General features: G+C 48.4%; 49 protein-coding genes, 6 tRNA genes and 1 pseudogene (1 of these 56 running past the window's edge). 30 read left to right on the forward strand and 26 right to left on the reverse strand.

Features of this window, described 5'->3' with window-relative positions; genetic code table 11:
- Positions 1 to 137: 137 nt before the first annotated feature.
- Positions 138 to 386 carry a HigA family addiction module antitoxin gene (locus Q0882_RS14175; protein WP_299182970.1) on the reverse strand — a complete coding sequence of 83 codons (249 nt, stop codon included), beginning with the start codon at positions 384 to 386 and terminating at the stop codon, positions 138 to 140.
- Between the two features lie 47 nt (positions 387 to 433).
- Between Q0882_RS14175 and Q0882_RS14180 the strand changes: the two genes are divergently transcribed.
- Positions 434 to 919: a DUF2489 domain-containing protein gene (locus Q0882_RS14180; protein WP_299182971.1), complete on the forward strand. Its 486-nt coding sequence runs from the start codon at positions 434 to 436 to the stop codon at positions 917 to 919.
- 4 nt (positions 920 to 923) lie between these two features.
- The gene (locus Q0882_RS14185) at positions 924 to 1,298 is read left to right on the forward strand and encodes a hypothetical protein (RefSeq protein ID WP_299182973.1); all 375 of its coding nucleotides are present in this window, start codon (positions 924 to 926) and stop codon (positions 1,296 to 1,298) included.
- On the opposite strand, the gene Q0882_RS14190 is transcribed toward Q0882_RS14185, so the two are convergent.
- The 3 genes from Q0882_RS14190 to Q0882_RS14200 are packed head-to-tail and all read right to left on the reverse strand — an operon-like array spanning position 1,284 to position 7,021.
- Complete coding sequence (locus Q0882_RS14190) at positions 1,284 to 3,929, reverse strand: ATP-binding protein (protein WP_299182974.1); 2,646 nt, start codon at positions 3,927 to 3,929, stop codon at positions 1,284 to 1,286. The two genes, Q0882_RS14185 and Q0882_RS14190, sit on opposite strands and share 15 nt — an antisense overlap.
- Positions 3,926 to 4,876, reverse strand: a complete 951-nt coding sequence (locus tag Q0882_RS14195) for an ABC transporter substrate binding protein (RefSeq protein ID WP_299182975.1) — start codon at positions 4,874 to 4,876, stop codon at positions 3,926 to 3,928. The genes Q0882_RS14190 and Q0882_RS14195 overlap by 4 nt, the downstream gene beginning before the upstream one ends.
- 27 nt (positions 4,877 to 4,903) lie before the next feature.
- The gene (locus tag Q0882_RS14200) at positions 4,904 to 7,021 is read right to left on the reverse strand and encodes a TonB-dependent siderophore receptor (protein ID WP_299182977.1); all 2,118 of its coding nucleotides are present in this window, start codon (positions 7,019 to 7,021) and stop codon (positions 4,904 to 4,906) included.
- 379 nt (positions 7,022 to 7,400) lie between these two features.
- Here Q0882_RS14200 and Q0882_RS14205 point away from each other — a divergent pair, with 379 nt between their 5' ends.
- A complete protein-coding gene (locus Q0882_RS14205; protein WP_299182979.1) occupies positions 7,401 to 7,646 on the forward strand; it encodes a hypothetical protein in 246 nt (81 codons plus the stop codon).
- A gap of 523 nt (positions 7,647 to 8,169) precedes the next feature.
- Here Q0882_RS14205 and Q0882_RS14210 read toward each other — a convergent pair.
- Positions 8,170 to 8,256: transfer RNA gene (locus Q0882_RS14210), tRNA-Leu, on the reverse strand.
- A gap of 135 nt (positions 8,257 to 8,391) precedes the next feature.
- Here Q0882_RS14210 and queA point away from each other — a divergent pair.
- The 6 genes from queA to rnr all read left to right on the forward strand — a co-directional run bounded on the left by queA (position 8,392) and on the right by rnr (position 16,577).
- Positions 8,392 to 9,441, forward strand: a complete 1,050-nt coding sequence (queA, locus tag Q0882_RS14215) for a tRNA preQ1(34) S-adenosylmethionine ribosyltransferase-isomerase QueA (protein WP_299182982.1) — start codon at positions 8,392 to 8,394, stop codon at positions 9,439 to 9,441.
- Positions 9,442 to 9,452: 11 nt separating this feature from the next.
- Positions 9,453 to 10,592 carry a tRNA guanosine(34) transglycosylase Tgt gene (tgt, locus tag Q0882_RS14220; protein WP_299182983.1) on the forward strand — a complete coding sequence of 380 codons (1,140 nt, stop codon included), beginning with the start codon at positions 9,453 to 9,455 and terminating at the stop codon, positions 10,590 to 10,592.
- A 48-nt stretch (positions 10,593 to 10,640) separates the two neighbouring features.
- Positions 10,641 to 10,973: a preprotein translocase subunit YajC gene (gene yajC, locus Q0882_RS14225; protein WP_299182985.1), complete on the forward strand. Its 333-nt coding sequence runs from the start codon at positions 10,641 to 10,643 to the stop codon at positions 10,971 to 10,973.
- Positions 10,974 to 11,033: 60 nt separating this feature from the next.
- Entirely contained in the window at positions 11,034 to 12,887 is a 1,854-nt protein-coding gene (secD, locus tag Q0882_RS14230; RefSeq protein WP_299182986.1) for a protein translocase subunit SecD, read from the forward strand.
- A 9-nt stretch (positions 12,888 to 12,896) separates the two neighbouring features.
- Complete coding sequence (gene secF, locus Q0882_RS14235; protein ID WP_299182987.1) at positions 12,897 to 13,817, forward strand: protein translocase subunit SecF; 921 nt, start codon at positions 12,897 to 12,899, stop codon at positions 13,815 to 13,817.
- Between the two features lie 111 nt (positions 13,818 to 13,928).
- Positions 13,929 to 16,577, forward strand: coding sequence for a ribonuclease R (rnr, locus tag Q0882_RS14240; protein WP_299182988.1), 2,649 nt, complete (start codon positions 13,929 to 13,931; stop codon positions 16,575 to 16,577).
- Here rnr and Q0882_RS14245 read toward each other — a convergent pair.
- Positions 16,558 to 17,859 carry a phosphatase PAP2 family protein gene (locus Q0882_RS14245; RefSeq protein WP_299182989.1) on the reverse strand — a complete coding sequence of 434 codons (1,302 nt, stop codon included), beginning with the start codon at positions 17,857 to 17,859 and terminating at the stop codon, positions 16,558 to 16,560. The genes rnr and Q0882_RS14245 overlap by 20 nt on opposite strands.
- Before the next feature lie 125 nt (positions 17,860 to 17,984).
- Between Q0882_RS14245 and serB the strand changes: the two genes are divergently transcribed.
- Positions 17,985 to 19,202 (forward strand): phosphoserine phosphatase SerB, encoded by a 1,218-nt coding sequence (gene serB, locus Q0882_RS14250; RefSeq protein WP_299182990.1) that lies wholly within the window; start codon positions 17,985 to 17,987, stop codon positions 19,200 to 19,202.
- 35 nt (positions 19,203 to 19,237) lie between these two features.
- On the opposite strand, the gene Q0882_RS14255 is transcribed toward serB, so the two are convergent.
- The 12 genes from Q0882_RS14255 to Q0882_RS14310 form a co-directional block, all read right to left on the reverse strand.
- Positions 19,238 to 21,373, reverse strand: a complete 2,136-nt coding sequence (locus Q0882_RS14255; RefSeq protein WP_299182992.1) for an EAL domain-containing protein — start codon at positions 21,371 to 21,373, stop codon at positions 19,238 to 19,240.
- 177 nt (positions 21,374 to 21,550) lie between these two features.
- Positions 21,551 to 21,625 (reverse strand) — tRNA-Gln (locus Q0882_RS14260).
- 42 nt (positions 21,626 to 21,667) lie between these two features.
- Positions 21,668 to 21,744: transfer RNA gene (locus tag Q0882_RS14265), tRNA-Met, on the reverse strand.
- Positions 21,745 to 21,779: 35 nt separating this feature from the next.
- A tRNA-Gln gene (locus tag Q0882_RS14270) sits at positions 21,780 to 21,854 on the reverse strand.
- 15 nt (positions 21,855 to 21,869) lie between these two features.
- Positions 21,870 to 21,946 (reverse strand) — tRNA-Met (locus Q0882_RS14275).
- Positions 21,947 to 22,075: 129 nt separating this feature from the next.
- Positions 22,076 to 23,167, reverse strand: a complete 1,092-nt coding sequence (gene ychF / locus Q0882_RS14280; RefSeq protein WP_299182993.1) for a redox-regulated ATPase YchF — start codon at positions 23,165 to 23,167, stop codon at positions 22,076 to 22,078.
- A 20-nt stretch (positions 23,168 to 23,187) separates the two neighbouring features.
- On the reverse strand, positions 23,188 to 23,778 hold the full coding sequence (gene pth, locus Q0882_RS14285; protein ID WP_299182994.1) for an aminoacyl-tRNA hydrolase: 591 nt from the start codon (positions 23,776 to 23,778) through the stop codon (positions 23,188 to 23,190).
- A 22-nt stretch (positions 23,779 to 23,800) separates the two neighbouring features.
- Positions 23,801 to 24,391, reverse strand: a complete 591-nt coding sequence (locus tag Q0882_RS14290) for a 50S ribosomal protein L25/general stress protein Ctc (RefSeq protein ID WP_299182995.1) — start codon at positions 24,389 to 24,391, stop codon at positions 23,801 to 23,803.
- Positions 24,392 to 24,512: 121 nt separating this feature from the next.
- Positions 24,513 to 25,454, reverse strand: a complete 942-nt coding sequence (locus Q0882_RS14295; protein WP_299182996.1) for a ribose-phosphate pyrophosphokinase — start codon at positions 25,452 to 25,454, stop codon at positions 24,513 to 24,515.
- A 64-nt stretch (positions 25,455 to 25,518) separates the two neighbouring features.
- Positions 25,519 to 25,593 (reverse strand) — tRNA-Gln (locus tag Q0882_RS14300).
- A gap of 101 nt (positions 25,594 to 25,694) precedes the next feature.
- Entirely contained in the window at positions 25,695 to 26,288 is a 594-nt protein-coding gene (lolB, locus tag Q0882_RS14305; RefSeq protein WP_299182997.1) for a lipoprotein insertase outer membrane protein LolB, read from the reverse strand.
- Between the two features lie 4 nt (positions 26,289 to 26,292).
- Positions 26,293 to 27,987, reverse strand: coding sequence for a tetratricopeptide repeat protein (locus Q0882_RS14310; RefSeq protein WP_299182999.1), 1,695 nt, complete (start codon positions 27,985 to 27,987; stop codon positions 26,293 to 26,295).
- 257 nt (positions 27,988 to 28,244) lie between these two features.
- Between Q0882_RS14310 and hemA the strand changes: the two genes are divergently transcribed.
- The 5 genes from hemA to Q0882_RS14335 are packed head-to-tail and all read left to right on the forward strand — an operon-like array spanning position 28,245 to position 32,718.
- Complete coding sequence (hemA, locus tag Q0882_RS14315) at positions 28,245 to 29,516, forward strand: glutamyl-tRNA reductase (protein WP_299183000.1); 1,272 nt, start codon at positions 28,245 to 28,247, stop codon at positions 29,514 to 29,516.
- Positions 29,516 to 30,604 carry a peptide chain release factor 1 gene (gene prfA / locus Q0882_RS14320; protein WP_299183001.1) on the forward strand — a complete coding sequence of 363 codons (1,089 nt, stop codon included), beginning with the start codon at positions 29,516 to 29,518 and terminating at the stop codon, positions 30,602 to 30,604. The genes hemA and prfA overlap by 1 nt, the downstream gene beginning before the upstream one ends.
- A 44-nt stretch (positions 30,605 to 30,648) precedes the next feature.
- Positions 30,649 to 31,491 (forward strand): peptide chain release factor N(5)-glutamine methyltransferase, encoded by an 843-nt coding sequence (gene prmC / locus Q0882_RS14325; protein ID WP_299183002.1) that lies wholly within the window; start codon positions 30,649 to 30,651, stop codon positions 31,489 to 31,491.
- Positions 31,492 to 31,501: 10 nt separating this feature from the next.
- On the forward strand, positions 31,502 to 32,272 hold the full coding sequence (locus tag Q0882_RS14330) for a molybdopterin-synthase adenylyltransferase MoeB (RefSeq protein ID WP_299183148.1): 771 nt from the start codon (positions 31,502 to 31,504) through the stop codon (positions 32,270 to 32,272).
- Positions 32,269 to 32,718 (forward strand): CoA-binding protein, encoded by a 450-nt coding sequence (locus Q0882_RS14335; RefSeq protein ID WP_299183003.1) that lies wholly within the window; start codon positions 32,269 to 32,271, stop codon positions 32,716 to 32,718. The genes Q0882_RS14330 and Q0882_RS14335 overlap by 4 nt, the downstream gene beginning before the upstream one ends.
- On the opposite strand, the gene Q0882_RS14340 is transcribed toward Q0882_RS14335, so the two are convergent.
- The 7 genes from Q0882_RS14340 to Q0882_RS14370 form a co-directional block, all read right to left on the reverse strand.
- Positions 32,699 to 33,292 carry a hypothetical protein gene (locus Q0882_RS14340; RefSeq protein ID WP_299183004.1) on the reverse strand — a complete coding sequence of 198 codons (594 nt, stop codon included), beginning with the start codon at positions 33,290 to 33,292 and terminating at the stop codon, positions 32,699 to 32,701. The genes Q0882_RS14335 and Q0882_RS14340 overlap by 20 nt on opposite strands.
- A 105-nt stretch (positions 33,293 to 33,397) precedes the next feature.
- The gene (locus tag Q0882_RS14345) at positions 33,398 to 34,354 is read right to left on the reverse strand and encodes an AEC family transporter (protein WP_299183005.1); all 957 of its coding nucleotides are present in this window, start codon (positions 34,352 to 34,354) and stop codon (positions 33,398 to 33,400) included.
- A gap of 55 nt (positions 34,355 to 34,409) precedes the next feature.
- Positions 34,410 to 34,913: a histidine phosphatase family protein gene (locus Q0882_RS14350; protein ID WP_299183006.1), complete on the reverse strand. Its 504-nt coding sequence runs from the start codon at positions 34,911 to 34,913 to the stop codon at positions 34,410 to 34,412.
- A gap of 290 nt (positions 34,914 to 35,203) precedes the next feature.
- Complete coding sequence (locus Q0882_RS14355; RefSeq protein WP_299183007.1) at positions 35,204 to 36,859, reverse strand: acyl CoA:acetate/3-ketoacid CoA transferase; 1,656 nt, start codon at positions 36,857 to 36,859, stop codon at positions 35,204 to 35,206.
- A gap of 170 nt (positions 36,860 to 37,029) precedes the next feature.
- The gene (locus Q0882_RS14360; protein WP_299183008.1) at positions 37,030 to 38,400 is read right to left on the reverse strand and encodes a sigma 54-interacting transcriptional regulator; all 1,371 of its coding nucleotides are present in this window, start codon (positions 38,398 to 38,400) and stop codon (positions 37,030 to 37,032) included.
- 460 nt (positions 38,401 to 38,860) lie between these two features.
- Entirely contained in the window at positions 38,861 to 39,394 is a 534-nt protein-coding gene (gene ftnA / locus Q0882_RS14365) for a non-heme ferritin (RefSeq protein ID WP_299183009.1), read from the reverse strand.
- A gap of 359 nt (positions 39,395 to 39,753) precedes the next feature.
- On the reverse strand, positions 39,754 to 41,313 hold the full coding sequence (locus Q0882_RS14370) for a PAS domain-containing methyl-accepting chemotaxis protein (RefSeq protein ID WP_299183011.1): 1,560 nt from the start codon (positions 41,311 to 41,313) through the stop codon (positions 39,754 to 39,756).
- Between the two features lie 354 nt (positions 41,314 to 41,667).
- Here Q0882_RS14370 and Q0882_RS14375 point away from each other — a divergent pair, with 354 nt between their 5' ends.
- From Q0882_RS14375 to Q0882_RS14390, 4 genes are all read left to right on the forward strand, one after another.
- Complete coding sequence (locus Q0882_RS14375) at positions 41,668 to 42,738, forward strand: YCF48-related protein (protein WP_299183013.1); 1,071 nt, start codon at positions 41,668 to 41,670, stop codon at positions 42,736 to 42,738.
- Positions 42,738 to 45,089, forward strand: a complete 2,352-nt coding sequence (locus Q0882_RS14380; protein ID WP_299183015.1) for an MMPL family transporter — start codon at positions 42,738 to 42,740, stop codon at positions 45,087 to 45,089. The genes Q0882_RS14375 and Q0882_RS14380 overlap by 1 nt, the downstream gene beginning before the upstream one ends.
- Positions 45,090 to 45,203: 114 nt before the next feature.
- The gene (locus Q0882_RS14385; RefSeq protein ID WP_299183016.1) at positions 45,204 to 45,776 is read left to right on the forward strand and encodes a hypothetical protein; all 573 of its coding nucleotides are present in this window, start codon (positions 45,204 to 45,206) and stop codon (positions 45,774 to 45,776) included.
- A 20-nt stretch (positions 45,777 to 45,796) separates the two neighbouring features.
- Entirely contained in the window at positions 45,797 to 46,231 is a 435-nt protein-coding gene (locus Q0882_RS14390) for a transposase (RefSeq protein WP_299183017.1), read from the forward strand.
- 123 nt (positions 46,232 to 46,354) lie between these two features.
- Here Q0882_RS14390 and Q0882_RS14395 read toward each other — a convergent pair whose 3' ends face one another.
- Positions 46,355 to 46,666, reverse strand: coding sequence for a hypothetical protein (locus Q0882_RS14395; protein ID WP_299183019.1), 312 nt, complete (start codon positions 46,664 to 46,666; stop codon positions 46,355 to 46,357).
- A gap of 241 nt (positions 46,667 to 46,907) precedes the next feature.
- On the opposite strand from Q0882_RS14395, the gene Q0882_RS14400 reads away from it, so the two are divergent.
- From Q0882_RS14400 to fliS, 11 genes and pseudogenes are all read left to right on the forward strand, one after another.
- Positions 46,908 to 48,668 carry a flagellin gene (locus Q0882_RS14400; protein ID WP_299183021.1) on the forward strand — a complete coding sequence of 587 codons (1,761 nt, stop codon included), beginning with the start codon at positions 46,908 to 46,910 and terminating at the stop codon, positions 48,666 to 48,668.
- A gap of 173 nt (positions 48,669 to 48,841) precedes the next feature.
- The gene (locus tag Q0882_RS14405) at positions 48,842 to 49,222 is read left to right on the forward strand and encodes a flagellar protein FlaG (RefSeq protein WP_299183022.1); all 381 of its coding nucleotides are present in this window, start codon (positions 48,842 to 48,844) and stop codon (positions 49,220 to 49,222) included.
- 48 nt (positions 49,223 to 49,270) lie between these two features.
- Positions 49,271 to 51,376: a flagellar filament capping protein FliD gene (gene fliD / locus Q0882_RS14410; protein WP_299183023.1), complete on the forward strand. Its 2,106-nt coding sequence runs from the start codon at positions 49,271 to 49,273 to the stop codon at positions 51,374 to 51,376.
- A 35-nt stretch (positions 51,377 to 51,411) separates the two neighbouring features.
- Positions 51,412 to 53,439: a 6-hydroxymethylpterin diphosphokinase MptE-like protein gene (locus Q0882_RS14415; protein WP_299183024.1), complete on the forward strand. Its 2,028-nt coding sequence runs from the start codon at positions 51,412 to 51,414 to the stop codon at positions 53,437 to 53,439.
- A gap of 80 nt (positions 53,440 to 53,519) precedes the next feature.
- Positions 53,520 to 54,566 (forward strand): N-acetylneuraminate synthase family protein, encoded by a 1,047-nt coding sequence (locus Q0882_RS14420; protein WP_299183025.1) that lies wholly within the window; start codon positions 53,520 to 53,522, stop codon positions 54,564 to 54,566.
- A 14-nt stretch (positions 54,567 to 54,580) separates the two neighbouring features.
- On the forward strand, positions 54,581 to 54,703 hold the full coding sequence (locus Q0882_RS16770) for a hypothetical protein (protein ID WP_366915935.1): 123 nt from the start codon (positions 54,581 to 54,583) through the stop codon (positions 54,701 to 54,703).
- Positions 54,704 to 54,732: 29 nt separating this feature from the next.
- Positions 54,733 to 54,930: pseudogene (locus tag Q0882_RS16775) on the forward strand (UDP-N-acetylglucosamine 2-epimerase); the annotation flags it as partial.
- A 68-nt stretch (positions 54,931 to 54,998) separates the two neighbouring features.
- Complete coding sequence (locus tag Q0882_RS14430) at positions 54,999 to 55,664, forward strand: UDP-N-acetylglucosamine 2-epimerase (RefSeq protein ID WP_299183027.1); 666 nt, start codon at positions 54,999 to 55,001, stop codon at positions 55,662 to 55,664.
- A 49-nt stretch (positions 55,665 to 55,713) separates the two neighbouring features.
- Positions 55,714 to 55,821, forward strand: coding sequence for a hypothetical protein (locus Q0882_RS16780; RefSeq protein WP_366915936.1), 108 nt, complete (start codon positions 55,714 to 55,716; stop codon positions 55,819 to 55,821).
- The gene (locus tag Q0882_RS14435; protein WP_299183029.1) at positions 55,802 to 57,193 is read left to right on the forward strand and encodes a polysaccharide pyruvyl transferase family protein; all 1,392 of its coding nucleotides are present in this window, start codon (positions 55,802 to 55,804) and stop codon (positions 57,191 to 57,193) included. Before Q0882_RS16780 ends, Q0882_RS14435 begins: the two co-directional genes overlap by 20 nt.
- A gap of 120 nt (positions 57,194 to 57,313) precedes the next feature.
- Positions 57,314 to 57,671, forward strand: partial view of a flagellar export chaperone FliS gene (gene fliS / locus Q0882_RS14440; RefSeq protein ID WP_299183031.1) — the 5' portion only. 44 nt of this gene lie beyond the right edge of the window; the window shows 358 of its 402 coding nt (coding positions 1–358); it begins with the start codon at positions 57,314 to 57,316; its stop codon lies off the right edge, out of view.

The following is a 57,671-nucleotide window of genomic DNA, read 5'->3' on the forward strand; positions in this document are numbered from 1 at the left end:
CAACATCGCCGATGGTAGTGTGGGGCTTCCCCATGTGAGAGTAGGTCATCGCCAAGCATTTAATTAAGAGAAAGCCCAGGTCACCCAGTGATCGGGGCTTTTTCGTTTTAGGTCATATGAAGGCAGGGGTAGTCGAGTTAAGGTACCTGTTTCGTGCTGAAATCTTGCTGCAAGTTCAACCAGAAGCTATGACTGGTATTAAAGCCCTTCGCTAATTTATAAGCATGCTCCCACCCGATAGATATCTCCCCGTTAATAATTTCTCTGAAAACTTCCGGATCAATCTGACAGAGCTCTGCGGCTTCTTCAGCGCTGATTCCTGTGGGTTTCAGGTATAATTCGATAATCATTTGGCCTACACTCGGTGGCCCATTTATTATTTTCATAATTTTATACAGAGTCAGTCACAGACTGAATATAGGTAGAAATTCGCATGTCACAACAGCTTATTTATTTATTGATCGGTTTGGGAGTGGTTGTATGCATAGTTGCTGTAGTCTATATATACCGACATTACACAGTGATCAAAACTGCCAAAACGTCGCAGATTCTTCAAGCTGAACAGAGCCAGGAACGCTACCAGAAGAATCGAGCTTACCTGATAGAGAGTATTCAGGTGATTGCAAGAGCCGTCGGTAATGATGAAAAACTTACCTACACAGAAGCTTGTATGCGGCTTACCGCACTTATTGAAGCATTAGCCCCCCACCTACTTCAGCATGCTGACTTCTCTGTAATCTTTGAAGTTTATAAACGCACGGAACATATCCCTATTAAAGAGGGGTGGAAAAAGCTTTCTAAGCAGCAGCGTTGGAAGTATCAGCAGGAGATGGCTCTGTGTGATAAAGAATATGGAGAGAAGATCAAGTCTGCAGCAGCAATTCTTGCTGAGTATGATTTTGACCACATGCTACATTAAAGGTATGGAATTCCTCTTTGTTATTACCGTTAGTTTTTTTCTACTTATTGCAGTGGCCGTCGCATTTACATTCGGACGTCCGCCTGTATATAGACCTGACAGGGAGTTGGTCCTTAACTTATTGATTGATGTGATGGATAAGAAGGCCAGCATCGAGCGCTGGGAGTTGTTTCTATCACTTCCTATCTCTCATGATCCGAAATTAGAAGAGATACGCCAGCGCTGTTTAGTCATTGCGTATGGCGATGATGCTGATATAGCCTCAGGGGAGGGGATAGATGGGGCTCTGTTTGACAGGGAGGGTATGCAAAGAATTATGAAAGTTTCTGAAGATTTAAACCAATTAATATATAGCTCGCCTATATCAAAACGTTTCTGAGCTCTCATATTGTTGATGTTCAACAACACGTTGTAGTTGCCAGAGTGATCTCCAGATTGCACGGTAGTGCTCGTTGAGTAGGGCATCATGTAATTCTGCACCCACAAGTTCCAGTTCTGGGATCTGGTAAAGTCCTGCTATTCCCGTTAACTGATGACTGTGGTGACGCATAATTTTAATATCCTGCCGTCTGAACCCCAACTTAAGGCCCTCTAGTTGTTTATGCAACTCAAGGTCTAATGCACTTTGTTCGATATCATATTTAGCAAGCTCGGTGATTGATTGGGTATGCTCCATTTGTGTTGAATCTAGTGTTGCCGAGCTCTTAATGTATTTATCGATGGTCTGACATAGTTCGACATCATTGATCGGTTTTAGAAGAACATGGTTTACGCCTGCATCGGTCAGACGTTTATGCTCACTTGAAATAACGTTTGCGGTTAATGCGAGGATAGGAAGCTCTGAGTGGGACATTCGGATCTTCTGCGTAGCCTCAATGCCATCCATAACCGGCATGTGTACATCCATTAAGATCAAGTCTAATGGTTGTTTGAGCGCTAGCCGAAGCGCTTCTTCGCCGTTTCGTGCTTCAATTACCTTGGCGTTCGCCTGCTGTAGGATCTTACGTATCAGTAATCGATTAAAGTCGTTATCTTCGGCTACTAGAATAGTAGGTGATTTTCTGAGCTGGATGCTCTCCTCTTTTTGAGGATTATTCGTGTTGTAACTCCATGGAGCAAGTGCATTCAGCAGCAATTGGGTCCGTGGTGGTTTCCTCAGTTGAGTGACATTGCCAGGTAATATGATCGGGAGTGGTTGACCACTCAGCAGGATCAGTTTATTGCTGTGCTTTTCTGCAAAAGTTTTAATTTGCGCTATTTTCTCCTCCGGTACTTCATTGGTTTCCAGACCCCATAGAATGGCACTGCCAGGGTTATTTTTTACTCGATGTTCGAATTCATCAAAAGAGAAACATTCGGAAAGCAAATGACTATAATTCGTGATCTGGTTGACCAGGCTTTGGCGTACCAGAGGATTATCATCAAATATGATAACCTCACCTATATTCCGGGTTGTTGAGACTCTCTGCCTGGCACTGGCAAAAGGTATGGATAGCTCTACACGAGTGCCTGCACCTTCACGGCTGTCCAGATTAATCTCTCCGGACATCAGTTCCGTCAGGCGTTTTGCAATTACAAGCCCCAGCCCTGAGCCACCATATTTTCTCGTAATGGAGGTGTCTGCTTGAGAGAATGCCTTGAATAAGTTGTCCAGCCGCTCCTTGGGAATACCTGTCCCGCTGTCTTCAATAACAATTTTTAGCTTGGTTTCATATATATCCTGTTCGAGGAGAGAGGTATAAAGCGTAACCTGTCCCTGCGATGTGAACTTTACTGCGTTACTCACCAGATTAGTTAGAATCTGTCTAAGCCTGACCGGATCGCCGACGAGAAAGCGGGGAAGCTTAGGGTCGATTATTGGGATCAGTTCCAAGCCTTTTTCGTGAGCAGTGGCTGTCTGCATCTCAATCACATCATAGATGCAAGCTTCAAACTCAAATGGAATATCCTCTAGCTCTATCGCATTCGATTCCAATTTTGAATAATCAAGGATGTCATCAATAATGGAGAGCAGCAGCTCTGAGGTGAGATTGATGATCCGTGTATACTCTTTTTGCTCGGTTTTCAGCTCTGTTTGATTGAGTAAGCGTGCAAAGCCTGAGACGGATGTTAGTGGCGTTCTGAGTTCATGGCTCATTCTTGCGAGGAATTCATCCTTGGCCAGGTTAGCGCTGTCCGCCCTTTTCTTGGAACGGTCCAGAGCCTGATTCTGCTTTTCCAAGTGCACTAAGGTTGATCGGAGTCGCTTTGTCGCTTTGTCAACACGGCTCTCAAGTGTCTGATTTGATTCCTGTACGCGTTGTGCAAGCCGGTTGATACCCTGAGCTAAAGAGCGTAGTTCTCCCGTGCTGGATAGGCTTGCTCTCGTTTCGAGGTGACCATGTTGGAGCATCTCGATCACGTGAGTCAGTCCAAGTATCGGATTTGTAATTCGCTGACCAAAACGGGAGGCAATAAATAGAGTGCCTAAGAGCCCGATCAGGGCCAGAACAATCCCCTTGGTCAGTATCTCGAACTGACGCTCTTGGGTGGGCTTCTGCGATAAAACGATCACCACCCAGCCAATAAATTCGGGTTCAGGCTCATCTACGGTAAGGTCAGGGGCGTCCAATATATCGACCCCGGTCGCTATGACTGGGTGCAGGAAGTGAACCTGATTGTTCTTGAAGAGGGGATAGCCCGCATCCTTATCCGGGGTCGGTGCGTTTCGATTTCCCCGTGCCAGTACGGAAAAAGCGGGATTGAGAAAGATTACATCATCTATCTCAGCTGCCTTCGTGGCTGATCGGATCAAGCCTTGCAGGATCTCCGTATTCCCTACAAGTAATCCGAACTCTGCTGAAGAGGCCATCATCTGTGTCATGGTCTGCCCCTTTTCGATCAGTGCACTTTGGGCATCTGCTAACCGGGTATTAATAAAATATCCGCCGAGCAGCAGTGTGATCATGCAGAGAGGTAGCAGCGTAATAATCAGTACTCGCTGACGAATACCGAAGGTGCGCCGATTCACCTTTCCTGCTCCATCAGTTTCGATGTCAATTCCTCTTCGGATGGGAGTCGAATCCTGAGTGAATTAGCGGCTGTGTTGTTTGTGGAAACGGTGAAGTATTTTGGATATTCCGGTTCGGGTAACTGTTTATTACTCGCATAATCGATAATGAATTCTGCGGTATGTTGTCCGATCTGTTCAGGGGTGGAATGCACTGCTGCGATAGCGCCTGCTTCAACATATTTCTTTGAGAATCCAATTAGAGGGATTCTTTGGCGAAAAGAGATATAGAGTATCCATTTAGCCGTTGTACGGTTAAAGACTGATTTATCTGGAAGGGAGAGAAATAGATCTGCATCACGTATCAGAGGTTGCAGTTTATGTATCGGGTTATCATCATCCTGTAGGGTTTCATACGTCAGATCAATCGACTGTTTGGACGCTGCCTCAGTGAGGATTTTAAGATCTTTTTGAGAGTGAGGTCCCAGTGCTGTAGCAACCTTTTTCGCTTTGGGGGCAACCAACCGAGTTAGTGCCAGTTGTCTTGTATATGGCTGATCGAAAAAAATTGCACTGACTTTACGGTCCAATTTTCTTGGGTGATCCTTATATTTCTCCAGAAGTGCCTGATAGGTTTGGCGTGGCAGGAAACATATGATCAGGTTTTTTTCTGCGGGTATACGGTCAAACAGTATATCCCCGGATTTAGAGCCGATCGCCACAATGGTCTGATATCCGGTGGTGTCAAACTCAGTCAGCTCAAACTCTGAGAGTGTGATAACTTTGGCAGGGGTTTTTAAGCGATCCTGTATCTGATGAGCAACGCGTTCATAGCTGTCCAGTTGGCGGCTGATAACAAGGAGCTTATCCGCATAACTGGTGGTGGCGAAGAGAGAAAATACTAAAGCAGCGATTGGCATCAACCAATCGCGAAGCTTTGTGCTTTCCTGAGTTAACTTATTTGGCACGTCCACAATCCATTGCAGTCTCTTAAATTAAAAGGTCAGGCCCAACTGTAGGTAGGTGCGACGACCAAAGATGTTATTTGAGTAGAATTCTGCATACTCACTATCGAACAGATTCTGAACAATGAGTGATAATTCTAGCTCAGAGTGAGTATCTAGCTGATACGTATTGGATAATTTCAGATCCGTCCGAGTGTAATTGGTGCGCCCACTGTTCTTGTTACTAAACCCTTCGATCCATTCTGCGTGATCCATATAGTAATGCGTTAACGCTACTAGACTATTATCCGTCGGCTTGGTCGATAATAAAAGCGAGGCGGTATGTAAGGGGGAAATAGGGTTGATGGGTACTAATCTTGGATTAGCCTCAGGGTAAGCGCCGCGGTTCCAAATGCCCCGTGTCTGGTTGTAACTGTAATTAAAAATCAAGGTGTTTTTATGAGGTGAAGGATCTGCATATTTGAACTGGAACTCCGCGCCTTGATTTGTCCACTCTGAATTGTTCTGACCTATGTCGTAATCGCCATCAAATGTGTCTTCTGGTGCAGGGTCTATTTTTGTGCTGCGTATTGTAGCGTTGCTGATATCTTCGTAGAAGATTCTTAGATCAAAATGGCTGCCATGCTCTGGCCATATATAAAAGAAACCGAGCTCAAAGGTATCGATCTCTTCGGAATCGAGGTGTCCGGGTAGGTTTAGCAGATCGGTTGTGCCAGGGATTATTGCGCTGTAATCAATAAGAGCACGTCGATTGGTTTCTAGCAAGGATGGCATTCTGTGAGCATGAGAAAAGGCTGTTCTTATAGTGGATACATCACTCAAAGCATAATTGAGTGCTGTTCTGTATGAGGCGGCTCCTCCGATGAAGGAACTCTCTTCAAACATAGCACCTGCATTCAGAGTTACTTTATCCGTTGCTTTGTATTGCACATTACCAAAAAGCTGCCAGCGGTTGCCATGAATCCAATCCTTATCTGGATATTGGAGAAGTACGTCACTTTTGACCCGCTCATGTATTAAGTCACTACCTATCACCGCGCTAACCTCTTCAGAAGGGTTAGTTGTGTATAAAAATCCAACTGTGTGGGTCTGAGCAGTACCTCGTTCAGTATCTTTAGGTGCCACACTGCCATAATTTGCATCCAGAATGGCTTGCACTTGTGCTACTGAGAATGGCCCTGCATCCCCATTAGCTACCAATTCTTCGGCAGTAAAGTTTTCAGTTTCAAGCTTTAAATAGTTATGGCTATAACGAAGTTGGAGTTCTGATTGATCTTCAAGTACGCGGCTCCAGCGAATATCCTGAAAATTGGATAGGTGCTCCCTTGGTGTGAAGCCCGCGTCATCAATATCCTTTTTATCCGAATCACCGCGATATGCATATCCTTTGGTGGCGCCTACATCAAAATGGATAGTGTCGGAGAGATTAGGGGTTAGCGAACCAGAAAGAGTGATAAATTTGTTATGAGCGCCATCATTATAATAATCGCTACCGTCATTTTTCTCGCTACCAGCGGATAGGGTGTAACTAATATTTGAAACAGTATCTGAATGGCGTGCGGTTACGTTTTTTGTGCCAAGGGAGCCTGTTGTAGCTTTGACTGCAGTGCCTGATTCGGCCACTGGATACTTAGTAATAATATTGATGGCACCAAGAAATGCATTGGAACCATGGGTTGGAACATTCGAACCGCGAACGACCTCAATATAATCAATATCGTCAACGGTGATTCCGATAGTCTCCCAGACAACCGTGGATAGCAGAGGAATATAGATGGATCTGCCGTTAATCATTACTTCCATACGCGAGGGGAAGTCATCGGTAACGCCGTGGTAGGTAACACCCATTTTATTTGTATTAACGTGAAATACCTGCATGCCAGGCACTAAACGGAAAAGGTCGGGTATATTTAATGCGCCTGAAGCTTCGATCATATGCTGATCAATGATGGATATTGCTGCAGGCGCTTCAGTTAACTTTTGTGACAAGTGAGTAGCGGAAATCACCTGTGGAATATCAATGAAGAGATCTTCTTCAGTAAAATCAGATGCCTGGTCAGTTACCGCAAGGGTAGCAGAGGAAAAAGTGGCCGTCAGAAACCAGCCTAATGTGCGTATAGATTTTCCTGACAATACAGAGAGATTCATAGTTGATAAACATTCCAGTGAAACAGGATCATACTGTGCGTAAATGATGTTAAAAAAATCAAATCTTCAAGCCAACATAGATGACAATAGCGCCCATTACCAACGCTTCTAGAATAAAACCGTTATTTTCCAATATCCAAGTCATCATCAATCATAGCAATCGTTCATTAACTCTATGATAGCGATATGTCAGCCGTAAATGAACCGATGTAATCGTCTTATCCCTTTAGCATTAGATGAAGGCTCATTTTGTGATTAATGCTATGCAATAAATTGTACCCATCTGCTTCGACTATTGGGTATCTGTTAAGGGGTGTTTTAGTTGGTAAAATAGCTGAAAAGTTATTGAAGATTCAATTGAAAATTAAAGGTGTCTCTCATGTGGGAAATCTCAGGGTTGAAAGTGATCCATCAAACAGGACTGGAGATAGAGGTGACATCAGGGTGTTTCTCAAATCCGATGGATCTGGCCGTGAGAGGGGATAAACAGGTTGCTCCGAGTATATTGGCATCTCTGATCCGTGAAGGAATTGATTATGCTGCGCGGATAACACGTTCTTTGGAAAAGAGCGATGCGATGACAGCATCTTCTCTATCTCGTCCAATTTTAAAGCTTAAAAAGTGACTCCTTCTGACTTTTCATATCAGAATATCTGCTAAAGATTTTTTACGTTTGTAGGGGCTGGCTAAGGGAAGAAGCGATTAAGTCCCTACACATGAGATAATTCAGGCTAATAAAGACCTGAAGAGATCGAACATGGAACAGCTAGGTTCAACAGTGACTATCAGCTAAAAAGTGCCAAAGCTTCACAGTTCTTATCGTTACCGGGTCTGGATGGGTTATATCTACCTTAAATAATCCTTACCACAAGAAAAGTGCTTGCTGAAAGCTCGGATAAGACCGGACTAGAGGGAATTCTTAATTCCCTCTTTGATTCTTCAATTGTGCTAAATCTATGTAGATTCTTTAGAGGTTATTAGAATCTATTGGATTTTATAGTGCACAGAATCCGCACAGGAAATTTACAAGTTATAGACCGGAAATGAATTTTAGGCACAAAAAAAGCGGCCATCTTTCGATTCCGCTTCTCTATCAGAGCCCTTGTCTTACAAGGGTTTTCTCCTGTTCCTCAAAGGGTTGAGGAGGATGGTACCAGCGGCCGGACTCGAACCGGCACGCCCGTGAAGGCAAGGGATTTTGAATCCCTCATGTCTACCAATTTCATCACGCTGGCACAAAAGAGAGGCGTATTATAGAAAGCTGGACGCTTTCGTCAATCGAAAGCGTGCAAAAACTGAAAAAAAATAACTTTTCCGGTACAATCCCCGCCCTTCTGAAAATTCATCAACCAAATCGAAGAACTTCCTGAATGCAGGTAAAAGATTTTTACTTTGAGCTCCCTGAAGAGCTGATTGCCAGTTACCCATTGGAGCAACGTAGCGAGAGCCGTCTACTGTCAGTGGACGGTAATAGTGGTGAGCTGAAACACGGTACATTCATCGATGTACTTGAGTTATTCCAACCAGGTGACCTGGTGATCTTCAATGATACACGTGTGATACCTGCCAGATTATTTGGACAGAAAGCTTCAGGTGGTAAGGTTGAGGTCCTTATAGAGCGTGTGCTGGACGAGAAGCGAGCGCTTGCTCACGTTCGGTCCAGTCGTTCGCCAAAGCCAGGTGCTATTCTGCATCTTGAGGGTGGGGTTGATGCTGAGATGGTCGGTCGCCACGAGAATCTGTTTGAGCTGCAGTTTCAGATTGAGGGGAATCTGGTCGAAGCCCTTGAAACACACGGTCATATGCCTCTGCCTCCGTATATGAAACGGGAAGACCAGTTGTCTGATCGTGAGCGTTATCAGACGGTCTATAACAAGAAGCCAGGGGCTGTTGCTGCACCAACGGCCGGTCTGCATTTTGATGAAGCGTTGCTGGCAAAACTGGATGCAAAGGGAGTTCAGCGAGCATTCGTTACATTGCATGTGGGAGCAGGTACTTTCCAGCCAGTCAAAGTCGAAAATATAGACCAGCATGTGATGCACTCTGAATACATTGAAGTCAGCCAAGAGGTGTGTGATCTGGTCAAGCGGACCCGGGCGGAAGGGAATCGTGTTATAGCTGTTGGTACAACCAGTGTGCGTAGCCTGGAAAGTGCCAGTCAGGGAGGAGAGATTGCGCCCTTTTTTGGCGATAGCGATATCTTTATCTTCCCCGGATATGAGTTTCAATCGGTGGATGCGATGATCACCAATTTTCATCTGCCGGAATCAACACTGTTGATGTTAGTGAGCGCTTTTTCAGGCTTTGATCATATGAAAAATGCATATAAGGAAGCGGTAGCGCAGAAATACCGTTTCTTCAGTTATGGTGATGCGATGTATCTGACTCGTCAAACCAACAATCAGACTGAACTGTCGTAGCAGAGGTGAAAATGAGTAGACAATGTTTTATGCAGTTCGAAAAGATTGCAACTGATGGTAAAGCGCGACGTGCCCGTCTGACTTTTCCCCGAGGCACCGTCGAAACACCTGCCTTTATGCCGGTAGGTACTTACGGAACAGTTAAAGGAATGACCCCAAGGGATATCGAGGCGACGGGTGCACAAATCATTTTGGGTAATACGTTCCATCTGATGCTCCGTCCCGGGACTGAAATTGTTCAACAGCATGGAGATCTGCATGATTTTATGCAGTGGAAGGGCCCAATTCTGACGGATTCCGGTGGTTTTCAGGTCTTCAGCCTGGGGAAAATGCGAAAAATTACTGAAGAGGGTGTGACATTCCAGTCGCCTGTGAACGGCAGTAAGGTTTTTATGGGCCCGGAAGAGTCGATGCAGGTTCAGCGTGAACTGGGTTCTGATATTGTGATGATCTTTGATGAGTGCACGCCGTACCCTGCCACAGAAGTCGAAGCGGCTGAATCGATGCGTTTATCGATGCGCTGGGCGAAACGTTCGAAAGAGGCGCATGGTGATAACCCATCTGCGCTGTTTGGTATCGTGCAGGGGGGAATGTATCCACACCTGCGTGATGAATCGATGCAGGGACTGGATGAGATCGGTTTTGACGGTTATGCGATCGGCGGACTCTCGGTCGGCGAGCCTAAAGATGAGATGGTCAAGGTCCTGGATCATCTCGCGCACAAAATGCCTGCGGATAAGCCCCGGTATCTGATGGGGGTTGGTAAGCCTGAGGATATTGTCGAGGCGGTGCGCCGTGGCGTTGATATGTTTGATTGTGTGATGCCGACGCGAAATGCACGTAATGGTTTTCTATTCACATCAAACGGAGTCGTTAAGATCCGTAACGCCGTCAATAAAACAGATACACGGCCTCTAGATGATACCTGTGACTGTTATACATGCCAGAACTTTAGCCGCTCTTATCTGCATCATCTGGATAAGTGTAAAGAGATTCTGGGTGCGCAGCTGAACACTATACACAACCTGCATTATTATCAGGTACTTATGGCTGGATTGCGTCAGGCTATCGAACAAGGTAAATTGAGCGACTTTGTGGACGATTTTTATCGCAAGCGAGGACTTGAAACCCCGCCGCTTGACTCCATATAGCTTTAGATAACGACAAGATATTCTTACATTATTTTCAGGAGTAGCTAAATGAGCTTCTTTATCTCCCCAGCATTTGCTGAAGGTGCTGCCGGTGGCCAGATGGAATCTGGTATGTTTAATCTGCTGTTTTTGGTTGGCTTTGGTCTGATTTTTTACTTCTTCATGTGGCGTCCACAGGCTAAACGTGCCAAAGAGCATAAAGAGTTGCTGGGCGGGTTAAGCAAAGGTGATGAAGTGATCACAGCAGGTGGCATCCTGGGTAAGGTTGTTAACCTCAACGATGATTACGTTGTACTGGAAGTGAGTGAAGGTACAGAACTTACTTTCCAAAAAACTCACGTTTCTGCTGCTCTGCCAAAAGGCACTATCAAGAGCATCTAAGCTAATCCACAGGCGCCACTGTTACAGTGGCGCTTCTGTTTCTATCAGGGAAAGGGCGCCATGCTCAATCGATACCCCCTCTGGAAAAACCTGTTAATCCTTTTTGTCCTGGTATTTGGTGGTTTATATGCAGCCCCCAATATCTATCCGGATGATTATGCTATCCAGTTAACCGGAAGCCGGGATGTGTTTCAGGTCGATCAACCGCTGATCGATAAAGTTACTGCTGCATTGGAGCGACAAAATGTCGCGATAAAATCTACTGAGCTTGAAAATAAGCACGGTCTGATTCGGTTTGCCGACGGTGAGGCACAGTTAAAAGCGAAAGATATTATCTCACGGGTTGTCGGAGATGATTATGTTGTCGCACTGAATCTGGCACCCACTACTCCTGACTGGCTGACGTCCATTGGCGCGGGTCCAATGAAGTTGGGTCTTGATCTGCGAGGTGGTGTTCACTTTCTGTTAGAGGTTGATCTACCTAAGGCGGTCAGTCAGAAGCTGGAAAATTATGCGTCTGAAATAAAAGGTCGGCTGCGTGAAGAGCGCCTGAGATACCGTAAACTGGAAACGCTGGAAAACGGCGCGTTAGCGGTTAAATTTGCTAAAGCAGAGGTGCGTGATACAGCGGTTGATCTGCTTCGTAAAGAGTTTCAGGAGTTTTTGGTCTCTGCCGATGAGCGTGATGGATCGTTCTTTGCGGTTATCAATCTGACTGAACAGGCTGTGCGTGATATTGAAACCTACGCGATCAAACAGAACCTGACGACCCTGAGAAACCGAGTTAATGAACTCGGTGTGGCAGAACCGTTGGTTCAGCGTCAGGGGCGTAACCGAATCGTTGTACAGCTACCAGGTATCCAGGATACAGCCGCAGCGAAGCGGATTATTGGTAAAACAGCGACACTGGAGTTTCGTCTTGAAGCTAAACCAGGGGCCAGCTCGGCACGTACGGAAGTGTATGAGTTTCGTAGTGAGTTAGGCCGTAAAGCAACACTGGAAAAAGATATCATCATTAAAGGTGATAACGTTGCGAACGCACAGGCTTCTTTCGACGAGAATGGCCAGCCACAGGTTAATATTACACTGGACTCTAAAGGTGGCGAGTTGATGGCTCGTACAACCAAGAATGCAGTTCAGCGTCGTATGGCTGTGCTCTTTGTGGAAGATAAAGAGCGTACTGTTTACAAAACCGTTGAAGGTGAGCAGGTAGCTGAGAAAATTCGCTATCAGGAAAAAGGGATTATCTCTCTGGCAACCATTCAATCTGTATTAGGTAACCAGTTCCGTATTACCGGGCTGGATGGTGCCGGTGAGTCGTCTGAACTGGCATTACTGTTACGTGCAGGTGCACTTGCAGCCCCGATCTACTTTGTTGAAGAGCGTACGGTTGGGCCTAGCTTGGGTGCACAAAACATTGAGATGGGTGTGACCTCTGTTCAGATTGGCCTCGGGCTGGTATTGGTCTTTATGATCCTTTATTACCGTGTCTTTGGTGTGTTGGCTAATATTGCACTGTCTTTAAACCTGATGATGCTGATAGCGGTGATGTCGATGCTGTCCGCAACACTGACGCTACCCGGTATCGCCGGTATTGTGTTAACCGTGGGTATGGCTGTTGATGCAAACGTACTGATCTTCTCGCGTATCAAAGAGGAGTTAAAGAATGGCTTGCCGCCACAATCTGCCATCAATGCAGGTTTTGGACGTGCATTCACAACTATCTTTGATGCAAACATTACCACTCTGCTTGCAGCGGTCATCCTATTTGCAATGGGTACGGGGCCTGTCAAAGGGTTCGCAGTAACATTGTCTGTCGGTATTCTGACATCGATGTTCACAGCCATTCTGGTAACCCGGGCGTTGGTCAATCTGGCCTACGGCGGTCGTCAGATCAGCAAGCTGTCAATTTAGGGGGCGGTGATGTCTACTGAAAAGATTTATAACTTTATGGGGCTGCGTAAGATCGCGGCACTTTGTTCAGTTGCTCTGCTGGTCATCTCTATCGGAGCGCTAAGTGTTAACGGCCTTAAGTTCGGTCTGGATTTTACCGGTGGTAGTTTAGTAGAGATCGGCTATGAGCAGCCTGCAGATCTGAATAAGATCCGTGAGCAGCTCAAAGTGGTGGGGTACGACGATGCCGTTGTGCAAACCTTTGGCTCGCCGACAGATATACTTATCCGCTTAGGCCAGGATCATGATCCTCAGCTGGGCGACAAAGTATTAGACGCCCTGCAGCAGGGTGAAAGTCAGACACTGAATCTACGCCGTAACGAGTTTGTTGGTGCTCAGGTGGGTGAAGAGCTGCGTGAGCAGGGTGGCCTGGGCATGCTGCTCGCGCTATTCATGATCATGGTCTACGTCGCTTTTCGTTTCCAGATCAAGTTCTCCTTAGGTGCCGTTGCTGCCCTGGCGCATGACGTTCTTATCGTCTTGGGTTTTTTCGCGATATTCAGACTGGACTTTGATCTGACTGTGCTGGCCGCTATCCTGGCGGTGATCGGCTACTCCCTGAACGACACTATCGTGGTGTCTGACCGTATCCGTGAGAACTTCCGTAAGATGCGTAAGGGGACTTCACTTGAGATCATGAATGCCTCTTTAAGCCAGACATTAGGGCGTACTTTAGTGACCTCCTTAACGACATTGCTGGTGCTGGTAGCACTGTCGGTCTTTGGCGGTGAGATGATTCACGGCTTTGCGGTTGCGCTGTTGGTTGGTGTGCTGGTCGGAACCTACTCGTCCATCTACGTTGCAGCCAATGTGCTGATGGCGATGAATATCTGTAAGGAAGATCTGCTTCCACCTGAAGAGAAAGAACAGGAGGTCGATGATCGGCCTTAATCGTTCATTAAAAGAGCCGGCGGATGCCGGCTCTTTTATTTCCGCTTTATATGCAGATGCGTGATATGCTTTTAATAAGAAATTCCTGTTTCTATCCCCTTAGAGATCCCTATGAGCAAAGACTGGACTAAGAATGACCCTAAAGCCGCAATGGAAGCGGAGAAGTATGATAACCCGGTGCCTAGTCGTGAATTTATTTTGCAATTCATGCAGGAGTGGGGAGCCCCGATCGGGCATGCTCAGCTTTGTGAAGAGATGGGGGTATGGGAAGATGAGAGTCGGGATGCTGTTTTTTTCCGACTCAAGGCGATGTGCCGCGACGGTCAGCTCCTGAGCAATCGGCGTAATGAATTTGCATTGATGGATAAGATGTCGCTGATCAAAGGGCGGGTGATTGGGCATCGCGATGGTTTCGGCTTCGTCAAACCTGAAGAGGGCGGAGACGATCTGAAATTAAGTCCCAGACAGATGCGTCAGGTCTTTGATGGTGATCGCGTACTGGTTCAAGAGATCAATGTAGATTTCAAGGGCCGCCGAGAAGGCAAAATTGTTGACGTGCTGGAACGTAATACCCGTAAGCTGGTGGGGCGTTTTAGTGGCCAGGAGGGGTTTGGTTATCTGCGTCCTGAGAATCAGCGGATCACTCAGGAGATCATGATTGTTCCAGACCCGGAAAATCCACAGACTTATAAAGATGGCCAACTGGTGGTTGCTGAGTTATTAAGCCAACCTGGAAAGCGTCAGCTTCCTCAGGCCAAGGTAGTGGAAGTGTTGGGTGACCATATGGCTCCGGGGATGGAGATCACCGTTGCCATTCATAACTATGAGATCCCACATGAGTGGCCTGAGAGTGTTCGCCAAGAGGTCGGAGAGCTATCCGCAGAAGTTGAAGAGAGTGCGAAGCTAAATCGTATTGATCTCCGTGATCTGCCGCTGGTTACTATCGATGGGGAAGATGCAAAAGATTTTGATGATGCGGTCTACGCAGAGAGAAAGCGTTCAGGAGGGTGGCGTCTTTGGGTCGCGATTGCAGATGTTTCCTGGTATGTAAGGCCTGGGTCTGAATTGGATCAGGAAGCTTACCTGCGTGCTAATTCAACTTATTTTCCAGAGTTTGTTGTTCCGATGCTACCGGAGCTGTTATCAAACGGACTCTGCTCTCTGAATCCAGATGTGGATCGACTTGCCATGGTCTGTGAGATGACCATCAGTGAGTCCGGTAACCTCTCAAGCTATCAGTTCTACGAGGCTGTGATCCGTTCACATGCGCGGCTGACCTACACGAAAGTAGGTCAGATGCTGATGCAGCCGGAGGAGGATGCATCACAAGCATTGCGGTCTGAATACGCACATGTGCTGCCGCATCTTGAGGATCTATACTCTCTTTACTTTGCACTAAGGGGCGCGCGTGAGAGCCGTGGGGCTATCGATTTTGAAACAACAGAGACCCGCATGGTCTTTGGTGATAACCGCAAGATCGATGAGATCGTACCGGTATATCGAAATGATGCACATAAACTGATTGAAGAGTGCATGCTCTGCGCAAATGTCGCGACTGCACGATTTCTGAAAAAATTAGATATCCCCGCAATCTACCGTGTACATGAAGGACCGAAGGCGCAGAAACTGGAGAACCTGAGGGCTTATCTCGGGGAGCTGGGGCTCAATCTTGGCGGGGCTGAGAAGCCTGAGCCGAAGCATTATCAAGAGCTGGCGGAGTGGATTGAAGAGCGTCCAGATCGTCATCTGATACAGACGATGATGTTACGTTCCATGCAGCAAGCGGTTTATAGCCCTGATAATCAGGGGCACTTCGGCTTGGCCTATCCAGCATATACCCACTTTACTTCACCCATTCGGCGTTACCCTGATCTTCTGGTGCATCGTTTGATCCGTGCTGCGATCCATGCAGGCAAAGAGGATAAAGCGATCTTGCGCCCGGAAGGGTTTAGTTCGGATAAAGCATTTGCCTGTAGCTATTCGATGGAGGAGTTGCTGCAGTTAGGTGAACACTGCTCTATGACTGAGCGGCGCTCCGATGAGGCGACACGGGATGTTGTTGCCTGGTTGAAATGCGAATATATGCAGGAGCATGTAGGTGATGAGTATGAAGGTGTTATCTCAGCCGTAACAGGGTTTGGTGTTTTTGTTGAGCTTGATGAGCTTTTCGTTGAGGGACTGGTGCATATAACGGCCTTGCCCGGGGATTATTACGTCTTTGATCAGGCTAAACAGCGGTTAGTCGGTGAACGGACGCGTAAGACATTCAAGCTCGGAGACCGCCTGAGAGTCAAGGTTGTGCGTGTTGATCTTGATGAGCGCAAAATTGACTTTGAACTCAGTGAGCAGAAAGCTCAACCACGTAAGAAATCCACTCGCCAACTGCTGGCTGAGGGTAAGCTCGGGGCTAAGCAGGGTGCATCATCAGATAAAAAGTTGCCGGGTCACAAGCATGAGTGGGGACATCGTCCTGCCAAAAAAGAGGAGCGGGTTAAGCCTCGCCAAGGGTCTAAGCGGGCAGCGTTACTCAAATCCAGAAAGAAAAAAGATGTTGACCTTAATGATGTACCAAAGAAAAAGATCGCCAACGATAAAGTTGCCTCCGGACGCGGTGATCTATCTCCAGCTGAACAAGAGCTACTCGAGTTCAGTCGGGGAGGGAAAGGGAAGAGTAATAAATCTAAAAAACGTCGGGTTACAGCGAAGCCTAAGTTAAAAGGTAAACAGAAAGGGCTGAAGGTTAAAAAAGCCAAACGCTGATAGTAATGTATCCCAGAGTAAATAAGGCCAGCCCCAGAGAGAGCTGGCTTTTTTTTGCGAAGGGGGTCGCCGAATGGTGATAGAACAGTAATATGCGGAACAGTCCGGCTGTAATCAGCGCTTCAAGCAGTCCGGCAATGATATCCAGCGGCCAGTGAACTCCCAGAATAACGCGGGATAGAGCAAGCATCCCTGCTAGCACAAGTGCAATCAGGTAACCCAGCTTCCTATGTTGATTGTTTTCACCTGTGAGTAGTAGAACTGCTAGAAGCAGAATCAGTGTACCGCCGGCGCTACTATGTCCGCTTGGGAAACTGTAACTACTTAGATCATGGCCACTTTCAGGTCTGGGGACGGAGAGGGTGAGCTTGAATACCGTATTGACCAGCTTGTTTAGTAAAAGCGTTGCAGCAAAGTATAGAGCGATACGTATATTCTGAATTTGGATGAGCCACACCAGAGTTATTAGCAGTGCGATCACAATATAAAGCTTATCTCCTAGGTGGGTAATGATCTGTGCAGAATGGGAGATAAGTGTACCCATCAGGGTGGTGTCTGGTTGTAGCAGACTGAACGTGCTGTGATTCCACTCCCCCCACTGCTGGCTCAACTGCATATAAACGATGATTGAGAATAGAGCGGTTGAGGCCAATGTCAGACTGATTGCGGCCCAGGGGGCGTTCTGACTGATGGAGGTCAGTTTGTTGTGTGAGGTGTTCAACAACCACAAACAGATGAAGCCTACCAGTGCGCTTTCCAGCGCAATAGTCCAGTTGATATCTATCTCTGTCAGAGCTGTGCCTGCAGCATAACCGGGAAGAAGGTAGGCAGGAGCCCAGAGCATCGCGCAGATCAGGTTGGTAACACCGTACCTTGTGTAAGGCATCTTGCAGGTACCTGCAATGAAGGGAAGTAGAGGGCGTAGCGGACCGATAAAGCGACCGGCCAGTAGTCCCCAGAAACCATATTTGCTGAAAAACTGAACCCCTTTATCAAATCCACTTTGGTATTTTTTAAATGGATTTGAGTGGATGATGCGATCGGAATAGTGTCGGCCCAATAGATAACTAAAACCATCACCAAGAAATGAACCGATAAACCCGGCGAAGAGAAGAGCAGGAATCGGGAGCTGTTGCTGTGCTGCGAGTGTTGCCAGCGTAAAGAGAAACGCTACACCTGGTATCAGAAGACCGATAAAAGCAAATGATTCGAGCAAGGCAACGCTAGCAATGACTAATAGCAGGAGCGTGTGGCTGTCTTGTATCAGGGAGGTGATCGGCATCTTCAGCGGTCTATGACGGTAGTGGACCTACATATTTTAGAGTTAAGCGATGTTAATAAATAGGCCCTCTATAGCGGCTTTGTTATAATCGGCGATAACCTGTGATTTCCTTTGGGACCTAGTGAATGAAAGAGATTATTCTGCTGAATATTTCCGGTGAAGATAAACCGGGTGTGACTTCTGCCATTACCAGTATCTTGGCTGAATATGAGATCAATATCCTCGATATTGGGCAGGCTGTTATTCACGACACCCTCTCCTTGGGTATCCTGATTGAGGTCCCCAAAGCTGCGGAGTCCTCCCCTTTGCTGAGAGATATTCTTTTTAAAGCGCATGAGCTCAATATGAATATCCGCTTCCAGCCAGTAGAGGAAGATAATTATGAGCACTGGGTTGATGGGCAGGGTAAGTCACGTCATATCATCACACTACTTTCTCGAAAACTGAGTTCAGCGCATATCGCTACGGTCACCGAGATTGCAGCAGGTCATGGTCTTAATATTGATAATATTAATCGTTTGTCCGGTCGTATCAGTCTGAATGAGAGTTCAGATCAGACAAAGGCGTGTGTGGAATTTTCTGTACGTGGTGCTCCTTCAGATACCGCGGCGTTGAGAGCTGAGTTTCTGAAGGCGGCCAGTGATCTGGATGTGGATATTGCGTTCCAGAAAGATGATATTTTCCGCCGTAACCGCCGTCTTGTGGTGTTTGATATGGATTCAACTCTGATCGAGGCGGAAGTTATTGATGAGTTGGCAAAAGAGGCGGGCGTTGGAGAGCAGGTTGCAGAGATCACTGAGGCTGCAATGCGAGGCGAGATCGACTTCAACGAAAGCTTCCGCCGAAGAATGGCGTTATTGAAGGGGTTGGATGTCTCCGTTCTGGATGATATTGCTGAACGCTTACCGATGACAGAGGGAGCGGAGGAGCTGGTATCAAACCTGAAAGCACTGGGGTTCAAAACCGCCATTCTTTCCGGGGGGTTCAACTACTTTGCTAGCCATCTTCAGAAAAAGTTGGGATTTGACTATGTCTATGCAAATGAACTTGATATTGATAGCAATGGCAAAGTGACCGGCGAGGTGAAAGGGACGATTGTTAACGGTGAGCGCAAAGCTGAGCTGTTACGTGAAATTGCGCGCAAAGAGGGGATTAAACTTGAGCAGACTATCGCTGTCGGCGATGGTGCTAATGACCTTCCGATGCTCTCTATTGCCGGTCTGGGAATCGCCTTCAGGGCTAAGCCGTTAGTGAGGGAGAGCGCTAAACAAGCGATCTCAACTCTGGGCCTTGATGGTATTCTCTATCTGATAGGTTTCCGGGATCGTGATACTCTAAACTGAAAAAAAAGCCGCTTTTAAAGCGGCTTTTTTGTTTTTTATTCTGCAAAGAAATCGTAATCCATGTCATCCCGTGGTGGCTGCAGGTAGTAGCCCTGCACAAAGTTGACTCCAGCTTTCCACAGCGTTGCCATCGATTTGGTATTCTCAACCAGAGGGGCTATTGTGCGCTTCTCCATAGAGCGGAGCTTTTCAACTAGCGCAAAGAGCTCTTCATCCTGCAGCTCATTTTGTCCAAGCTCCTGAATATACGCTCCGTCAAGTTTGACATAATCGGTGTTAACCTGATTGAGGATCTCATCGGAATTGAGTGAGCTGCCAAAGTGTTTGATACATACACGGCAGTGCATCTTATGTAGCGTCTCAGTAAACAGTTTTGCCTGATCAGGGGAGATGGCTACATCCGACTCGCTGATCTGGAAGATCAGCCGTTCTGCAGGAATATCATTTTTACGCAGAACCTTTGCAAGCCAGTTGAGCAGCTCCATATCGCCAAGTGCACGGGTGGAGATATTGATAAACAGTATGTTTTTATGCTCTTTATCCAGTGTCGGCTTGAGTTTGCGTAAGCTGCTTTCTACGACCCAACGGTCCATTTTCAGTGCCGTATCGTGATCACCGGCCGCCGTCATGAACTCATTAGGCGTCAGGTCCTGATCATTATTTGAGAGGCGAAGCAGCACCTCATAGTGATGTTCTACGGTATTATCGGCCAGCAGATTCACCACCGGCTGGAACAGTAGTTTGAAATCGTTCTCTTCGATTGCTTGCCTGATCTGGGAAAGCTCGCTGTTTTCGCTTTCACTGAGGTTCGCTTGTGATATATGACGTTGTACGCCGTTTCCTTGTGGCGTGGTCTCTCTGAACATCGATATAGCGCCGTGAGCACGATTTAAAAGTTCTGCGGGTGGTGGTGTTGTATCGTTGATGATGGTCAAACCGATGGTGCAGGTTGATTGTATTTCAACACCCGAAACGGTTGCTCTGATCTTAGAGATACGGTGACAAAGTGTGTCCGCAAAACTATTGGCTGTTTCTATATTGCTGTCCTGGAAAATAATAACAAATGATTTCTCATCAATGTGTGTCAGCAGGTGAGCAGAGTTTGTGCTTTTGCTCAGAGCTGTGGAGACTTCCCTGATGAGCTGATCGGCACCGTCGTGGCCCATGCGGGATTTAATCTGATCGTAGCGGTCCAGCTCTATATAGATGAGATTGCAGTCGTTACCGCCTCGTAGTGCTCTCTGCGTAATCTGCTCGAGTTTTTTATCCAAATGGTCTCTGTTATAGAGGCCGGAAACCAGGTCTAGATCCTCGCTAAGCAGGAGGTTCTGAACTGTTTGCTCTGTTCTGAGCAGGGCGCGTATAGCAGGATGGCCGCTTAGCTGTGTGTGTGACAATTCAATGTTTACCGTGAACTGAGATTGATCTGAGCGTTCTGCGTTGAGCTGTAAAATGGCCTCGCCACTGCTATCTGTTTTGAGCTCATTGAATTGCTCAGTGAACTCACTGCGATCCTCTTCAGTAAAGAAATCTGAGAGGGGTCTGTTGATAACTTTTTCTTTCTGGCTATATCCAAACTGGGTTAGAAAACTGTCATTAATGAAGGTTATTTTGCCATCAGACAGGCAGGCAATAGCGTTCTTGCTGCTCTCCATTAACTGAAGGGTATGTTTTTCAGCCTCGGCCAGAGCAGCTTCAGCTTTACGTAAGCTGCGGCGTGTGGTCAGGTTATCGAGCTCACGCCTGATATTGATGATCACCAGCTCTTTCTCATCCAGTGGGACCACAGCCTGAAAATGGTTTTTCAGCCCCTGCAATAGAAGCTGGCTATCTGAGCTGGGAATAATCTGAATGATCGGAATGTCTTTATCCAGACGTTTAAGGTGGCTGACAGCCTGTTTAGACGTGAACTCGGTTCTGTCTACTGTGCATAAAATGAGATCCCAGGAGCGTTCACTTAAAGCCTCTAAGAACTCCTTTTCCGTATGCACTTGTTTGCCTCTGGGGGAGATGCGAGAGGTTCTGAGCAGTGTGATTAAGGGAGCAGTTTCCTCTGCTGAAAGGCCCAGGAAAAGGAGTTGAATATTTTTCCTCATCCGCGGCTGACGTGGCAGATGCCTGCTACGTGTATCAATAACTGTCTTTCCATCTATATCTAATACCTGAGACATGCGTAACCGGCTCCTGATGTCACATTCCCTGAAATTCAGAAATGGACTTCCAAGCTATCCGCTTTGAAAGGCCAATGGAAATTCTATCTGGTTTGGCAGTCTGTGTCAGTGCTACAGAATTAGTGTTTAGATTAAATAGTATAGAAGAATTAGGAGGTATTGCTTTGTATCAAGAGTTGGCTGGGGTAGGAGGATTCGAACCTCCGCATGCTGGAATCAGAATCCAGTGCCTTACCGCTTGGCGATACCCCAACAGAATGAGAAAGTTACGAGAGTAGTAACTTGTAATAAGCATGGTGGCAATAGCGGGACTCGAACCTGCGACCCTCGCATTATGAATGCGATGCTCTAACCAACTGAGCTATATTGCCACTCAGATTAACTCAAGGAGAGCTAATGCTTATTGTGGCTGGGGTAGGAGGATTCGAACCTCCGCATGACGAGATCAAAACCCGTTGCCTTACCGCTTGGCGATACCCCAGCAGAGTCTAAAACATGGTGGCAATAGCGGGACTCGAACCTGCGACCCTCGCATTATGAATGCGATGCTCTAACCAACTGAGCTATATTGCCTTGCTTTAGAGGCGCGCATTATTCTCTTTTTATGCTTGCCTGTCAATAGCTTGAATGATGAAAACCGAGGAAATTATGCATAAAAAAAACCGGTCATAATGACCGGTTGTTTTATATACAGTTTGGCGCTTACACGTTGAAGCGGAAGTGGACAACATCGCCATCTTTAACGATGTAATCTTTACCTTCCAGGCGCCAACGGCCGGCATCTTTTGCCCCGTTTTCGCCATCATGTTCAACAAAATCGTCATAGCTGACAACTTCGGCGCGGATAAATCCTTTTTCAAAGTCTGTATGAATCACACCGGCAGCTTGTGGAGCAGTTGCTCCTACTTTAACAGTCCAGGCGCGAACCTCTTTGACGCCAGCTGTAAAATAGGTCTGTAGACCCAGTAAGTCATATCCGGCGCGAATAACGCGATCCAGCCCCGGTTCTTCCATGCCCAGATCTGTAAGAAACTCATCTCGTTCCTCATCATCGAGTTCAGAGATCTCTGCTTCGAGCTTATTGCAGACCACTACTACGCCAGCGTTTTCTGACTCGGCGAGCGTGCGTACAATATCAAGATGAGGATTGTCTTCAAAACCATCTTCATCAACGTTAGCGATATACATGGTTGGTTTCACGGTCAGAAGATGAAAAGCTTTAACGACGGCCATCTCATCAGCATCCAGGTTGAGGGCGCGCACCGGTTTCCCCTCTTCAAGATGAGGGATCAGGCGCTCTAACATCGCTTTTTGCGCTACGGCTTCTTTATCGCCACCTTTAGCCAGCTTCTGAATACGCTGTAGTTGTTTCTCAGCAGAATCCAGATCTGCCAGAGCCAGCTCCAGGTTGATTGTTTCGATATCTGAAAGAGGGTCGATCTTATTCGCTACATGGATCACATTGTCATCTTCAAAGCAGCGAACAACATGTGCAATCGCATCGGTTTCACGAATATTGGCTAGGAATTTATTACCCAGGCCTTCTCCTTTGGAGGCGCCTGCAACTAAGCCTGCAATATCAACAAACTCCATCGCCGTTGGTACTACGCGCTCCGGGCTGACAATAGCGGCGAGTTTATCCAGGCGTGGGTCGGGCATTGCTACCGTGCCAGCGTTGGGTTCAATGGTACAGAAAGGAAAGTTTTCTGCCGCAATACCGTTCTTTGTCAGTGCGTTGAAAAGGGTAGACTTACCTACGTTGGGCAGCCCGACAATACCGCATTTAAAACCCATGATTGATTCCTGTATTTGAGCTAACTGGCTGAAAAGCTGTGCAACTGGTTCATCGCCTTGTTCCAGTCACCGGATATGGCCAGTTCCAGATAGCGTTCTGCTTCATCAATTGCAGCGTTTGTTGAATCGCGCTCTTTGGCTGGTGCTTTGTTAAGCACGAAACCGCTTACCTGGCTGCTGTGGCCGGGATGGCCGATGCCTAAACGTAAACGGTAGAAATTTTTGTTGTTACCTAGTTTGCTGATGATGTCGCGCAAACCATTATGTCCACCATGACCGCCGCCGAGTTTAAAGCGTGCAACGCCGGGGGGGAGGTCTAGCTCATCATGAGCGACCAGAATCTCTTCAGGTGGTATCTTGTAAAAGTTTGCCAGAGCTGCAACAGCCTGACCACTCAGATTCATAAAGGTGGTTGGTACCAAGAGGTGAACCGTCTGACCGTTGATCTGAGCTTTGGAGTAGAGCCCGTGATATTTCTTTTCGGGCTTAAGGGGGGCGAGATGTCGAGCAGCAAGCTGCTCGACAAACTCTGCACCCGCATTGTGACGGGTTTGCGCATACTTATCGCCTGGATTTCCCAGGCCAACGATGAGCTGGATTCTGTCTTTCATGCGGGTGTAATGTATCGATTAATTATTTGCTGCCGCGAGGCGCGTATACGTAACCGATACCCTGATCGTGGTCACCACCACGGCGTAGAGAAACAATCTCAACACCTTCAGGTAGAGTGATGTCAGACAGGTGAAGTACCTGATCAGAGCTACACTCAACCAGATCAACAACCAGTGTTTCAGGCAGATTTGCTGGTAGGCACATAACTTCAACTGTGTTCTTCTCAGCGGCAAACTTGCAAGCAGCTTTGGACGCTGGAGATTTTTCAAAGTTAGCAAATACAACAGGAACAGTGATCTTGATCTTGTTGGATTTAGTTACGCGCTGGAAGTCAGCGTGCAGTACAACTGGTTTAGCTGGATGACGCTGCAGGTCTTTGATAATAACCTGCTCTTCTTTTCCGTCCAGTGACAGAGTCAGGATAGAGGAGAAGAAAGAATCATCTTCGATCATTTTAACCAGTTCGTTGTTCGCGATAGAGATTGATGCTGGCTTCTTACGCTTGTCACCACCAAAAACAATACCTGGAACCAGGCCTTCACGACGCAGGCGGCGGCTCGCACCTTTCCCTTCATCGTTACGTGCTACTGCATTAACTACAAAATTAGACATTTTTTAATACCTTTAAATAAACAAACTGCAAAACCTTGCGACCAGGTTTTGCAGATTTTGGCCCTGATGGGCAGTTTGCTCCCGCTGCTAGAGTGGGAGTGTGTATACCGGCGCGTTGATCCTAGCGGAACATCGCGCTGATAGATTCTTCATTGCAGACACGGCGAACGGCTTCAGCAAGCAGAGGTGCCAGTGTCAGCTGTCGGATCTTGCTGCACTGGGAAGCAGGTTCAGACAGTGGAATCGTATCTGTAACGACAAATTCGTCCAGATCAGAGTTAGTAATATTGCTTACAGCGGGTCCGGACAGAACTGCGTGAGTGGCATAAGCGACGACGCGTGCGGCTCCGTTATCTTTAAGTGCTTTCGCTGCTTTGCACAGGGTGCCGGCAGTATCACACATATCATCAACCAGAACGCAGGTGCGGCCTTCAACATCACCGATGATGTTCATCACCTGAGATTCGTTAGCGCGTTCGCGACGTTTGTCGATGATCGCCAGATCGCAGTCCAGTTGTTTGGCAACTGCGCGAGCGCGAACAACACCACCAACATCGGGTGATACAACAAGAATATCTTCGTATTCCTGATCAACGATATCGTCCAGAAGAACTGGAGAACCGTAAACGTTATCTACAGGGACACTGAAGAAGCCCTGAATCTGGTCAGCATGCAGATCAACAGTGAGTACGCGGTCGATACCGATCGCATCCATCATATCTGCAACAACTTTTGCGGTAATAGGCACACGCGCTGAACGTGGTCGACGATCCTGTCGAGCGTAACCGAAGTAAGGTACCACTGCGGTAATACGTGATGCAGATGCGCGACGGAGCGCATCGGCCAGTACAATCAGTTCCATTAGATTGTCGTTAGTTGGCGCGCAGGTAGACTGAATAATGAAAACATCCTTACCACGGACATTCTCCTGAATCTCAACGCTTACTTCGCCATCACTAAAACGACCAACATTCGCTTTACCCATCGGAATATCAAGGCGATCAACTACTTTTCGCGCAAGTTCCGGGTTAGCGTTGCCGGTGAAGACCATCATCTTGGACACGGCGTGCACCTTTTCGATTTTAATTTGTTCGGAATCTATAGATCGGGAACCGTTCATAGGCATTTGGCTGGGGTAGGAGGATTCGAACCTCCGCATACTGGAATCAGAATCCAGTGCCTTACCGCTTGGCGATACCCCAACATTTCCTCTTGGAGGCCCGGCCTCCCGTTGAAAGAGGCGCAGATTATCTAGGATTGACTGTATAAAGTCAAACAGGAGAGAGCGGGATTCGGTGGAGGCTCAACGCCGTATCCAGGTGCTGATTATCAGAGTGATTTTCAGCTCTTTCCGTGTCATCCGGATTTTGCGGGGTAGCGATGGATTGAGACTGTTGTAGGCCAGGTATTCTATCGCCCAGCCACTCTGTTGGAGTGTTCTGAGTTGTTGGTTTTCCAGGTGGTGTTGATAGGCCTTAGTGGGTGCCGGCAAGCCGCGAATCCACCAGTAAATATCACTGATAGGAAGGTGCCACCCAAGCTGTTCATCTAAGATCGATTCAGGGCTGGATCCTTCAAAGATCCCTTCGTCTGCAATCTCTACAATCACGCTGCCTGGTCTGCCCGCAATGGAGGCACCACCCTGCCCCCAGGGACCGCGGATGGCAATCTGGTAATCCTGCTCCTGCTGGATCCACGACAAGCTTGCTGACTGAGCATCGTCTGCGGTGCGAATGCCTATCTTTCCATCGAGTTCCCACGAGGTGATGGTGCTAACGCGTTGCTGATGTTCCTCCCAACTGACAGGAGGGTGTTCAATTGGTACGGTGGAAGTGGGCTTTAAACTACATCCGCCAAGGTAGATCGCAAATGTAATGAGGAGTAGGTGTCTTAACATCGGATTATTCTGATTCCAGGAATTGAGCTGCTTCTTCAAGGAATGGACTGTCAGGGCTGGTTTCGAGGCTGCGTTTCAGAAGACCGCGCGCGCGTTCTTTCTGATCGGTTGCCCAATAGACCTGGATCAGATGGCTTGATACTTCTGGATCAGCATAAAGATTGTGAGCTTTTTCCAGATAAGGTAGCGCTTCCTGAGCACGCCCCATCTTAAAGAGCACCCAGCCCATGGAGTCGAGAATCGCGGGGTCTTCGGGTTCCTGGTTCAGCGCAGCCTGAATCAGCTCATAAGCTTCAGAGTAGCGTTCAGTATGAAGTAGCAGTGTATATCCAAGGGCGTTCTGCACCGTCGCGTTTTCGGGTTCGAGTTGTAAAATGCGCTGCAGATCCCGTTCGGCCTGCGGAAAATCAGTTGATTCAACCAGCATGGCGCGGGTGTATAACAGAGTTGTGTTATCGGTGTATTGCTCTAATGCTTCCTCTAACAGAGAGTGTGCTTCTTCCCGGTAATCATGTAGATCCAGCCATTCTGCTTCGAGCGTAAAGATATTGGGTGCTTGCTTTGGAAGTTCGCTGCGGGCTTCTGCAAGTATAAGGTGTACCTGCTCCTTATCTTCAGGGGCTTTGAGCAATCCTGCTGCACGGGAAAGTGCTTGTAAAATATTGGAGCCGTTTCTAACCGCTGTATAGTGTTCAAGTGCGAGTGCTTTTTCGCCCTCTGCCTGTGCGATATGGCCCAGATAAAAGTGTGGTGAGCTATCTTGAGGTTTGAGTTCAAGCAGGCGCCGGAATGCTGTTTTGGCACTTTCGGGTGCTTCATTCTCAAGGAGTAACAGGGCCAGATAGTAGGTTAGCTGGTGATCTTTAATATTCTTCTGCAGCAGCGTTTCGGCCTGCATAACCCCCTTTTTTGATTGTTCGGCTTGAAAAAGCAGTTGGGTATAGAGGATATGAAGCTGTCTGTTTTCAGGTTGTTGCTCGAAGGCAGTTTGGATGAGATCGAGCGCACCATTGATATCATTGTCAGAACGCAGTAACTCAGCTTTCTGTATGAGCGCTTCCGGGTTATTCGGTTCAATGTCGAGGGCGCGATTAAATGCAGACAGGGCAAGCTGTTCTCTTCCGGCGGCTTTGTACAAAAGAGCCAGTGTAAGTTCCAGGTCAGCTCTGGGAGGCTGTTCACTGCCATAGCTCTGCAGCATTTTGATGTATTCAGCTTGGGTGGTTGAATCAATCTGATCGCTCTGGGTGCGGATCAGTGCGAGCGTTCTTAACGCATCGTACTCAAGTGCTTTGCGAACCAACGGCAGGGCTGCGTCATACTGCTTCTTATGAAGAAGTATGTTGGCCTCTATCTGATAAGGTTCGGGGTTGTCGGTTGCTATCTCCCGCCAGAGTTGGGCTGCCAGCAGTGTTTTTTCGCTGTCCCTCAGGTATTGGGCTATCCGGGTGGCTCTCTCCGCGATCAGGGGGTCACGGGTTTTTTCTGTCTGGTGCAGATACTTTTCCAGAGCAATCGGGAACATTCGGCGCTGACCGGCAAGTTCTGCGAGCATTAGGTCATACAGCGATTCCCGGTTGAACTCACCCGGGGTGTAGGTAACGGGCTCCAGCGAAACCGGTTCGCTCCTATTCGGATTGCTCTGGCATCCTTGCAGCAAAGCGACGGTGAAGATAAAAAATGATAGAGATTTTTTCATAGAAAAACGCGTGGTCAGCCCCTGACATCCCTGAATTGGTTCAGGTCACTATAGTTTAATCCGCAACAGCTTGTCAGCTATCATTGGATGTTTTGCCTCTTATTAGGGGCCATTTTTATGCGAGAAGTTCCCCTATTCCTAATATGGAGTTTTAACCTTTGCGCTAAAGCGTTGTATCATAGCGCGCTTATTTATTGCAGTGGCTGACAACATCAGTACTGTAAGCGTCAAGAAAGTATCGGGTTACGGCGGATAGAATGGCTCTACTTGCGTTAGGCATCAATCATAAAACAGCATCAGTTGAAGTGCGTGAGCGTGTTGCGTTTGCGCCCGAACTGCTGTCTGAAGCGATGCAGCAGGCCAGAGAGTTCGCCGATCTAAAAGAGATTGCGATCCTTTCCACCTGCAACCGTACGGAGCTCTACTGTTCAGCCGGAATCGAGGGTTCTCGTGCTCTGCTGGAGTGGCTTGGACATTATCACCGCCTTGATCCTGATGAACTGCAACGCTGCTCCTATGTTTTCTGGGATGAGGAAGCCGCGCGACATATGATGCGTGTGGCCAGTGGTCTTGATTCCCTGGTACTGGGGGAGCCTCAGATACTGGGGCAGTTGAAATCTTCCTTTAGCTTATCTCAGGAGCAGGGGCATGTAGGGGCTGAGTTGGGACGCTTGTTCCAACAAACGTTTTCAGTAGCAAAACAGGTGCGAACTGATACTGCCATTGGTGAAAACCCAGTGTCGGTGGCATATGCCGCAGTGAGTCTGGCTCAGCATATCTTTGCAGATCTCAATAGTAGTAAAGCGCTGTTGATCGGTGCGGGTGAGACCATTGAACTGGTTGCTCGTCATCTTAACAATGCCGGTGTAAAAGAGATAACTGTCGCGAACAGGACTTTGAGTCGCGCGCTGGCATTGGCCGATGAATTCAGTGGGAATGCCATATTGTTAGGGGATATTCCTGATGCATTGGCTGAAGCTGATATTGTCATCGCATCAACCGCGAGCCAGCTCCCTATTCTCGGTAAAGGCGCGGTAGAAACTGCTTTGAAGAAGCGTAAGCACCGCCCCATTTTTATGGTGGATATCGCCGTGCCTCGCGATATTGAAGAGCAGGTTGCTGAGCTGGATGATGTCTACCTTTATACCGTAGATGACCTCAAAGAGGTGATCGAGGAGAATCAGCGTAGTCGTGAAGATGCTGCGCGTCAGGCTGAAGAGATTATTGAGACCGGTGCGCATGAGTTTATGCGCCAGTTACGTTCTCTCGATGCGGTTGATGTACTGACTGCGTTCAGGTCTCAAGCTGAAGCTCTGCGTGATCAGGAGCTGGAAAGGGCGCTGAAACAGTTGAGTAACGGTAAATCTCCTGAAGAAGTGTTGACGATGTTGGCACGAGGTTTGACAAAAAAAATGCTGCACCATCCAACGATTCAGATGCGCAAAGCGAGTGCTGAAGGGCGCACTGATGTGTTGGATGTTGTGCAGGAGCTTCACCAACTGGGTGAGCAACAACAGAACGGTAAATAATGAAAGATTCGATTTTAAGTAAGCTGGAGAAGCTCAGTGACCGCTATGAAGAGTTGGCGGCGTTACTGTCTGATCCAGATGTGATCTCCGATCAAAACAAGTTCCGGGATTATTCAATGGAGTACTCGGAACTGGAGCCCGTGGTACAGGCATTTTCTGCTTATAACCAGGCTCAGGAGGATCTTGAAGAAGCTGAAATGATGATGGCAGATTCTGATCCTGATATGCGTGAGATGGCAAAGGATGAATATCCTCAGGCAAAGGCTCGAATCGAAGCGCTTGAGGCGGATCTGCAGATACTGTTGCTACCAAAAGATCCGAATGATTCGCGAAATGTTTTCCTCGAAGTACGTGCTGGAACGGGCGGAGATGAGGCTGCCATTTTTGCCGGAGATCTTTTCCGGATGTACTCCCGTTATGCCGAAATGCAGGGTTGGCGGGTTGAAGTGGTCAGCGCTAATGAGGGTGAGCATGGTGGTTACAAAGAGATTATCTCTCGTATTGTAGGTACTAATGTTTATTCTCAGTTGAAATTTGAGTCAGGTGCCCATCGCGTACAGCGGGTACCGGAAACTGAGTCTCAGGGGCGAATCCATACCTCCGCGTGTACCGTTGCAATTATGGCTGAGATGGATGAATCGGCTGAGATTGAGATCAATAAGGCGGATCTGCGAGTTGATACCTTTCGTGCGTCAGGTGCGGGTGGACAACACGTCAATAAAACCGATTCTGCGATTCGAATCACCCATCTCCCGACGGGGGTTGTGGTCGAATGTCAGGAGGAGCGTTCTCAGCATAAGAACCGTGCCAAAGCGATGTCACTTCTGGCCTCCAGGTTGCAGGCTGCTGAGCAGGAGCGGCATGAGGCGGAGATGGCCAGTACCCGCAAGAGTCTGGTCGGTAGTGGTGATCGTTCGGAGCGTATTCGTACCTATAACTATCCACAGGGGCGTGTCACCGATCATCGCATCAACCTGACCCTGTATAAGTTACAGGAGATCATTGCGGGCGAATTGCAATATGTCGTCGAACCGCTAATGAATGAGTATCAGGCTGAACAGCTGGGTGCGCTGTCAGAAGAGAGTTAATGAAAAGGGCCGTATATGGCCCTTTTTCTTTAGATCGGTGGGCTATGCAGATTCGGCAAGTTCTAAAATTAAGTGAGCAGTTACAGCAGGTCAGTGAGTCCCCTGAGCTGGATGTTGAACTGATGCTCTGTCATCTGATTGGAAAACCCAGCAGTTATCTTTTTACCTGGCCTGAGCGTGAGATTGAACAGAAGCAGGTTGAGCAGTTAGAAACGATGGTGAGCCGTCGGAGAGCGGGTGAGCCTGTGGCACATATTCTTGGTTATCGGGGTTTCTGGAGTTTCGATCTCGAAGTATCGCCACACACACTGATACCACGGCCGGATACTGAGATGCTGGTGGAACAGGCGCTAGCTTGTTGTGATAAAAAAGAGGCCAGAGTTGCGGACCTGGGTACCGGGACCGGCGCCATTGCACTGGCGTTGGCAACAGAGCGCAGCTCGTGGCAGATTGTTGCGTCTGATTATGTTGATGAGGCGGTTGCTTTAGCAACGCGAAACTGCAGCAAACTGCAACTGAATAACGTCAGCATTGTTCAGGGGAGTTGGTTTGAACCGCATCGTGGGCAATACGATATGATTGTGAGTAATCCCCCCTATATCGATCCGGATGATCCGCATCTGATACAGGGGGATGTACGCTTTGAGCCTCTCTCAGCGTTAACCTCAGATAAGCAGGGGATGGCAGATATTGAGCTGATCGCTGAGCAGGCGCGGGATTACCTTAAGCCGGATGGATATCTTCTGTTTGAGCATGGCTACGATCAGGGTGCAGGTAGCCGGAAGCTGCTTGAGCAGTTAGGTTACATGGATGTAGAAACGTACCGGGACTACGGTCAAAATGAGCGTGTTACCTGTGGGCGATGGCCTGGAGAGGTTACAGCATGAGGAGAGTTCAATGCTGAGTGATGAACAGCTGTTGCGTTACAGTCGGCAGATCATGTTGCCGGATGTGGATATTAACGGTCAGGAGATCTGGCTCAATTCAACGGTCTTGATTATCGGGCTGGGCGGTCTGGGAAGCCCGGTTGCTATGTACCTTGCCGCAGCCGGGGTTGGTGAGCTGGTGCTGGTTGATGATGATGAGGTGGAGTTGTCGAATCTGCAGCGGCAGGTTGCGCATAATACAAAGCGTATCGGTCAGCCCAAGGTTGATTCTGCCCGGAATACCATTGCGCAACTGAACCCCGATACGCGGGTTAAGACCCTGTATGAGCGTCTTGATGATGAGGCGATGCAGAGCTTGATTGCTACTGTAGATCTGGTCGTAGACTGTACCGATAACTTTTCTACCCGTTTTGCGATTAACCGTGCCTGTTTTATGCATAAAAAGCCACTTGTTTCCGGTGCTGCGATTCGCATGGAGGGGCAGGTTGCGGTCTATGATCCGCTTAAGCCAGAGTCACCTTGCTACCAGTGTCTGTATAAAGAGGGAAGTGATGAGAATCTGACCTGTTCGGAATCCGGTGTACTCTCGCCTCTGGTGGGAATTATCGGTTCTGTGCAGGCGATGGAAGCATTAAAGGTACTGGCATCGGTGGGAGAGAGTCTTGCGGGACGTTTGCTGCTTTTGGATGCGAAAACAATGGACTGGCGTACGCTCAAGCTGCGAAAAGACCCGTCTTGCCCGGTGTGTAACAGTCATCAACAGGGAGTTGAGCAATCATGAGTGATGAGCAACAGGTAACAGAGATTCTTGAGAACACACGCACCATCGCGATGGTGGGGGCGAGCAACAAGCCTGAGCGTGCGAGTTATCGAGTGATGGCATTTTTGCAGATGTGTGGTTACGAGGTTATTCCGGTGAACCCTCTGCTGGCAGGCGAAGAGCTTCACGGTCAGACTGTGCTGGCGCAGTTATCTGAGATAGAGGGGCCGATCGATCTTGTGGATATCTTTCGCAACAGTGAGGCGGCTGTTGACGCTGTGGATCAGTCAATAGCTTTGGGTGCGAAGGCGGTCTGGATGCAGTTGGGCGTTATCAACCCTGTGGCCAGACAAAAAGCGCAGGACGCGGGCTTGCAGGTGGTTATGGATCGCTGTCCTAAGATCGATATCCCGGAGTTTGGTATTACGGTCCCTGCATCTGTCAGGGCTAAAGAAACATCTGTCTGATACGCAGATCGTCCCAACATTTGAGTGCATAGCTCAGTGTCTCGTCGGAGTAATCACCGGTTTCTAAGCCTTCGGGCTTAGATGCTCCTGAATTGATAATGAAGTGAATCAGCGCGCGGTTTTCTGTTCTGAGTGCGCAATCTGTTAGCTCATCATCCAGCTTTGCGCCCTGCTGCAGCAGTAAGGAGAGATGGAGCATCAGCTCCTGTTCTCTACAGTGGGAAAAACAGGGCTTCAGTAGGGAGGTCGGATCTGTTTGGCATCCCGCATTATACAGTGCTGTGAGCAGGGGGAGACTGGTCTCTTGAGTTAGCGCTAGCTGTGACAGAGATAGCTGAGGTTGGCTAACGCTCTGGGTGTTCGGGTTGGCGCCATGCTCTAATACCTGTTTCAGGGCCTTGGCTGATTGGGCAAGAATGCAGAGCTCCGCCAGCGCTGGGCTGTTCTCGGCAACAGGCTGATCAATCTGGTCACTGCTGATCTTCTTCAGATGCTTTTGAAGTCTCTCCAAATCATCCGTTTCGATCGCCTTACTGGCCTTGGCCAGTTGGTCACTCTTAAATAGTTTAAGCATGTTTCAAACCCTGCATCAGATCGTTGTAACAGAAACTGCGGTAGCCATTTTACCTCCCCTAATACTGGAAAGATGGTTAAAAATGATGACCTTTTCACGGCTGATTCAGATAACCCCGAGAACGCGCATCAGGTAGATGCCGGCAGAGAGGCTAGCGACAGAACCCAGTGTTGTCATCAGTATGATATTGGCTGCCAGTTCGGCGTTGCCGCCCATCGCTTTGGCCATCACAAAGCTGGCTGCTGCAGTTGGGCAGCCAAATAATACCATCAACATGGTCAGGTCTTGCCCTTTGAAACCATATAACCAGGCGGTGAGTGTCAACACTAATGGGATGATGACTAACTTGCATGCTGATGCCCAGGTCGCCTGAGCTGAAGTGTTGCGCAAACTATCCAGATTTAGTGATCCCCCAATCGCAAGCAGCGCCAGTGGCAGGGTCAGGTTGGCAAAATAGCGGCCTGTTTTTGTCGCTACTTCTGGAAGCTGGAAACCAAAATAGGAGAATGGCAGTGCTAGCAGCACCGCAATGATCAGCGGGTTTTTCAGAACCTCAAGTAACATATTCCCAAAACTGGCGGCACCACTGCGTTGTGCGGGTATGGTCAGCGCGATGATCGAAAGAACATTAAACAGAGGGATTACTAATGCCAGCAGAAGGGATGCTTGCGCTAGGCCAGAATCTGAGAACAGGTTGTAGCTAACCGCCAATCCGATGATGCCGTAGTTGCTGCGAAAGGCGCCCTGAATGAAAACCCCCAGATCTTCTCCTCGGGTTATCCATCGTTTTGCGATCCACCACAGAGTGATAAAGCTCACAATCGTGGCGGCCAGAACAAACCCCAGCTGTTCGGGATTGAATACCGCCTGAAAATCGGTTCTGGAGATCGACATGAACACGAGGGCTGGCAGGGTAATCATAAAGACCAGTCGTGAAGCGGTACCGATAAAGGCTTCATCGATGATACGTAATCGCTTCAGCAGGTAGCCCAGGAAAACGATAAAGAAGATAGGCGCGACAATATTTGCAGTGAAGCTCAGCGATTGCAGGTATAGATCCACGGTTCTAGTCTCAAACAAGGAGGCGTTATTTTAGCATGCTTGGTGAGAGGTAAACCTATTTGGGTGGAAGATGTTTTTTGGGGTAATCAAAGTAGGTCAGAGTTGCACACCCATCGGCTAACTCATGCCATTGGGTAATACTCAGGTGCATATGAGCAACCGCTGCTGTTGGAAATTTTAACGGGATTTCCTGGGTTAGATCAAAGCAGAGCCGTTCCAGTCCGGGGTTGTGCCCGATGATCATAATGTGCCTGATCGACTCCGGCAGGTTCTGTAACAGATATTTGATCGTTTCTGCGCAAGCTTCGTATAGCTCAGGGATCTCCTGCACCTGATCTCCTTTAAGATTAAGGCAAGCGCTTATAGCCTCAGTGGTTTTCATCGCGCGTTTGGCGCTGCTGCTGAAGATCTGGTCAGGGATTATCTCCTGTTCAAGCAGGCGTTGAGCAACCTCGGGTAGGTCACGTTTACCGCGCTTATTCAGGGGGCGATCAAAGTCACTGAGTTCTGGGTATTTCCAGCTGGATTTCGCATGACGGACTAAGGTGAGCTTTTTCATAGATCCACTGTGCCAGATAGGAAGGGTGCTTGTATCAGTATTGGATCATATTGAGAGAAATGCGACCTGATACTTAAAATTTCTTTTAATAAAAAAACCATCCAGCGAGTCTGACGGATAAATTAGGAGTGCAATCGTAGTCGGGTCCATCGACTGCGAGGCATCTGAGAAGAGCAACCGTATTAACTCTATTGATCAGGCGCCAAAGCCCGGGCACATTAACGCCGCACAAGCGAATTTAAGATGGGTTCTGGCGCACAGATCACTGGATGGTAAAAGCAGATATTCCCTTAGCTTGCTGAGGTTACAATCGGTTCCGGTGTGGAACATTGCTCACTGAGCAGTACCTTTTTCATCAATGCCCGCATCTGCTGCATCGGTCTGCTGCCGGGTTGATCCAGTCTCATTGAGTCTGGTCTGAATAAGCGTTCATCCATCGGGGTCAGGTGATCATCGATCAGCGGGGTAAATTCCATCTGATCCAGAATATCTTTTTGCAGGTCGATGCCGGGAGCGATCTCAGTCAGCATCAGTCCCCGATTAGTTAATCTAAATACGGCGCGTTCAGTGATAAACGTGACTCTCTGACGACACTGGAGGGCGTAGCTACCATTAAACGTGATCTGCTGAACTGTGGTTTTGAATTTCTTCAAGGTGCCATTTTGAACGACATCGAGCTTTCCATCCTGAATTTCAAGCTGCTGCTTCCCGGATGTAAAGGTACCAAGGAAGTAGAGGTCCTGGGTGTTTTGAGTGATGTTGATAAAGCCACCAGCGCCTGCAAGCTTACTCCCGAACCGACTGACATTGACGTGCCCCTCAAAGCAGGTTTCAGCCAGACCAAGGAAGGCCTGATCAAGGCCTCCGCCATCGTAAAAGTCAAACTGAGCCGGTTGATCGATAATCGCTTCGGCATTACTGATGGCCCCGAAACTCAGCCCGCTGGCAGGTTGGCCTCCGATGCCACCGGGTTCAACTGTCAGGGTAAACTCCTGCAGTTTGCCCTCCTCGGCTGCAACGGCTGCAATCGATTCAGGCATGCCGATACCCAAGTTCACCACCGCACCTTTCTGTAGCTCCATCAGAGCCCTGCGAGCTATCACTTTACGCGCATCCAGAGGTGCTGGGTTGGGCGTGTCACTGGTTTGAATGATCTCACCGGTATAGGCTGGATTGTATGTCTCGGCAAAGGTTTGTGGGTGGTCACTCTCCTCTGACGCCACAATAAAATGATCAACCAGAATGCCAGGGATACGAACTCTGTCCGGAGTCAGTTGGTGCTGGGTAGTCACTCTTTCAACTTGAACTAAAACTTTGCCGCCACTGTTTTTCACTGCCTGAGCTATCGCCAGGGCGTCCAGTGGTAGCGCTTCTCGCTCCATAGAGATATTGCCTTTGGCGTCAGCCGTGGTTCCCCGCAATAGCGCAATATTGATCGGGAAGTGCTTATAGAGCAGGCACTCTTCTCCCTGAATCTCCAGCAGTTCTACCAGATCATCTTTCGATCGATTATTTATTTTGCCGCCTTCTTGGCGCGGGTCCACAAAGGTATTTAAGCCGACGTGGGTAAGAGTGCCGGGTCGCCCTGCTGCAATATCACGAAACATATGGCAGATAATCCCCTGAGGGAGATTGTAGGCTTCAATCTTATTTTCAAGGGCCAGTTTTCCAAGTTTGGGGGCCAGCCCCCAATGTCCACCGATGACGCGCTTGATCATCCCTTCATGTCCAAAATGATTCAGGCCGCGGTTGTTTGCATCGCCCTGGCCTGCGGCATAGAGCAGGCTGAGGTTGTTGGGGTATCCCTCTTCAAGAAAGCGCTTTTCGATCGCTTTTGCCAGACTTTCAGCAAATCCGATACCGATAAAGCCTCCAGTGACCAGAGTGTCATTGGATTGGATCAGTGTAGCAGCCTGCTCGGCTGTCAGTTGTTTATTCGGGGTCATAGCGCTACCGATTATTTTTATTCTGTTTGCCAGGAATAGAGCAAAGGTTGAGCCAGATGTTAATGGTTCTTTAAAAACAAAGGGTTACTGATTTTGTTAAAGAGAGAGATGAATGGAGTTGTCTTTTTTTTGAGACGGGTGTGTTGCTTGTGTCTATTTTTATAGACGGTTTATCTGTGTGAAGATAGCTTCTGATACAGGCTTGCCCGTGAGATACCCAGGCGTTTAGCAGCGGCGGTTTTATTGCCGTTACATTGTGTAATGGCTTGCTGAATTCTTTGATATTCGGCTTCCATGCGGACATGTTTCAGATCGGTGCCTGCAGAGTCGGTATCTGCATCGGTGATGGCTTCATCGTCGGAGCCCAGATCGAGTGCTTCAATCTGCTGCCCTTCGGCCATAACGCAGCCTCGCTCTAACCGGTTTCTTAGCTCCCGAATATTACCTGGCCAGCGGTAGTGGGTTAGCCACTCCATAGCGGTGGCTGAAAGGGAAAGCTCGGGCAACTGAGATTGGCGTTGGATCTGTGTCAGCATAAACTCAGTCAGCTCGGGGAGATCAGCCAGACGTTCACGTAGCGGAGGGATCTGAATCGGTAAGACATTTAGGCGATAGTAGAGATCCTCTCTGAACTCGCCGGTCTGGACCAACTGTTTCAGATCTTTAGCGGTGGCAGCGATAATACGGACATCAACTTTCTGTAGTTGGTTTGATCCAAGCGCTTCAACCTCCCTTTCCTGAAGAACTCGCAGAAGTTTAGCCTGCATAGTGAGGGGCATCTCGGCGATCTCATCTAGGAAAAGGGTGCCGCCATCCGCCAGTTGGATCTTGCCTACTCTGCCTGCCCGGTTAGCTCCGGTATAAGCGCCGGGCGCGCTGCCAAAGAGTTCCGATTCAACCAGCGATTCGGGGAGCGCACCCATATTGATTCCGACAAAAGGGCCTGCACGCCTGGGAGAGGCGTGGTGAATCCCCTGAGCGAGCAGCTCCTTCCCTGTACCGGTTTCTCCGAGGAGCAAAAGCGTTGTATCCAGTTGGGCTGCGCGGAGTGCCTGACGACGAAGTTGTTCGGTGGCAGGGGCGCTCCCGATCATGTCATCGAGCGCGTAACGGCTGGGGCGGAGTATCTTTTCATCCTCAAACTTACGTCGGAGTCTGGCAAACTTGTCAAAGAGCGGTTGCAGGCTGTCGAGATCATCATAAAAGACAAAGCCGATCGCACCGAGGACCACATTTTCAGGGTTTCTGATTGGTAGCCTTGTGACGACGCACCAGCGGTTGTTGATCTGCATAAGATCAACAAAAGAGGGCTTCCCGCTTTGTACGACTCTGGGGAGTTGAGTGGTGGGCAGTAGCTCTTCAACGGGTCTGCCGATCGGATCCAGCCCTTCGGGAACATTGATCAAGGATCGGTAGGCATCGCTCATCCAGAGAATAAGCCCCTGTTCATCAACGGCGATGGATCCCTGGCATAAGCTGGAAAGGAGGTCGAGCAGGTTGTGGTTGCTATCCTGTTGGATAAGCTGGCGAAGTGAGAGCATAACGGACTTTTATAGTGATCCTGTCTGGCTCAACGTACGCTGAAATATGAACGCTGCCAACTGTTTTTTGACAGCGTCGCTGGGCAGATATCAGGCCGCGTTTCGTTTATTGCGCTTGTGATGGCGGGTGACGGAGCCCTTGATTACGACATCCCAGTTCCCTGCAGTACTCATCAGCATCGCACCGCAATGTCCGCATTTGCAGATCTGCGAGCTGCCCAGGTCGCTGACCGTTTTAAGATCAGGGTGTTCCTTGCCCGTGTTTACTAGTTCAAAACAGTGTGTGCAATCAGTATTCACGCTAATTCTCCTTCCTTGTTTCAGGCATGAGAGGCTACTTTCTGGTTAATTATCGGGCATATCTGATATTACTTTAGGGAAAATATATAAAAAACAGAAGGTTTTTTGAAAAATCTTCTGTTTTGATCTAGGTGTGTCGTATAACTTATTGATTTATAGTCTATATCTCTGCTGGTGCATCCATGATGCTGCCGCCGTTACCGTTCTTTGCCAGTTCACCGATCTCTTTATCAATAAAGAATAGTCCTTTTCCATCTTCACCGATTATTTTGATCTTATCCAGAATACCATTGAACAGTTTTTCCTCTTCATGCTGTTCAGCGACATACCACTGTAGGAAACTGAAAGTGGAGTAATCCTGATTGGCAAAGGCAGTATGTGCAAGTTCGTTTATCTTGCCCGTGATGAAGCACTCATGCTCATACACTTTCTCAAAAAGATCACGTACGGATTCATATTCAGCTGAAGGAGATTCAATGGATCCGATCAGGGCCATTGCGCCGGTTTCATTCACGTAGGTGAAAAGGCGCTTCATGTGCGACATCTCTTCATCCGCATGCTTATAGAGAAATTCAGCACATCCTTCGAAACCTTTAGATTCAGCCCAGGCGCCCATCTGCAGGTAGAGATTGGAGGAGAAAAATTCCAGATTGATCTGTTCGTTCAGCTTTTCAAGCATGATAGGGCTAAGCATGTTTAGGTGTCTCTTAGAGGTCGAATTAAATTGATGCCGGTTTGCAGAGCCATTTCTTTCCGCTGGCTGAGCGGGCACATTTAAGGCAGAGGTATTGGCTGGATCGGGTCTGTTTAGCTAACTCATTGAAATGAGCTTCAATATCTGACCGCTTAAATTTGCATAATGTTTTGTGCTTGCTCATAGAGGGGTCTGCAAAAAGGTAATCTGGTAATGATAATTGATATCAATTACGGGTCAAGCGGATTTTACTCATGCAGCAATTTCGGCTTTTCAGAAGTACAGAAACGAGAAGGGGTAGGAAAGCAGGTCCGGCCCTCTGGGAAAACCTCAGTAGGACCGGATCTGCGCTCAGGGGTTTATGCCGAGAACGTTTTCATCATTGAGTTAAGATCATTCACCAGCTTGTGTAGGTTGCCACTCGCATGGTTGGTCTTCTCCGCAGCTTCCATATTGTTACTGGCGATATTGCGGATGCTGAGAATATTATTGCTGATCTCATCGGAGACGGCGCTTTGTTGCTCCGAGGCGCTGGCAACCTGCGTGCAGCGATCAGATACCTCAGTCATCGCATGAGAGACCGCATCAAAGGACGCTGTGGCTTCATTTGCTAACTGAATCCCTGTTTGCGCCTGTTCGGAACAGCGTTGCATGGAGTCAGCGGTCACAGATACCTGTTTTTGGATCGCTTCAATGGTGTTGCGGATCTCGCTGGTGGAGGTCTGTGTTCTTTGGGCCAGAGTGCGGACTTCATCAGCGACCACTGCAAATCCACGACCCTGGTCTCCTGCACGTGCGGCTTCGATCGCAGCGTTAAGCGCCAGTAGGTTAGTCTGCTCTGCGATATCGTTAATGATATTTACGATCTGTTCGATGGAGGAGGCCTGGCGTTTCAGCTCCTCAGAAGAGAGGGAAGCGGTTTCAACATCCTCTACCAGCTCTGTGATACTGGACTGCATGGTGCTGATGTTCTGTTTGCCCTGTTCAGCGAGTGCAGATGCTTTCTGGGTGGCCTCAGAGGTTTGGGCTGTGTTTTCTGCTATCTCATGGGCGGTGGCAGACATTTCGGTTGCTGCACTGGCCAACATATCACTTTCGCTATTCTGCTGATGGATCCCTGAGGTTGTTTGGCTGATCGCCTCATCTGTTTCATTCATGACATCTTTGAGTGTGCCGATGGAATCCTCAACACGGCCAACAATGGTTCTCAGTCGGGCGCGCATCATCCGGGTAGAGAGCTCTACTGAGCCCTGCTCATGCATATTCTCGGTCATCACCAGTTGGGCCAGTGGGTTGTCATAGATATCTGAGGTGACGTTGGATATCTTCCTTAAACCGCGTGTGGCCAGATAGATCCAACTTAGGCCTCCGGCAAAGATAGCAGCCATGAGTAGGGTGCTGACGATCGCTGTCAGTGGAAGGAATGGGATTGCTAACATCATGAGTCCCATCAGCGCGGTAATTGTCAGAATGCGAGCGGCCAGACTGATTGTCTCTACCTTACGTGGAGGTTTATTGCTTATCTTGGTGTAGATCTTCTCTGCGCGCTCTATCTGCTCGGTAGAGGGGCGGGTACGTACTGATTGATAACCGGTTTTAGTTCCGCTGTTATCAAAGATCGGCATGACGTAGGCCTGAACCCAGTAGTGGTCACCATTCTTACAACGGTTTTTCACCATCCCCATCCAGGGTTGATCGTTCTTCAGGTGTGCCCACATATCCTCAAACGCAGCGGGAGGCATATCCGGGTGGCGAACAATGCTGTGTTGCTTTCCAATCAGCTCCTCCTGAGTGAATCCAGCAACTTCGCAGAATTCCGGATTAGCGTAGGTGATAGTGCCGCGGGTATCGGTAGTAGAAATGAGGCGTACGTTACCAGGGTATACGCACTCCCTGCCTGATATGTGCAGATTCGACATGGTTGCTCTCCAGTAAATTCCGGTTTTTCTGGGGCGACATAGTTTGTTTTTATAGGGCCGCGTTTCTAGGTTTCATCCGGTTTTCTTATGAATATTCATTCCAACCGTCCTTTCGGTCGGGGAAATAATGAACATTAGTTTCCGGCAGGGATGTTACCTCATTATTAAAAAGATGTAATGAGCCTATAATTTACTGTATGAAAATTAAGAATTTTTCTTAGATTTCGCTAGGACAGAAATGGGCCTGAACTTAAATGTTACTAAAAATGGGGGCCGATGTTATTGTTCGATAAGAAAGCATATACCAAGCTTTACTGCTTAATAATCCCGAAAAAAATAATAATTGGGCTCCGCATGCGTTCTTTATCCTTTATCTCTCTTCTAATGATCACTCTGTTTTTTCAGGCTGGGGTACTCCGGGCAGACCGCCTGTTACTACCAGCGATAGAGCAGCAATCCCTGACAGATCTGCTGTTGCTTTCCATCACGAAAGTCGATCAGAGACTGGTGGCCGTGGGTGAGCAGGGTGTAATTATCTACTCTGATGATAATGGTGAAACCTGGCATCAGGCAAAAGTCCCAGTGAGCACGCTCTTTACCCGAGTGCACTTTTTTGATAACAGGCAAGGGTGGGCTGTTGGTCATGATGGTGTGGTGGTTCACAGTTCTGATCGGGGTGAATCCTGGTCAAAAAAATTTGAGGGTAGTCAGCTGAACAGTCTGCGGGTAAAAGCGCTTGCTGCTGAGTTTGAGCGTTTGTCTGTGAATTCGGAGCAGTATGCCGATCAGTTGGAGGAGATCGAATATCAGTTGGATGATGCCAGGGGCGCTGCAGACGAAGCACCCAGTGCGCCACTGCTTGATATCTATTTTACCGATCAGAAAACAGGTTATCTGCTTGGTTCCTACGGTATGTTCTTTATAACCGACGATGGTGGCCGAAGTTGGCACTACAGAGGACACCATCTGCCCAACCCAGAGGGATTTCATCTAAATAAACTGTATCAGACCGGGGATGGACAGTTGTTGATTCTAGGGGAGGCGGGTTTGCTTCTGGAAAGTGTGGATGGGACAGCGTGGCAGGCGGTTGAGTCACCTTATGAGGGCTCCTTTTTTACCGCTGTTGAAACCGATGGACTCTATCTGATGGGGCTGCGTGGCAATGTCTTCAAGCGGAAAGGTATGGGTTGGGAGCCGATTGTTTTGCCTCATAGATCAACGATTACTGGGGCTGCTGCGATTGAGGGTAAAGCTTATCTGGTAGGGCAGGGTGGTGCACTTCTAAAGCAGCAGGGTGATCGCTTTATCCCCCATTCTGATCGGGGGCTGTTGAGTTACGCTGATCTGGTTGTTGCGGGTAACAGGCTGGTTATTGTCGGTGAGAATGGCGTTAGCCGTGTCGCCTTGAGTGGAGGTGAGCAGTAATGAAACAGATCTCATCCCTGCTGCTCTGGCCAATCACGACCAGTGAAAAGGTCGCAGAGCGCTTTCTGTTTGGATGCCGAAAACCGGTGCTGCTTGTTTTTATGATCGCGACACTGTTTTTCCTCTGGCAGGCTTCACAGATTCGTCCTGATGCCAGCTTTGTCAAAATGATTCCGGCGGAACATCCCTATGTTGAAAACTACCTGAATTTCAAAGATGACCTTGCGGGGCTGGGCAACAGTATTCGTGTAGTTGTTGCTGCCGATGAGGGTGATATCTTCACCGCTGAGTTTCAAACCACGCTGAAGAAAGTAACCGATGAGTTGTTTTTTATTCCCGGTGTTGACCGCTCTGCGCTGAAATCGATCTGGACGCCGAATGTGCGCTGGACCGAGGTGACCGAAGAGGGATTTGTGGGTGGGCCTGTGATCCCCGCTAAATACGATGGTTCTGCAGCCAGTCTGGAGCAGGTGAGAACCAATATCCTGCGTTCCGGTCAGGTCGGTATTTTGGTTGGCAATGACTTCAGGTCAGCGATGGTGCAGGTACCTCTGTTTGATAAAGACCCGGAAACGGGCGAAAAACTCGATTATCAGGCGTTCTCTGAACGACTGGAAACGCTGGTGCGTGACCAGTACAGCAGCGAGCAGGTGAGCATCCATATTACCGGCTTTGCCAAAATTGTTGGCGATCTGATCGAAGGTGCTTCGCAGGTAGCGCTCTTTTTCGCAGTAGCGTTTGGTGTCACTATGGTGTTGCTCTATCTCTACTCCGGCAGTGTGATGGGGACGGTTGTTCCGCTTATCTGCTCTCTGGCGGCAGTGATCTGGCAGTTGGGGCTACTGAACCTGCTGGGGTTTGGGCTGGATCCTTACTCTATGCTGGTACCCTTCTTGGTGTTCGCGATTGCGGTGAGTCACGGCGTTCAGGTCGTGAATACGATTACGCTGGAGTCTGCCAGCAGCGGTGCCTCAAAGCTTGAAGCGGCCCGTCATGCGTTTAAGACGATCTATATACCCGGATTGACCGCACTGATCTCTGACGGGATCGGTTTCATCACGTTGATGGTGATAGAGATCCAGGTGATTCAGGATCTAGCCGTGGCGGCCTCCGTTGGGGTCGCTGTCATTGTGCTGACCAACCTGATGTTGCTTCCAGTACTGATGAGTTATGTCGGCGTGGGACGTAATGCGATCAGTAAGGCGAAGCGAAGTATTGAAAAGCAGCGTTCTCACTGGCATCTGTTGAGCATCTTTGCCAAACCGAAAGGTGCAATGGTTGCTGTTACAGTTGCGGTGGGTTTGCTGGTATTAGGACTCTACGGCGGTCAGCATCTGCAGATAGGGGATCTGGATCGCGGCGCACCGGAGCTACGTGCCGACTCGCGTTACAATCTGGATAATGCGTTTATTACGAGTAACTACTCGACCTCCAGTGATGTCTTTGTGGTGATGGTTTCAACCCCAGAGGAGCATTGCAGTCGTTATGAAACGCTGGAGACGGTGGACCGTTTTCAGTTTTACCTGCGCAATGTGCCGGGGGTGCAATCGAGTATTTCGCTGGTGGATGTGTCAGAACGGGTCACAGCGGGACTGAATGAGGGCAGCCTGCAATGGCGCTCGGTGATCAGAAATCAGTATGTGATCAACGCTTCGCTCGCCTATGTGCCCGCAGGGCTGATGAACAGCAGCTGTTCGCTACTACCGGTGATCATCTTTCTGGATGACCATAAAGCGCAGACGTTGAAAGGGGTCACTCAAGCGGTTGAAAGCTTCGCAGGGCAGTTCAATAGCAAGACGATTCAGTTTCATATGGCGGCGGGTAAAGCTGGATTTGAGGCCGCGACCAATCAGGTGATCGAAACTGCACAGTATGAGATGTTGATCTGGGTCTATTCGGTGGTCAGCTTTCTCTGTCTGTTAACCTTCCGCTCGATTCGCACAGTGGTCTGTATTATCGCGCCGTTGGCGCTTACATCGATTCTCTGTCAGGCGTTGATGGCGCAGCTGGGGATCGGCGTCAAAGTTGCCACGCTGCCGGTGATCGCTCTGGGTGTAGGGATTGGGGTGGATTATGGCATCTATATCTATTCCAAGATGCAGACCTATCTTCAGCAGGGGCATAGCCTGTCGGTGGCTTATCTGGAAACGCTGCAGAGCACCGGTAAATCCGTTGCTTTCACCGGCCTGACACTGGCGATCGGTGTGATTCTCTGGACACTTTCACCAATCAAATTCCAGGCCGATATGGGGGTGCTGCTCACCTTCATGTTCATCTGGAACATGCTGGGAGCGCTGATTCTCCTGCCAGCGATCGCCTGTCTGCTGCATCCTGACAGAGTAAAAGAATAGATTCTTGTAGGAACGCTGTCCCAGGGCGAGGGATTGGTAGGGGTTTGGATTAATCGGCGTGAGACACGCCTCCCACGGGGTTTGGATGTAGGAGCCCTGTCCCAGGGCGAGGGTGTGGCGGGGATTTGGATTCTTCGGCGTGAGACACGCCTTCTACGGGGTTTGGATGTAGGAGCCCTGTCCCAGGGCGAGGGATTGGTAGGGCTTGGGATTAATCGGAGTGGGACACGCCTCCTACAGGGTTTGGATGTAGGAGCCCTGTCTCAGGGCGAGGGATTGGTAGGGATTGGGGTTATTCGGTGTGGGACACGCCTTCTACGGGGTTTGGATGTAGGAGCCCTGTCCCAGGGCGAGGGATTGGCAGGGGTTCGGATTATTCGGCGTGGGACATGCCTCCCACGGGGTTTGGATGTAGAAGCCCTGTCTCAGGGCGAGGGTGTGGCGGGGATTTGGATTAATCGGCGTGAGACACGCCTCCTACGGGGTGTGGATGTAGGAGCCCTGTCTCAGGGCGAGGGTGTGGCGGGGATTTGGATTAATCGGCGTGGGACACGCCTCCTACGGGGTGTGGATGTAGGAACCCTGTCTCAGGGCGAGGGTGTGGCGGGGGTTGGGATTATTCGGCATGGGACATGCCTCCCACGGATAGGGAGCCCTGCCATAGAGCGAACCATCAATACAAAATGATAATCACAAGGATGTGATCTATGAAAAAAGGACGATCCCATGCCCTGCGCATCGGGCGCTATAGTCAATCCGGTCAGATCTACTATCTGATCTTCACCACGCAAAAGCGCGAACCGATATTTTCCAATCCCTTAGCAGCCCGTCAGGCGGTTTTAGCGCTAAGGCAGCTTTCCCCCTCTGCAGATACCATCGCCTTTGTAGTGATGCCAGATCATATCCATTGGTTGATGCACTTAAAGGATAGTTACTCACTCTCTGAAACCGTCAAGTTGTTTAAAAAACTATGCACTCGAGCGCTGAAGCAGTCGATCTGGCAGACCGGCTTTTATGACCATGCTGTGAGATCAGAAGAGAGTATTATCGATATAGCTCGCTACATCGTAATGAATCCTGTCAGGGCGGGGTTATGCCGCAGTGTCAGGAATTACCCCTGGTGGGATTGTATCTATCTGTAGGGCTCAATTGTAGGAGCCCTGTCTCAGGGCGAGGGTGTGGCGGGGATGGGGATTAATCGGCGTGAGACACGCCTCCCACAAATCTCATATCCCACAAACCACAAACTACAAACCGCGTTTCCTCTATCTGAATGCGTCGAGGGCTTTCTGCATCTTTGCGGCCTGGCCCAAAGTCTTTTTCTCTTTCACTAATCCGGTCTTAACGGTTTCGGCGAGCTGCATGGTGCGGTTGTTGGTCTCTTTGACCTCAAGCAAGATCGTACGCAGATCCCCGGACAGCTCTGGGGGGATCTCGGCGGTCATTAGCTCATAAACAGTTTTGCTATGGGCTGTCTGGATCTGGTTAAGCTCATCCCACTGGTTATCCTGAGCAAGTTGCTCCATCTGTTGGGCCTGTTCCAGTGCGTTTTGTGCCAGTTGAATCAGCGGGTGCATGCTCGTCTCCAAAAAAATCTAATGCTCAGTGTGAGCCTGCCGATAACAAAAATCAACGAGGCATCGATGATTGGTCTGAGCGTTTCGGAAAAAATCAGATTTTTTTTCTAAAGCGTTTGAAACAGTGGTCGATAACTAACTCAAGCTTGGATTACTCACCCCTTCAAACAGAGTGATCCGCATAGCCAAAAAATATATGTAGCAGCCGGTCAGACTCGGCTGATAATGAGGAGAACATCTCATGGCAATGGTAATTAACTCAAACATTATGTCGCTGAATGCTCAGCGTAACCTGACTCTATCTCAGGGCGACCTGAACCAGTCTATGGAACGTTTGACCAGCGGTAAGCGTATCAACTCAGCGGGTGATGACGCTGCGGGTCTGGCAATCTCCAACCGTATGACCTCTCAGGTACGTGGTCTGGACCAGGCAATTCGTAACGCCAACGATGGTATCTCTCTGATTCAAACCGCTGAAGGTGCGCTGGACGAAACAACCAACATCCTGCAGCGTATGCGTGAGCTGTCTATCCAGTCTGCCAACGGCACATACGATGATGGTAACCGTGCAACATTGAACGCCGAGGTTCAGCAGCTGATTCAGGAGATCGATCGAATCTCTGAAACTACTAAATTCAACGGCCTTCAGATTCTGGATGGTACCTTGGGTCAGGTAGACCTTCAGGCGGGTGCCGATGCGAATGAAACTATCGCACTTGAAATTGGTACGATGGATTCTAAATCGCTTGGTGGGGTATCCGGAGACCTTGTGGGTGAAGAAGTTACTGCAGTAGCTAACCTACGTGCTGCTGTGAATAACACAGGTGCATCAATTACAGTTAATGATCAGGCAATCTCCACAGTAGATGCCGCTGCAACAGTTCAAGAGACTCTGGACTCAATAAATGCGGATCTAGATGGATTCGGTGCTGAAGCTTCCACGCTTGTGGAATGGACAGCGCTAGATGCTGGTGATGGCGTCCTTCTAGCAGGTACTGATGCTCTGACAATCGCAGTTGCAGACAACAACGGGAACACGGTTGAAACACTGGTGTTAACAGATACTGACTCTATGGATGAGCTTGTTGACAAGATTAACGAATCCAGTGGTTTTGTGAGCGCTTCTTTAACAGATGATAATAAATTGCAGTTGGTGGGAGAGGATATTGCTACAGTTACTGTAACTGGTGACACAGCCCAGGCGGCTGCAGCTGGTGGTAACTCAGCTGCAGCTGCTGCAGTTGCAACAAACTACTCAGTTGTTTTTGATGATACTTCTGCTGATGGACGTGGTGTCAAGATTGAGGCAACAGGTACAGCAGCTGCAGACGTGTCTACAGGTTTAGGTATTGATCTGAACGATGATAACGGAAACCTGTTATCGGCAAATATTAATACAGCAGCAGCAGCATTAAATGATCTGAATGATGGTGATTTGATCATAAATGGTGTTGAAATTGGCGCGATTGATGGTGGTACATCTCAAGCGGATAGTGTGAGCAACACGGTTGAGGCAATCAATAAACTGTCGGATGAGACAGGTGTGGTTGCATATGCTTCTGGTTCTGGTCTGGCGCTGCGCTCCTCTAATCAGGAAGAGATCTCTGTGGAGTATGCTGATACCGCTACAGACGCTGATGTGTTAGCGCTTACTGGTCTTCAGGAACGTAATACTCTTGAAGGCGCTGGTAGCATTGCATCGGTAGATATTTCTACAGCGGCGGGCGCTCAACGAGCTATAGACGTAATTGACTCTGCACTTGATGAAATTAGTTCTACACGTGGCGATCTGGGTGCGATCAATAACCGTCTGGACTTCACTATCAATAACCTGTCTAACGTCTCTGAGAACGTAGCGGCTGCCCGTTCACGTATCGAAGATGCGGACTTTGCGAAAGAATCGGCTGCACTCTCCCGTGCTCAGGTTCTGCAGCAGGCAGGTACTGCGATGCTGGCACAGGCGAACGCTGCACCTCAGCAGGTTCTGTCTCTGTTACAGTAAGATCGCAGCTATACTAGGACGTAGGAGGCCAGTCCCCTGGCCGATGTGAAAACAGCGACAGGGGGCCGTTCATTGCATGAACTCCTACAAGTAAGATTGTAGGCGGCCTATCCCCTAGACGGAGTTAAAACACGGCTAGGGGATTCTTTTTAAAAAAGAGAGAGGAATGGGTTATGGCAATTGAATCAATGAACGCTGCAAATGCTGCGGCCACGATTGTTCAGCCGTCTCAGCAGCCTCAGCAAGCACAGCAGGTTCAACGCCAGCCGGTAGAGCAGCCGCCCAAGAGCGAGCGCCTTCAGGAGCAGGCGAAACAGACGCAGGAAGTCACCGCCGAAAAGCTTGATGCGGCCATTGATCGTCTTAATGAGATGATGAAAAGTAGTCAGCGCTCTTTAAGCTTCTCTGTGGATAAGTCCTCAGATCAGGTTGTTGTACAGGTTCGTGACCTGAGCACTGATAAAGTGATCCGTCAGATCCCGAATGAGGAAGCGCTGCAGTTTGCTGAATCCCTGGATCGGATGATAGGATTCCTGTTTGACAAGAAAGCCTGAGCCCTTTCAGGCTTTCATCTACTCACCTGAAAACCAGAGGCATGGGCGATGAGTGATAGCATCATTAAATCACTGGGAGCCGGATCTGGTATCGACACCACCAGTCTTGTATCCCAGTTAGTTGAAATCGAACGTGCGCCGCAGCAAAACCGTTTAGATTCCAAGCAAGAAACCCTCAATGCGCAGATCTCTGCGTACGGTACTCTGAAGAGCAGTCTGTCAGAGTTGCAATCGGTCCTGTCGCCTTTGGCGGATAACGATACCTTTAACTCCCGTTCAGTGGCGTTTCCCGACACCGATATTATTACCCCAAACTCCGTGGATGCGGGGGCCCAGACCGGCACCTACCAGATTGAGGTGGAAGCGGTTGCGCAGGCTCAGTCTTTAGCGACAGGTGCCTATGCGGATAAAGATGCGGCTCTGGGGGAAAGCGGTACCTTGACCATCAGTTTTGGTGCCTGGACCTATGATGAGGATGCTGATGCCGCTGCGGATGCAGATACGGATCAGGACCCATACTCTTTTGCAGTGAACGCAGACCGTGCAGCACTGAATATTACGGTTGAAGCGGGTGATTCACTGGATGATATTACTGAAAAAATCAACGCTGAAGATTCCGGTGTTCAGGCCTCTGTGTTGCTGGTTGATGGCAATTATCAGTTACTCCTCACAGCACCTTCCGGTGAAAATAATGCACTGAGGATCTCCAGTGATGATGCGACTAAAGGGGATGCAACGGGTCTGAGTGTATTCGAGTTTAATGAAACTGAGCATTCTCAGGTTACGGAAACGCAACAGGGGGCAGATGCCCAGTTAAAGGTAAACGGCTTGACTGTTTACCGTGAGACCAATGAGATCGATGATGTTATTCAGGGGTTTAACTTCTCGCTGAATAAAGCGGAGCCGGGTAGCAGCCTGACCTTTACGGTTGAAGAGGATACCTCGATCGCACAGCAGGCGATCCGTGATTTTGTAGATGCCTACAACTTGTTTTATGAGACCTCCCAGAACTTGGTGGGTTACAGTCAGGATGCAGAGACCAATCAGACAGTCAAAGGGGATCTTGCCACCGATGGTACGGCAAAAACGCTGATCAATCGTTTACGCAGCTCGATTGGCTCGGTTGTGCCAGGATTAGATGACGGCTTTACCGCATTGACCAATATCGGTATCCGTACCGAACTTGATGGCACCCTGTCGATCGATGAGGATGATTTCTCCTCTGCGATGGATGATAATTTTGCGTTGGTTGAGGCGCTATTCGCCACCCAGACCAGTACCAGTGATGATCAGGTCTCTGTGAGTGTCGGCAGTTATGCTTCCGGTACGGTGGCCGGTGATTATGATGTGGTTGTGACCACTAACCCGGAAAAGGCATCGGTTAGCCTGGGGGCACCGTCTCCGGCTTTCCCATTTCCATCAGATTTGGTGATTGCTGAGGGGGATACAACTTACTCATTTGCCGTCACTGTTGATGGAGTGAAAAGCGATACCATTGCACTAACGGGAACATTCTCATCTGAAGATGAAGTTGCAGCTGCGCTGCAGTCCCTGATTAATGGTGACAGCAACCTGAGTGATTCCAATGTGGCGGTCGATGTCAGCTACAACGGTAGCGCTTTTGACTTTACCTCGCGCAGTTATGGTAGTGCATCTTCGGTAAGTTTTGATTCAGCGGATTATGGCACCAATGCTGCACAATTGGGTTTAGTTGCTGCGACTGATTATAGTGATACGGGTGTTGATGCGGTGGGTACGATTGCGGGAGAAACCGCGTTTGGTTCTGGCAATGTGCTACTGCCACCGATCGATTCTGATGCTTACGGTCTGAACTTCACCATCGGTGAGAATGCAGTAGCGGCAGGCACCGTTACGGCAAGTTTCTCACGGGGCTTTGCGGGAGAACTGAATACGCTGATCGATAGCTTCCTCTCCAGTTCCGGCAGCATTAAACTGCGTGAAGAGAGTATTAATGATTCCCTTGAGGGAATCTCAGATGATCGTGAAGATCTGGATCGTAAGATGGAGAAGCTGGAGTTGAGGCTCTATTCCCAGTACTTAGCGATGGAGCGAATTGTGAATAGTTTCCAGAGTACCGGTAGTCAGCTTGATGGCATTCTTGAGCGGCTTCCATTCACTGCTACAAATAATTAAGGTAATTTCTTTTTTAAATCAAAAGGTTGTTTTATATGCAGACCTCTTCAGGGCTGGATGTTTTGTTGTCGCGTTTAGACAGTAAAAATCAGGCGGGCCAGATTTTTTCTAAGAACTTAGAATTTTTAAAAACTAAAAGCCCTGACCTTTTTGAGAGAGTCAGTAAGTATAAGCCAACCAGACTAATTCCTGCGTTTGATGGAAATGGGGACATCAATATACAAAATTCTGGTGGGCGTTTTGTTTATCCTGAATCTCCAATTACATATGCAAAAAAGCAAGTCAATGAGTTCTTGAATGATACTAAGTGCCGTCTTATTCGCTATCAGGATGCATCGGTAGTAAAGCAAGAGGGTTATATCCATCAGCAGATGATGGAATCAATGTTCGATTTATATCCAGATGGAGAAAAAGGGGCTACTGCACCAAATAAAGATAATATTCTACAAATGGTTGTAGTTTGTGGAATTGGAAGTGGTCTTCATATCGATTTATTGTTAAAGGCAAAACCTGTAAGGAATCTTGTGATATATGACACAGATCTTGCAGGCTTTTTTGCCTCGATGTTCTTTGTTGACTGGTCTACTCTTTTGAAGAGCGTAAAAGGTTCAATTGAAGTCATAATTGAGAAGGATATCAATACAGCTATTGCTCGTCTGAATAGTTTTCTTTCAAAGTATGGTTATTTCAACCTTTCCAAGTATTACGTTTACTACCATTATGAAAACCCAGACATTAAAGAGTTTGTTAAGACTCTTAAAGAGAGGATTCTGAAAGCGGTTTCAGGATTTGGTTTTTATGATGATGAGCGTGTGGGGCTGGCGCATACCCTGCAAAACATTGCCGGAGGTTACGGGATTTCACGCATGGCATTAAATGATGCTGCGAATAGAAATCAGTACCCTGTTTTTGTTCTGGGTAATGGCCCCTCTCTGGATGAGAGTATCGATTACATTCGGGAAAACCGGCAGGGCTGTATTCTGATTTCCTGTGGTTCAGCAACGGGGACTTTGCAAAATATTGGTATAAAACCGGATATCCACATTGAGCAGGAAAGGCCGTTAAGTACCTATGACTGGCTACGAAATTCTACAGCCTCAGAGTTTCGCGAGGGAATTTACTTTGTTGGTTTGAACACGGTGTACCCGAAGTGCTTCGAACTGTTTGATAAAGATAAATCTTTCATCTCCATTAAGCCCAATGACCTGGGTATGGTCTATGTGAAAAACGCTTTGAAAATGGTGGAAGGTAATACGCTTTGTGTTGCAGATGGTTGTAATCCAACGGTGACAAATTTTGGTGTGGCTCTGGCAGTGACATTGGGTTTTGAGAATATCTACCTTGCAGGCGTAGACTGTGGAATGAAGAATCTGGATTCTCACCACGCCAGTCAGAGTAAGTTTCAGCAAAGTGAAGATAAGAATGAGTATGCCAAGCAGGGATATATCCAGAGCGGGGTTTTCCGGGTTCGTGGTACCCAGTCAAAATACGTCTACACAACCTCAACGCTGAACAATACCCGCCTTGAGATAGAAAGGTTGATCGAGAAATATCACCTAAAGCTGACTAATCTCGGCAGTGGGGCGTTTATCAATGGCGCTAATAATATCAAGGCCGGACAACTGGAAGCGTTGGAAAGTATTCAGTCTGGCGACATTCTTAATGATATTTTCCCCCGGGTTTTTCATCGCCGTGAACTTGAATTCGAAGATCCGGAAACGATACGCACGCAGGTCTGTGCAGAAATGAAAGAACTCAACAATCGGATGTTGTCTGTTTTTACCGCCAGCCAGATTACATCGGAAGCGGATCTTTGTACCACCTTAAGAACCGTCAATGATACGTTTAAACAGGCGGATATCTCTGAATATACCCAGTGGTATATGCGCGGAAGTATGGAATATCTAATGGCCGTGATCAGCTCAATTTACGCCTACAATGATCAGCAGAACTATGCTGAGGTGGGTACTCGGGTGAAGCAGATCATGGCAACCTTCTTTGAATCTCAGTATGTGGATCTGAAAGATAAATTCTACGATCTTGATCTGTACACAACGTACTGATGATTTAGCGTTTTAATAAAAAGGGCTGCGTGGCCCTTTTTTTGTCGAACAGCGGCAGTTGTGAATAAAAGAGGTTGAACATGGCTATGTCTCAAGGCTTTGATATCTGTGGCCGCTGGGTCGGGGGTGATGCCCGACCATTAGTGATTGCTGAAATAGGTATTAATCATAATGGTTGTTTGAAAACAGCCAAAGCGATGGTCGATGCTGCAGCCTCAGCAGGTGCAGAGGTCATAAAGCACCAGACTCACGTTGTCGAAGATGAGATGAGCGCAAAAGCCCGGGAGACCATTCCGGGCAATGCGGATGAGTCCATTTATGACATTATGGCTAAATGTGCTCTTGATGAAGAGGATGAAACGGCCTTAAAGGCTTATGTTGAGCAAAAGGGCATGATATTCATCAGCACACCGTTTTCGAGGGCCGCAGCTGACAGGCTTGAGCGTATGGGGGTGTGCGCGTACAAAATTGGTTCAGGTGAGTGTAATAATTATCCATTGCTCGAACACATCGCCTCTTTTGGCAAACCGGTCATTTTGAGTACTGGGATGAATACCATTGAGAGTGTCGCAAAGGCCGTGGCTATCTTTGAGAAAAACAAGGTTGATCTGGCCCTGTTGCACACAACGAACCTCTATCCAACGCCTGCTCATCTTGTCCGGTTGGGAGGAATGCAGGCTCTGCAGAAACACTTCCCGAATTGCGTCATCGGTTTATCTGATCATACAACCTCGAATCTGGCATGTTTTGCGGCTGTCGCATTGGGCGCTAAGATTTTAGAACGGCACTTTACCGATAGTATGGAAAGAGAGGGGCCGGATATCATTAACTCTATGGATCCTGCAGCCATGAGTGAGCTGATTCAAGGCAGCGCAGAAATTACTCACATGCTGGGGGGGGAGAAGGGGCCTGCACCCGAAGAGCAGGTGACAATGGATTTTGCATTTGCCACGGTGGTTGCGATTAAAGATATTGATCAGGGCGAGTTGATTAGCGAAGATAACGTCTGGGTGAAGCGTCCGGGTACAGGTGAAATTCCCGCTGAAGACTACAATACAGTTATTGGACGAACATCTTCTCGGAAAATAAAAGCCGATGAGCATCTGGGCTGGTCGGATCTTATATAGAGCTAAGAATAATAATGAAACGCATCGTTTTCCTGACAGGTACACGGGCAGACTTCGGTAAGATCAAGTCTTTGATTCGGGTGACACAGGATTTCCAGGAATTTGATGTACATATTTTGCCACCGGCATGCATATGAACAGCAAGTATGGAAAGACGATTGGCGAAATCTACAAAAGTGGTTTCGACAACATCTACCCCTTTATCAACCATGAACACACCGATTTTATGGACCGCAATCTGGGGAAAACGATTGATGATTTCTCTCATTTTGTTTCTGAGGTGAAGCCGGATCTCATCGTGGTCCACGGTGATCGTGTTGAGGCACTGGCAGGGGCAATAGTCGGCAGCCTGAATAATATTTTGGTTGCTCATGTGGAAGGTGGGGAAAAGTCTGGTACGATTGATGACCTGATCCGACATGCAGGAGTAAAATGTCGCATATCCATCTGGTGGCTAATGAAGATGCCCGGCACAGATTGTTGCAGTTGGGTGAGCTGGCTGAGGCGATCCATATTATCGGCTCACCGGGCATTGATATTCTGTTATCAAATAACCTGCCGCCTTTATCTAAGGTAAAACAGTATTACGAAATTCCCTTTGAATACTATGCAATTATTATGTTCCACCCGGTCACAACCGAGATCGCAAACTGGGAAAGCTATACGCGTAACTTTGTGGATGCGGTATTGGCAAGTGATCGGAACTATATAGCCATTTATCCGAACAACGATCTGGGCTCCGAAATCATCATGCGCGAGTTCAAGCGTTTCAGCGGTAACCCTAGGATTCGGGTTTTCCCCTCCCTGCGTTTTGAATATTTCCTGGTGATGCTGCGCCATGCTCAGTTTGTGCTTGGCAATTCGAGTGCCGGCGTGCGTGAAGCATCCTATTACGGGGTCAGTGTCATCGATATAGGCACTCGTCAACAAAGCAGGGTATCGGGTGAGCATGTGATTAATGTGGGTTATGGAACAGATGAGATCCTTGAAGCCATAGCGTCAGTTGTGGATAAGCACCGGTCGCCACATTTGTGGGTTAAAGTCGACGATGAGTTGCGCTTAAGGCACACGGTTGCAAAAGAGGGTGCGGATTACTAGGCCCGCGGTGCTTGCGGTTATTCCTGCCCGGGGCGGCTCCAAAGGGATTGTGCATAAGAATATTTGTCCCGTTGCCGGGAAGCCCCTGATCTCGTGGACGGTTGAGGCCGCGTTGCAGTCGAAATACATAGATAAAATTGTGGTTAGCATCGGATGATGCTGAAATCCTCAGAAAGGCTTCTGACTTTCCGGTTTGCACGCTTGAACGCCCGGCAGAACTGTCTGGGGATTGCACACCTTCTGAACCGGTCGTCATGCATGCTTTGCTGGAAATGGAAAAGCAGGGTGAGCGTTTTGATTATGTGGTTCTTCTGCAACCGACATCCCCTGCAAGGAGCTCCACGCATATAGATGCAGCATTTTCTCAGATGCTGTCTGATCAAAGGGCCTGCTCCATGATCAGTGTGAGTCAGTTGGATCATTCCCCATTTAAAGCGTTTGTCATCAATGAAGAGGGGGAGCTGAATGGCATTATCGGGGACAATGCCAACCATGCAGGCTTTTATGCTGGATTGGCGCGATTGAATCATTACTCTTTTGGCTTTGAGCCACTGGAGATCCGGGAGTTTTACTGGCAGCTGCGCGCTTTCGATGAAAGCTTTGTTGAGAGGGTTAATTCCTATGACATGCTGGTGGTTGGGGGCGGTAACTACTTTGAGTTATGGGTGGAGCACTCTCCCACTGGGACCTCCTTTATGTTGGCGCCCGAACTGTTCAAACAGATCAAAGTCCCTGTGTTGTTCAATGCGCTTGGCGTTGATCCGGGGCAGGGCGCTTCCGAACAAGCTTGCACCCGGTTCAGGTTCTTTCTTGATCATGTGCTGTCGGATCCAAAGAATATGGTCTCCATCCGTAATGACGGTTCTCTGGAAGCGCTGAATGAATATATAGGTTCTGAATATGCGCAACAGTGTATCTGGACGCCTGATGCCGGTTGTTTTGTCCCGTGCTCTGAACCGATTTTGCATCTGGAGGGCGACTATTTAGCCGTCAACCTCGCCGGTGATATGCTTGATCAGCGATTTACAGATACAGATAGTTATACGAGGTTTCTCTCAGGCCTGGTTAAATTGCTGGAAAGGTACCTGAATCAAGGTTTAGTGCAGCAGATAGTTTTAGTGCCGCATATTTTTAGGGATCTTCGGGCCATTTCGGATCTGCTGGAACAGATGGATGATGCCTTCAGAAGGAGGTCTGTGATCGTGGCTCCTCTTCTGCACGGTCCGGGCAGTGAGCAGATCTTCAGTTTGTATGCGGGGGCGCGTTTAAGCCTGTGTACAAGATTCCATGCTAACCTCTGTTCAATTGCGCAGGGTACGCCGACTATCGGTCTGGTTAATTACAGGCAGATCGAAAAGCTTTATGAGGAAATGGGTCTCAGTGAGTTTGCGGTAGCAGTGAATGAAGAGAGCTGCTTTGAAACAATCGAAGCACTATCAGAATCATTGTTGTCAGCTGCAGATACTAAGCATGCTTTGTTTAATCAGAAGGCAAATCAGGCAAGAAAGGAATATGCTGAATACATATAACAGATAGGCACTTTCCTGGATAAGAACTTTATGGAATAAGTTGACTTAATTCTATCTTAAAGAGATCGGAGGTTCTGCCGATCTCCTTTGCAAGTACTTTAGTTTCTGAATAGGTTTTTTATGAGCGTTAATTTGAATGCATTGAAACAGTATCAAAGCGTTGACCTTCGTGCGACAGTTGAGACTGCCAGTCCGCATAAACTGATCTCTATGTTACTGGATGGAGTCCTGGGATCTCTGGCTAAGGCAAAAGGCGCGATTGAGCGTGAGTCGATCGAGGAGCGTACTCAGCATCTGAATAAAGCGTCTGAGATCGTTGTGGGTCTTAAGGGAAGTTTGGATCTGGAGCAGGGTGGAGAGGTTGCAGCGAATCTGAATGGGCTGTACGACTATATGCTCCGCTCGATTATGACGGCGAATAGTCAGAACGATGCAGAAAAAGTGCAGGAGATCATGGATCTGATGCTTGAGATCAAGC

This window comes from uncultured Neptuniibacter sp. (assembly GCF_947498015.1).
Taxonomy (GTDB): domain Bacteria; phylum Pseudomonadota; class Gammaproteobacteria; order Pseudomonadales; family Balneatricaceae; genus Neptuniibacter.

What these genes read in the sequence shown, in the direction of transcription:
- Q0882_RS14175 (WP_299182970.1), bottom strand. Translation starts at nt 386, where the DNA reads ATGAAAATAATAAATGGGCCACCGAGTGTAGGCCAAATGATTATCGAA.
- Q0882_RS14180 (WP_299182971.1), top strand. Translation starts at nt 434, where the DNA reads ATGTCACAACAGCTTATTTATTTATTGATCGGTTTGGGAGTGGTTGTA.
- Q0882_RS14185 (WP_299182973.1), top strand. Translation starts at nt 924, where the DNA reads ATGGAATTCCTCTTTGTTATTACCGTTAGTTTTTTTCTACTTATTGCA.
- Q0882_RS14200 (WP_299182977.1), bottom strand. Translation starts at nt 7,021, where the DNA reads ATGAATCTCTCTGTATTGTCAGGAAAATCTATACGCACATTAGGCTGG.
- Q0882_RS14205 (WP_299182979.1), top strand. Translation starts at nt 7,401, where the DNA reads ATGTGGGAAATCTCAGGGTTGAAAGTGATCCATCAAACAGGACTGGAG.
- queA (WP_299182982.1), top strand. Translation starts at nt 8,392, where the DNA reads ATGCAGGTAAAAGATTTTTACTTTGAGCTCCCTGAAGAGCTGATTGCC.
- tgt (WP_299182983.1), top strand. Translation starts at nt 9,453, where the DNA reads ATGAGTAGACAATGTTTTATGCAGTTCGAAAAGATTGCAACTGATGGT.
- yajC (WP_299182985.1), top strand. Translation starts at nt 10,641, where the DNA reads ATGAGCTTCTTTATCTCCCCAGCATTTGCTGAAGGTGCTGCCGGTGGC.
- secD (WP_299182986.1), top strand. Translation starts at nt 11,034, where the DNA reads ATGCTCAATCGATACCCCCTCTGGAAAAACCTGTTAATCCTTTTTGTC.
- secF (WP_299182987.1), top strand. Translation starts at nt 12,897, where the DNA reads ATGTCTACTGAAAAGATTTATAACTTTATGGGGCTGCGTAAGATCGCG.
- rnr (WP_299182988.1), top strand. Translation starts at nt 13,929, where the DNA reads ATGAGCAAAGACTGGACTAAGAATGACCCTAAAGCCGCAATGGAAGCG.
- Q0882_RS14245 (WP_299182989.1), bottom strand. Translation starts at nt 17,859, where the DNA reads ATGCCGATCACCTCCCTGATACAAGACAGCCACACGCTCCTGCTATTA.
- serB (WP_299182990.1), top strand. Translation starts at nt 17,985, where the DNA reads ATGAAAGAGATTATTCTGCTGAATATTTCCGGTGAAGATAAACCGGGT.
- Q0882_RS14255 (WP_299182992.1), bottom strand. Translation starts at nt 21,373, where the DNA reads ATGTCTCAGGTATTAGATATAGATGGAAAGACAGTTATTGATACACGT.
- ychF (WP_299182993.1), bottom strand. Translation starts at nt 23,167, where the DNA reads ATGGGTTTTAAATGCGGTATTGTCGGGCTGCCCAACGTAGGTAAGTCT.
- pth (WP_299182994.1), bottom strand. Translation starts at nt 23,778, where the DNA reads ATGAAAGACAGAATCCAGCTCATCGTTGGCCTGGGAAATCCAGGCGAT.
- Q0882_RS14290 (WP_299182995.1), bottom strand. Translation starts at nt 24,391, where the DNA reads ATGTCTAATTTTGTAGTTAATGCAGTAGCACGTAACGATGAAGGGAAA.
- lolB (WP_299182997.1), bottom strand. Translation starts at nt 26,288, where the DNA reads ATGTTAAGACACCTACTCCTCATTACATTTGCGATCTACCTTGGCGGA.
- Q0882_RS14310 (WP_299182999.1), bottom strand. Translation starts at nt 27,987, where the DNA reads ATGAAAAAATCTCTATCATTTTTTATCTTCACCGTCGCTTTGCTGCAA.
- hemA (WP_299183000.1), top strand. Translation starts at nt 28,245, where the DNA reads ATGGCTCTACTTGCGTTAGGCATCAATCATAAAACAGCATCAGTTGAA.
- prfA (WP_299183001.1), top strand. Translation starts at nt 29,516, where the DNA reads ATGAAAGATTCGATTTTAAGTAAGCTGGAGAAGCTCAGTGACCGCTAT.
- prmC (WP_299183002.1), top strand. Translation starts at nt 30,649, where the DNA reads ATGCAGATTCGGCAAGTTCTAAAATTAAGTGAGCAGTTACAGCAGGTC.
- Q0882_RS14330 (WP_299183148.1), top strand. Translation starts at nt 31,502, where the DNA reads ATGCTGAGTGATGAACAGCTGTTGCGTTACAGTCGGCAGATCATGTTG.
- Q0882_RS14335 (WP_299183003.1), top strand. Translation starts at nt 32,269, where the DNA reads ATGAGTGATGAGCAACAGGTAACAGAGATTCTTGAGAACACACGCACC.
- Q0882_RS14340 (WP_299183004.1), bottom strand. Translation starts at nt 33,292, where the DNA reads ATGCTTAAACTATTTAAGAGTGACCAACTGGCCAAGGCCAGTAAGGCG.
- Q0882_RS14350 (WP_299183006.1), bottom strand. Translation starts at nt 34,913, where the DNA reads ATGAAAAAGCTCACCTTAGTCCGTCATGCGAAATCCAGCTGGAAATAC.
- Q0882_RS14355 (WP_299183007.1), bottom strand. Translation starts at nt 36,859, where the DNA reads ATGACCCCGAATAAACAACTGACAGCCGAGCAGGCTGCTACACTGATC.
- Q0882_RS14360 (WP_299183008.1), bottom strand. Translation starts at nt 38,400, where the DNA reads ATGCTCTCACTTCGCCAGCTTATCCAACAGGATAGCAACCACAACCTG.
- ftnA (WP_299183009.1), bottom strand. Translation starts at nt 39,394, where the DNA reads ATGCTTAGCCCTATCATGCTTGAAAAGCTGAACGAACAGATCAATCTG.
- Q0882_RS14370 (WP_299183011.1), bottom strand. Translation starts at nt 41,313, where the DNA reads ATGTCGAATCTGCACATATCAGGCAGGGAGTGCGTATACCCTGGTAAC.
- Q0882_RS14375 (WP_299183013.1), top strand. Translation starts at nt 41,668, where the DNA reads ATGCGTTCTTTATCCTTTATCTCTCTTCTAATGATCACTCTGTTTTTT.
- Q0882_RS14380 (WP_299183015.1), top strand. Translation starts at nt 42,738, where the DNA reads ATGAAACAGATCTCATCCCTGCTGCTCTGGCCAATCACGACCAGTGAA.
- Q0882_RS14390 (WP_299183017.1), top strand. Translation starts at nt 45,797, where the DNA reads ATGAAAAAAGGACGATCCCATGCCCTGCGCATCGGGCGCTATAGTCAA.
- Q0882_RS14395 (WP_299183019.1), bottom strand. Translation starts at nt 46,666, where the DNA reads ATGCACCCGCTGATTCAACTGGCACAAAACGCACTGGAACAGGCCCAA.
- Q0882_RS14400 (WP_299183021.1), top strand. Translation starts at nt 46,908, where the DNA reads ATGGCAATGGTAATTAACTCAAACATTATGTCGCTGAATGCTCAGCGT.
- Q0882_RS14405 (WP_299183022.1), top strand. Translation starts at nt 48,842, where the DNA reads ATGGCAATTGAATCAATGAACGCTGCAAATGCTGCGGCCACGATTGTT.
- fliD (WP_299183023.1), top strand. Translation starts at nt 49,271, where the DNA reads ATGAGTGATAGCATCATTAAATCACTGGGAGCCGGATCTGGTATCGAC.
- Q0882_RS14415 (WP_299183024.1), top strand. Translation starts at nt 51,412, where the DNA reads ATGCAGACCTCTTCAGGGCTGGATGTTTTGTTGTCGCGTTTAGACAGT.
- Q0882_RS14420 (WP_299183025.1), top strand. Translation starts at nt 53,520, where the DNA reads ATGGCTATGTCTCAAGGCTTTGATATCTGTGGCCGCTGGGTCGGGGGT.
- Q0882_RS16770 (WP_366915935.1), top strand. Translation starts at nt 54,581, where the DNA reads ATGAAACGCATCGTTTTCCTGACAGGTACACGGGCAGACTTCGGTAAG.
- Q0882_RS14430 (WP_299183027.1), top strand. Translation starts at nt 54,999, where the DNA reads ATGTCGCATATCCATCTGGTGGCTAATGAAGATGCCCGGCACAGATTG.